This window comes from Dactylosporangium sp. NPDC051485 (assembly GCF_040682015.1).
Taxonomy (GTDB): Bacteria; Actinomycetota; Actinomycetes; order Mycobacteriales; family Micromonosporaceae; genus Dactylosporangium.
The window spans coordinates 1-55,797 of sequence record NZ_JBFAZW010000067.1; the positions used below are offsets into that span (position 1 = coordinate 1).

General features: G+C 73.9%; 54 protein-coding genes and 5 pseudogenes (1 of these 59 only partly in view). 35 read left to right on the forward strand and 24 right to left on the reverse strand.

Translation table 11 applies throughout. From position 1 onward, the window contains the following. The 3 genes and pseudogenes from AB0M46_RS31925 to AB0M46_RS31935 all read left to right on the forward strand — a co-directional run. A pseudogene (locus AB0M46_RS31925) lies at positions 1–288 on the forward strand (M56 family peptidase); the annotation flags it as partial. A gap of 37 nt (positions 289–325) precedes the next feature. Next, entirely contained in the window at positions 326–1,462 is a 1,137-nt protein-coding gene (locus AB0M46_RS31930; RefSeq protein ID WP_363342078.1) for a SigB/SigF/SigG family RNA polymerase sigma factor, read from the forward strand. A 58-nt stretch (positions 1,463–1,520) separates the two neighbouring features. Beyond that, positions 1,521–2,216 (forward strand): histidine phosphatase family protein, encoded by a 696-nt coding sequence (locus AB0M46_RS31935; RefSeq protein ID WP_363342080.1) that lies wholly within the window; start codon positions 1,521–1,523, stop codon positions 2,214–2,216. A 17-nt stretch (positions 2,217–2,233) separates the two neighbouring features. Here the strand turns inward: AB0M46_RS31935 and rph are convergent, their stop codons facing one another. Beyond that, complete coding sequence (gene rph / locus AB0M46_RS31940) at positions 2,234–4,804, reverse strand: rifamycin-inactivating phosphotransferase (protein WP_363342082.1); 2,571 nt, start codon at positions 4,802–4,804, stop codon at positions 2,234–2,236. 407 nt (positions 4,805–5,211) lie between these two features. Then, a complete protein-coding gene (locus tag AB0M46_RS31945; protein WP_363342084.1) occupies positions 5,212–6,852 on the reverse strand; it encodes a TIGR03086 family metal-binding protein in 1,641 nt (546 codons plus the stop codon). Positions 6,853–6,891: 39 nt separating this feature from the next. Between AB0M46_RS31945 and AB0M46_RS31950 the strand changes: the two genes are divergently transcribed. The 8 genes from AB0M46_RS31950 (at position 6,892) to AB0M46_RS31985 (ending at position 11,786) form a co-directional block, all read left to right on the forward strand. Beyond that, positions 6,892–7,083, forward strand: a complete 192-nt coding sequence (locus AB0M46_RS31950) for a hypothetical protein (RefSeq protein ID WP_363342086.1) — start codon at positions 6,892–6,894, stop codon at positions 7,081–7,083. 30 nt (positions 7,084–7,113) lie between these two features. Further along, a complete protein-coding gene (locus AB0M46_RS31955) occupies positions 7,114–7,731 on the forward strand; it encodes an LUD domain-containing protein (protein WP_363342088.1) in 618 nt (205 codons plus the stop codon). A 228-nt stretch (positions 7,732–7,959) separates the two neighbouring features. Beyond that, positions 7,960–8,556, forward strand: a complete 597-nt coding sequence (locus AB0M46_RS31960) for a hypothetical protein (RefSeq protein ID WP_363342090.1) — start codon at positions 7,960–7,962, stop codon at positions 8,554–8,556. After that, a complete protein-coding gene (locus AB0M46_RS31965; RefSeq protein WP_363342092.1) occupies positions 8,556–8,807 on the forward strand; it encodes a helix-turn-helix transcriptional regulator in 252 nt (83 codons plus the stop codon). Before AB0M46_RS31960 ends, AB0M46_RS31965 begins: the two co-directional genes overlap by 1 nt. Positions 8,808–9,180: 373 nt before the next feature. After that, positions 9,181–9,750 carry a hypothetical protein gene (locus AB0M46_RS31970; protein WP_363342094.1) on the forward strand — a complete coding sequence of 190 codons (570 nt, stop codon included), beginning with the start codon at positions 9,181–9,183 and terminating at the stop codon, positions 9,748–9,750. Between the two features lie 99 nt (positions 9,751–9,849). Beyond that, complete coding sequence (locus AB0M46_RS31975; protein ID WP_363342096.1) at positions 9,850–10,158, forward strand: hypothetical protein; 309 nt, start codon at positions 9,850–9,852, stop codon at positions 10,156–10,158. Between the two features lie 98 nt (positions 10,159–10,256). Next, complete coding sequence (locus AB0M46_RS31980; RefSeq protein ID WP_363342098.1) at positions 10,257–10,712, forward strand: hypothetical protein; 456 nt, start codon at positions 10,257–10,259, stop codon at positions 10,710–10,712. 12 nt (positions 10,713–10,724) lie between these two features. After that, complete coding sequence (locus AB0M46_RS31985) at positions 10,725–11,786, forward strand: DUF2804 domain-containing protein (protein WP_363342100.1); 1,062 nt, start codon at positions 10,725–10,727, stop codon at positions 11,784–11,786. 66 nt (positions 11,787–11,852) lie between these two features. Here the strand turns inward: AB0M46_RS31985 and AB0M46_RS31990 are convergent, their stop codons facing one another. Beyond that, positions 11,853–12,281 carry a rhodanese-like domain-containing protein gene (locus AB0M46_RS31990; protein WP_363342102.1) on the reverse strand — a complete coding sequence of 143 codons (429 nt, stop codon included), beginning with the start codon at positions 12,279–12,281 and terminating at the stop codon, positions 11,853–11,855. Beyond that, a complete protein-coding gene (locus tag AB0M46_RS31995; protein ID WP_363342104.1) occupies positions 12,278–13,528 on the reverse strand; it encodes a lanthionine synthetase LanC family protein in 1,251 nt (416 codons plus the stop codon). Before AB0M46_RS31995 ends, AB0M46_RS31990 begins: the two co-directional genes overlap by 4 nt. A 77-nt stretch (positions 13,529–13,605) precedes the next feature. Between AB0M46_RS31995 and AB0M46_RS32000 the strand changes: the two genes are divergently transcribed. Together AB0M46_RS32000 and AB0M46_RS32005 are read left to right on the forward strand one after the other, a co-directional pair. Further along, positions 13,606–14,361 carry a hypothetical protein gene (locus AB0M46_RS32000; RefSeq protein ID WP_363342106.1) on the forward strand — a complete coding sequence of 252 codons (756 nt, stop codon included), beginning with the start codon at positions 13,606–13,608 and terminating at the stop codon, positions 14,359–14,361. A 747-nt stretch (positions 14,362–15,108) separates the two neighbouring features. After that, positions 15,109–16,416, forward strand: coding sequence for a hypothetical protein (locus AB0M46_RS32005; protein ID WP_363342108.1), 1,308 nt, complete (start codon positions 15,109–15,111; stop codon positions 16,414–16,416). A gap of 103 nt (positions 16,417–16,519) precedes the next feature. On the opposite strand, the gene AB0M46_RS32010 is transcribed toward AB0M46_RS32005, so the two are convergent. Both AB0M46_RS32010 and tnpA read right to left on the reverse strand, forming a co-directional pair. After that, positions 16,520–17,197, reverse strand: a complete 678-nt coding sequence (locus tag AB0M46_RS32010) for an FKBP-type peptidyl-prolyl cis-trans isomerase (RefSeq protein WP_363342110.1) — start codon at positions 17,195–17,197, stop codon at positions 16,520–16,522. A 240-nt stretch (positions 17,198–17,437) separates the two neighbouring features. Next, a pseudogene (gene tnpA, locus AB0M46_RS32015) lies at positions 17,438–17,909 on the reverse strand (IS200/IS605 family transposase). A 38-nt stretch (positions 17,910–17,947) separates the two neighbouring features. On the opposite strand from tnpA, the gene AB0M46_RS32020 reads away from it, so the two are divergent. From AB0M46_RS32020 to AB0M46_RS32045, 6 genes are all read left to right on the forward strand, one after another. Continuing rightward, positions 17,948–19,249, forward strand: coding sequence for a transposase (locus AB0M46_RS32020; RefSeq protein WP_363342196.1), 1,302 nt, complete (start codon positions 17,948–17,950; stop codon positions 19,247–19,249). 5 nt (positions 19,250–19,254) lie between these two features. Next, positions 19,255–19,893: an HAD family hydrolase gene (locus AB0M46_RS32025; protein ID WP_363342112.1), complete on the forward strand. Its 639-nt coding sequence runs from the start codon at positions 19,255–19,257 to the stop codon at positions 19,891–19,893. Positions 19,894–19,997: 104 nt separating this feature from the next. Next, positions 19,998–20,735, forward strand: coding sequence for a hypothetical protein (locus AB0M46_RS32030; RefSeq protein WP_363342114.1), 738 nt, complete (start codon positions 19,998–20,000; stop codon positions 20,733–20,735). 7 nt (positions 20,736–20,742) lie between these two features. Continuing rightward, positions 20,743–21,069, forward strand: a complete 327-nt coding sequence (locus AB0M46_RS32035) for a hypothetical protein (protein ID WP_363342116.1) — start codon at positions 20,743–20,745, stop codon at positions 21,067–21,069. 206 nt (positions 21,070–21,275) lie between these two features. Next, positions 21,276–22,112 (forward strand): LLM class F420-dependent oxidoreductase, encoded by an 837-nt coding sequence (locus tag AB0M46_RS32040; RefSeq protein ID WP_363342118.1) that lies wholly within the window; start codon positions 21,276–21,278, stop codon positions 22,110–22,112. Further along, positions 22,109–22,531: a TIGR03668 family PPOX class F420-dependent oxidoreductase gene (locus tag AB0M46_RS32045; protein ID WP_363342120.1), complete on the forward strand. Its 423-nt coding sequence runs from the start codon at positions 22,109–22,111 to the stop codon at positions 22,529–22,531. The genes AB0M46_RS32040 and AB0M46_RS32045 overlap by 4 nt, the downstream gene beginning before the upstream one ends. 107 nt (positions 22,532–22,638) lie before the next feature. Here the strand turns inward: AB0M46_RS32045 and AB0M46_RS32050 are convergent, their stop codons facing one another. After that, a complete protein-coding gene (locus AB0M46_RS32050) occupies positions 22,639–23,256 on the reverse strand; it encodes a TetR family transcriptional regulator (RefSeq protein WP_363342122.1) in 618 nt (205 codons plus the stop codon). A gap of 94 nt (positions 23,257–23,350) precedes the next feature. Here AB0M46_RS32050 and AB0M46_RS32055 point away from each other — a divergent pair, with 94 nt between their 5' ends. Next, complete coding sequence (locus tag AB0M46_RS32055; RefSeq protein WP_363342124.1) at positions 23,351–24,796, forward strand: MFS transporter; 1,446 nt, start codon at positions 23,351–23,353, stop codon at positions 24,794–24,796. Positions 24,797–25,012: 216 nt separating this feature from the next. Here the strand turns inward: AB0M46_RS32055 and AB0M46_RS32060 are convergent, their stop codons facing one another. Further along, positions 25,013–25,492 (reverse strand): hypothetical protein, encoded by a 480-nt coding sequence (locus AB0M46_RS32060; protein ID WP_363342126.1) that lies wholly within the window; start codon positions 25,490–25,492, stop codon positions 25,013–25,015. 457 nt (positions 25,493–25,949) lie between these two features. Continuing rightward, complete coding sequence (locus AB0M46_RS32065) at positions 25,950–26,468, reverse strand: VOC family protein (RefSeq protein ID WP_363342128.1); 519 nt, start codon at positions 26,466–26,468, stop codon at positions 25,950–25,952. Between the two features lie 76 nt (positions 26,469–26,544). On the opposite strand from AB0M46_RS32065, the pseudogene AB0M46_RS32070 reads away from it, so the two are divergent. Together AB0M46_RS32070 and AB0M46_RS32075 are read left to right on the forward strand one after the other, a co-directional pair. Further along, a pseudogene (locus tag AB0M46_RS32070) lies at positions 26,545–26,749 on the forward strand (helix-turn-helix domain-containing protein); the annotation flags it as partial. 70 nt (positions 26,750–26,819) lie between these two features. Then, the gene (locus AB0M46_RS32075) at positions 26,820–27,449 is read left to right on the forward strand and encodes a hypothetical protein (RefSeq protein WP_363342130.1); all 630 of its coding nucleotides are present in this window, start codon (positions 26,820–26,822) and stop codon (positions 27,447–27,449) included. On the opposite strand, the gene AB0M46_RS32080 is transcribed toward AB0M46_RS32075, so the two are convergent. After that, complete coding sequence (locus AB0M46_RS32080) at positions 27,446–27,901, reverse strand: hypothetical protein (protein ID WP_363342132.1); 456 nt, start codon at positions 27,899–27,901, stop codon at positions 27,446–27,448. The two genes, AB0M46_RS32075 and AB0M46_RS32080, sit on opposite strands and share 4 nt — an antisense overlap. A 95-nt stretch (positions 27,902–27,996) precedes the next feature. Between AB0M46_RS32080 and AB0M46_RS32085 the strand changes: the two genes are divergently transcribed. Further along, a complete protein-coding gene (locus AB0M46_RS32085; RefSeq protein WP_363342134.1) occupies positions 27,997–28,782 on the forward strand; it encodes a methyltransferase domain-containing protein in 786 nt (261 codons plus the stop codon). Positions 28,783–28,790: 8 nt separating this feature from the next. Here the strand turns inward: AB0M46_RS32085 and AB0M46_RS32090 are convergent, their stop codons facing one another. After that, positions 28,791–30,167: a GAF domain-containing sensor histidine kinase gene (locus AB0M46_RS32090; RefSeq protein ID WP_363342136.1), complete on the reverse strand. Its 1,377-nt coding sequence runs from the start codon at positions 30,165–30,167 to the stop codon at positions 28,791–28,793. A gap of 111 nt (positions 30,168–30,278) precedes the next feature. After that, positions 30,279–30,893: a LysR substrate-binding domain-containing protein gene (locus tag AB0M46_RS32095; RefSeq protein ID WP_363342138.1), complete on the reverse strand. Its 615-nt coding sequence runs from the start codon at positions 30,891–30,893 to the stop codon at positions 30,279–30,281. 23 nt (positions 30,894–30,916) lie between these two features. On the opposite strand from AB0M46_RS32095, the gene AB0M46_RS32100 reads away from it, so the two are divergent. Next, a complete protein-coding gene (locus tag AB0M46_RS32100; RefSeq protein ID WP_363342140.1) occupies positions 30,917–31,288 on the forward strand; it encodes a DUF5997 family protein in 372 nt (123 codons plus the stop codon). On the opposite strand, the gene AB0M46_RS32105 is transcribed toward AB0M46_RS32100, so the two are convergent. The 3 genes from AB0M46_RS32105 to AB0M46_RS32115 are packed head-to-tail and all read right to left on the reverse strand — an operon-like array spanning position 31,285 to position 34,551. Then, entirely contained in the window at positions 31,285–32,547 is a 1,263-nt protein-coding gene (locus AB0M46_RS32105) for a PQQ-binding-like beta-propeller repeat protein (protein ID WP_363342141.1), read from the reverse strand. The two genes, AB0M46_RS32100 and AB0M46_RS32105, sit on opposite strands and share 4 nt — an antisense overlap. A 44-nt stretch (positions 32,548–32,591) precedes the next feature. After that, on the reverse strand, positions 32,592–33,398 hold the full coding sequence (locus AB0M46_RS32110; protein WP_363342143.1) for a sugar nucleotide-binding protein: 807 nt from the start codon (positions 33,396–33,398) through the stop codon (positions 32,592–32,594). A 7-nt stretch (positions 33,399–33,405) separates the two neighbouring features. After that, positions 33,406–34,551: a hypothetical protein gene (locus tag AB0M46_RS32115; RefSeq protein WP_363342145.1), complete on the reverse strand. Its 1,146-nt coding sequence runs from the start codon at positions 34,549–34,551 to the stop codon at positions 33,406–33,408. Between the two features lie 74 nt (positions 34,552–34,625). Here AB0M46_RS32115 and AB0M46_RS32120 point away from each other — a divergent pair, with 74 nt between their 5' ends. The 4 genes and pseudogenes from AB0M46_RS32120 to AB0M46_RS32135 all read left to right on the forward strand — a co-directional run. Beyond that, entirely contained in the window at positions 34,626–36,017 is a 1,392-nt protein-coding gene (locus AB0M46_RS32120; protein ID WP_363342198.1) for an MFS transporter, read from the forward strand. Positions 36,018–36,064: 47 nt separating this feature from the next. Further along, positions 36,065–36,256 carry a helix-turn-helix domain-containing protein gene (locus AB0M46_RS32125; protein WP_363342147.1) on the forward strand — a complete coding sequence of 64 codons (192 nt, stop codon included), beginning with the start codon at positions 36,065–36,067 and terminating at the stop codon, positions 36,254–36,256. Then, a pseudogene (locus AB0M46_RS32130) lies at positions 36,256–36,441 on the forward strand (Clp protease N-terminal domain-containing protein); the annotation flags it as partial. The gene AB0M46_RS32125 and the pseudogene AB0M46_RS32130, both read left to right, overlap by 1 nt. Before the next feature lie 42 nt (positions 36,442–36,483). Further along, positions 36,484–36,813: pseudogene (locus AB0M46_RS32135) on the forward strand (Clp protease N-terminal domain-containing protein); the annotation flags it as partial. A gap of 77 nt (positions 36,814–36,890) precedes the next feature. Here AB0M46_RS32135 and AB0M46_RS32140 read toward each other — a convergent pair. From AB0M46_RS32140 to AB0M46_RS32150, 3 genes are all read right to left on the reverse strand, one after another. Beyond that, the gene (locus AB0M46_RS32140; protein WP_363342149.1) at positions 36,891–37,841 is read right to left on the reverse strand and encodes a sensor histidine kinase; all 951 of its coding nucleotides are present in this window, start codon (positions 37,839–37,841) and stop codon (positions 36,891–36,893) included. Positions 37,842–38,076: 235 nt separating this feature from the next. Next, positions 38,077–39,390, reverse strand: a complete 1,314-nt coding sequence (locus AB0M46_RS32145) for a ferredoxin reductase family protein (RefSeq protein WP_363342151.1) — start codon at positions 39,388–39,390, stop codon at positions 38,077–38,079. Positions 39,391–39,502: 112 nt separating this feature from the next. After that, positions 39,503–40,597, reverse strand: a complete 1,095-nt coding sequence (locus tag AB0M46_RS32150; RefSeq protein WP_363342153.1) for an EamA family transporter — start codon at positions 40,595–40,597, stop codon at positions 39,503–39,505. 39 nt (positions 40,598–40,636) lie between these two features. On the opposite strand from AB0M46_RS32150, the gene AB0M46_RS32155 reads away from it, so the two are divergent. The 3 genes from AB0M46_RS32155 to AB0M46_RS32165 all read left to right on the forward strand — a co-directional run bounded on the left by AB0M46_RS32155 (position 40,637) and on the right by AB0M46_RS32165 (position 43,016). Continuing rightward, entirely contained in the window at positions 40,637–41,182 is a 546-nt protein-coding gene (locus tag AB0M46_RS32155) for a CGNR zinc finger domain-containing protein (RefSeq protein WP_363342155.1), read from the forward strand. A gap of 21 nt (positions 41,183–41,203) precedes the next feature. Then, entirely contained in the window at positions 41,204–42,055 is an 852-nt protein-coding gene (locus tag AB0M46_RS32160) for a hypothetical protein (RefSeq protein ID WP_363342157.1), read from the forward strand. 145 nt (positions 42,056–42,200) lie between these two features. Beyond that, positions 42,201–43,016, forward strand: a complete 816-nt coding sequence (locus tag AB0M46_RS32165) for a hypothetical protein (protein ID WP_363342159.1) — start codon at positions 42,201–42,203, stop codon at positions 43,014–43,016. A gap of 40 nt (positions 43,017–43,056) precedes the next feature. Here the strand turns inward: AB0M46_RS32165 and AB0M46_RS32170 are convergent, their stop codons facing one another. The 3 genes from AB0M46_RS32170 to AB0M46_RS32180 are packed head-to-tail and all read right to left on the reverse strand — an operon-like array spanning position 43,057 to position 46,149. Next, positions 43,057–43,971 carry a YbhN family protein gene (locus AB0M46_RS32170; RefSeq protein ID WP_363342161.1) on the reverse strand — a complete coding sequence of 305 codons (915 nt, stop codon included), beginning with the start codon at positions 43,969–43,971 and terminating at the stop codon, positions 43,057–43,059. 46 nt (positions 43,972–44,017) lie between these two features. Beyond that, positions 44,018–45,448: a HAMP domain-containing sensor histidine kinase gene (locus AB0M46_RS32175; RefSeq protein WP_363342163.1), complete on the reverse strand. Its 1,431-nt coding sequence runs from the start codon at positions 45,446–45,448 to the stop codon at positions 44,018–44,020. Next, positions 45,445–46,149 (reverse strand): response regulator transcription factor, encoded by a 705-nt coding sequence (locus AB0M46_RS32180; RefSeq protein WP_363342165.1) that lies wholly within the window; start codon positions 46,147–46,149, stop codon positions 45,445–45,447. Before AB0M46_RS32180 ends, AB0M46_RS32175 begins: the two co-directional genes overlap by 4 nt. A 236-nt stretch (positions 46,150–46,385) precedes the next feature. On the opposite strand from AB0M46_RS32180, the gene AB0M46_RS32185 reads away from it, so the two are divergent. Then, complete coding sequence (locus tag AB0M46_RS32185; protein WP_363342167.1) at positions 46,386–46,919, forward strand: hypothetical protein; 534 nt, start codon at positions 46,386–46,388, stop codon at positions 46,917–46,919. A 66-nt stretch (positions 46,920–46,985) separates the two neighbouring features. After that, positions 46,986–47,498, forward strand: a complete 513-nt coding sequence (locus AB0M46_RS32190; protein ID WP_363342169.1) for a BON domain-containing protein — start codon at positions 46,986–46,988, stop codon at positions 47,496–47,498. Between the two features lie 978 nt (positions 47,499–48,476). Here the strand turns inward: AB0M46_RS32190 and AB0M46_RS32195 are convergent. Together AB0M46_RS32195 and AB0M46_RS32200 are read right to left on the reverse strand one after the other, a co-directional pair. Beyond that, on the reverse strand, positions 48,477–48,788 hold the full coding sequence (locus AB0M46_RS32195) for a hypothetical protein (protein ID WP_363342171.1): 312 nt from the start codon (positions 48,786–48,788) through the stop codon (positions 48,477–48,479). Between the two features lie 346 nt (positions 48,789–49,134). Then, a complete protein-coding gene (locus AB0M46_RS32200; protein ID WP_363342173.1) occupies positions 49,135–50,700 on the reverse strand; it encodes a methyl-accepting chemotaxis protein in 1,566 nt (521 codons plus the stop codon). 54 nt (positions 50,701–50,754) lie between these two features. On the opposite strand from AB0M46_RS32200, the gene AB0M46_RS32205 reads away from it, so the two are divergent. Beyond that, positions 50,755–52,131: a HAMP domain-containing sensor histidine kinase gene (locus AB0M46_RS32205; protein ID WP_363342175.1), complete on the forward strand. Its 1,377-nt coding sequence runs from the start codon at positions 50,755–50,757 to the stop codon at positions 52,129–52,131. Positions 52,132–52,411: 280 nt separating this feature from the next. After that, positions 52,412–54,241, forward strand: a complete 1,830-nt coding sequence (locus AB0M46_RS32210) for an ABC transporter ATP-binding protein (protein ID WP_363342177.1) — start codon at positions 52,412–52,414, stop codon at positions 54,239–54,241. A 20-nt stretch (positions 54,242–54,261) separates the two neighbouring features. Here AB0M46_RS32210 and AB0M46_RS32215 read toward each other — a convergent pair whose 3' ends face one another. After that, positions 54,262–55,797, reverse strand: partial view of an ATP-binding protein gene (locus AB0M46_RS32215; protein WP_363342179.1) — the 3' end only. The gene runs 1,710 nt beyond the window's last position; the window shows 1,536 of its 3,246 coding nt (coding positions 1,711–3,246); its start codon lies off the right edge, out of view; it ends in the stop codon at positions 54,262–54,264.

A 55,797-nucleotide genomic window follows, 5' to 3' on the forward strand; every position in this document is an offset into this window, starting at 1 on the left:
AACACGGGCGTGCTCGAGTATGCCCGCGACGGCGAGAACGCGCGGCGGGCCGACGTCCGCGACGCCGACGGCCTCACCGCCGTCGCCCCCCCCCACCGGGCCGCGCTCCCCGCCGCGGCCCCCGGCGGCGTGGTGCCGCGCCGGGTGAGCCGCCTGCTCGAGCCCCCGCCGGCCGCCGTCCCGCCGTTGCTGGCCGCGGTGCCCGTGGGGCTGGCGCTGTTTTCCGTCGTCTGGACCGGTGAGGGCCTGCTCGACCTGGCCGAGCTGCTGCGGGCCGCCGCCCGCTGAACCGTTTGCCCCAGGCGGCGGTGGGTAGGCGATTCGGGTGACCGTGGACCTGGGCGTGAGCCTGTCGACCCGGCGGGACGAGAGCCTGCTGGAGCTGACCGGAACGCTCGACTACGCGTCCGTGCCGTACCTGCGCCAGGTCGTCTTCGAACGCTTCGACGCCGGGGCCCGCGACATCGCGGTCGAGGTGTCCGACCTGCGGCTGATCGACGCCTCCGCGATCAAGGTGATGCTGTACCTCCACCACCGCGCCGGCCAGCTGGACGCCACGATCCACCTCGCCGGGACCCGCGGCACGGTGCTCAGCGCCGTCGAGCTCGCCGGGGTGGCCAAGCAGCTGGGCGCCTACGACGAGCTGGACTGGCCGCCGTCGCAGCGCCAGCGCCGGCCGGTGGACCTCGACGGGCTGCACCTCGGGCACGGCCACTGGCCCCCGGAGGCGACCGAGCAGCTCGCCCGGCTGCACCGCCTGGCGCCCGGCGACCCGGGGCGCTGCCGGATCCGCGAGTCGGTGATCGAGACCTGCCTGCCGACCGCCGAAGCGCTGGCCCGCCGCTACGGCGGGGCCGGCGAGCCGCTCGCCGACCTCACCCAGGTGGCCGCGCTCGGGCTGATCAAGGCCGTCGACGGCTTCGACCCCGACCGCGGCATCGAGTTCGGCGCCTACGCCACCCCGACCATCGCCGGGGAGATCAAGCGGCACTTCCGCGACCGCACCTGGGGCGTGCGGCTGCCCCGCCGCCTGCAGGAGCTGCGGCTGCGGGTCAACCAGGCCCGCGACGACCTCACCCAGCGGCTCGGCCGCTCGCCGACCGTCACCGACCTCGCCCAGCACCTCGACGCGCCCGAGGAGGAGGTCATCGAGGTGCTGGGGGCCGGCCACGCGTACCGCCCGGTGTCCCTGGACACCCCGACGCGCACCGCCGACGACTCGACGACGATCGCCGACACCATCGGCGGCGAGCCGGCCGACTTCGGCATGGTGGAGTTCCGCGAGGCGCTGCGCGTGCTGGTCGAGCGCCTGCCCGAGCGCGAGCAGCGCATCCTGGCCCTGCGCTTCTACGGCAACCTCACCCAGACCGAGATCGCCGAGCGGGTCGGCATGTCACAGATGCACGTGTCCCGCCTGCTGACCCACGCCCTGCAGTTCCTGCGCCGCCGCCTCAGCGAGTGACCCGCCCGTCACCGGCCGTCGCGCAGGTAAACCCCCGGGCCATGGGTAACCCGGCGGCATGGCGGAATTGGGGTGGCTGGGGGTCGTCCGGCACGGCCAGAGCACCAGCAACGTCCGGGCCGATCAGGCCGAGCTGGCCGGGGCCGAGGCGATCGACATCGCGGAGCGCGACGCCGACGTCCCGCTGACCGACCTCGGGCGGGAACAGGCACGGTCGGTGGGGAAGTGGCTCGCGGGGCTGCCGCAGACGCGGCGGCCCGAGGCGGTGGTGGTCTCGCCGTACCTGCGGGCGCGGCAGACCGCCGAGCTCGCGCTCGAAGGGCTGGCCGTCCCGGCCCGCGTCGACGAGCGGCTGCGCGACCGGGAGCTCGGCGTGCTCGACCGGCTCACCCGGGCCGGTGTGGAGGCCCGGCTGCCCGGCGAGGCGCAGCGGCGGCGGCACCTCGGCAAGCTGTACTACCGGCCGCCGGGCGGGGAGTCGTGGGCCGACGTGCTGCTGCGGCTGCGCAGCCTGCGGCGGGACCTGCGCGAGGACCATCCGGGCGGGCGGGTCCTGCTCGTGGCGCACGAGGTGTTGGCGCTGCTGCTGCGGTACCTCGTGGAAGACCTCGGCGAGGAGGAGCTGCTCGGCCTGGCCGGCACCACCGCGATGGCCAACGGCTCGATCAGCAGCTGGCGCCTCGAGGGAGGGGTCCTGCGCCCCGAGCGGTTCAACGCCGTCGAGCACCTGCAGGAGGACGCCCTGCGCCGATGACCGTCCCGGTGGATCGGTCACGGCAGCAGCTCGATGTACCCGTCGGTTCCGTGCACGCGGATGCGCTGGCCATCGGGGATGAGCCGGGTGGCGTCCACCACGCCGACGACGGCCGGCAGGCCGTACTCCCGTGCGATCACCGCGCCGTGCGTCATCAGTCCTCCGACCTCCGTCACCAGGCCCGCGACGGTGACGAAGAGGGGCGTCCAGCTGGGGTCCGTGTGGGCCGTGACGAGGATGTCGCCCGGTTCGAGATCGGCCCGGGCCATGTCCAGGATGACCCGGGCGCGCCCCTCGACGGTCCCGGCGGAGACCGGCAGGCCGAGCAGCGCGCCGACCGGCATGTCGTCGCGCCGGTACGCTCCGGTGATGGCCTCGCCCTCCGACGTGAGCACCCGGGGCGGCGTGAGCGCTCGATACGACCTGAACTCGTCCTTGCGCCGGCCGATGAGCCGCTCGTCCACGCGGTTCGTGCGCACGACCTCGTGGAGCTCCTGGAACGTGAGGTAGAAGATGTCCTCCCGCTCACGAAGAACGCGGGCCTGCACGAGGCGCCCGGCTTCTTCCAGCAAGGCCTGCTTGTAGACGAAGTAGCGGCTGACCATGCCGTACTTCGGATACTCCCGGTAGCCGATGAAGGTCCGGACCCGGTCGATCACCCGCTTCGTCTCCTCGGCCTTGCGCTCCCCGTCGGGCAGGACCCGCAGGCGCTCCAGCAGCTCCTGCTCCTGCTTCCAGGCCTCCTGCCGGCCGTGCTCGAAGCGCCGCCGGCTCTCGCCCGGCTCGAAGTTCCTGACGTTGCCGAGGATCATGGGCACGAGCGTGGAGGGGCGTTCGCGCCAACGCGGCCGCGTGATGTCGATCTCGCCGACGCAGCGCATGCCGTACGTGTCGAGCCAGGACTCGATGGCGTCCCGCGCTTGCCGCCCGCCTTCGAGCCCGGGCAGCTCGTCGAGGAAACCGTCGTCCTCGACGTGCTGCAGCAACGCCACCACGTCCGGATGCGGGCGGATCACGTCAGCGACGTCGAGCAGCGCCAGCCCCATCTCCGACGTGACGTTGTGGGGCACGGACTGCGTGAGCGTGTCCGCCGCGTGCTGCTCGCCCAGCCACGCCTCCAGCCGCTCGTTGAGCCACCACGTGCCCTCCATCGCCGACATGAACACCTGATGGCTGCGCGGATCGAACAAGATCCGCCTCAGCTCCTGGATGTCCGCCCGGATGAAGTCGAGCAGCGCCTCCCCGGACCTCGTCCGGATGTCGCGTCGCGCGGCGGCGACGGATGCCTCGCTGCGCCCGATCAGCTCGGTGACGACGGCCGGATCGGTCTCGATCGGGGCCGGTGCGCCACCGGCCGGGGGCCCGGGGGGATCCTCGTCAGGCAGCGCCCGGATGAAGCCGTCGCGCTCGAGGATGGTCCGCACCGCGTCCCCGGTCAGCGGATCGGATCGCCCCATGAGCTCCAGCAGGCCGGCGCGGCTCGCCGGCGAGGCCAGCCTTCGGGTGATGTCGACGAACAGGCGGCCGCCGGCCTCGGCCATGGGCGCGGGGGTCGTCATCTGCCAGAAGGAGAGCCCCAGGGGCTTCATCGGGTCGGTCATCATCTGCTGATGGCCGACGGAGAGATAGACGTGGTGCTCCCGGTCGCCGGACTCGGGGATGGGGAACAGCGTGGTGATCGGCCGGCTCTGCACGATCCAGAACCCGTCGTCGACCAGGCACCATTCGATGTCCTGGGGGCGGCCGAAGTGCGCCTCGATCCGCCGGCCGAGCTGCGCGAGCCGCACGACCTGCGCATCCGTCAGCGCCGGCCGCTCCTGCCGCTGCGGGTCGATCGCCTCCTCCCGCGTCCCGCCCTGCACCGCACGCCGCTTGGCGACGACCTCGCCGTCGCGCACCTTGAAGACGTCCGGGTTCACCAGGCCGGAGACCAGGGCCTCGCCGAGGCCGAAGCCGGCCTCCACGGAGACGACCTTCCGGTTGGACGTGACGGGATCGGCGGTGAACAGGACGCCGGCCGCCTGCGGGAAGACCATCCGCTGCACGATCACGGCCATGTGGACCGTGCGGTGGTCGATGCCGTTGCGCTGGCGGTAGGTCACGGCCCGCTCGGTGAACAGCGAGGCCCAGCACCGGCTGACGTGCTGGAGGATCGCCGCCGGCCCCACCACGTTCAGGTACGTGTCCTGCTGGCCGGCGAAGGAGGCCGTCGGCAGGTCCTCCGCCGTCGCGCTGGATCGCACGGCGTAGGCGGCCTGTTCGCCGAGCCGGGCGAGAGCGTGGGTGATCGCCGCCGCGAGATCGCCCGGGACGGCGATCCCTTCGATGGCCCGGCGGATCTCCGCGCTGAGCGTGCGGATCGCCGCCCGGTCGTCCGGGCCCAGGCGGGACAGCCGATCGAGCCGGTCGCCGATCGCGGGCGCCTGCGCCACGATCCGGCGGAAGGCGTCCGTCGTCACGCAGAAGCCGGCCGGCACGCGGATGCCCTCGATCCGCGACAGCGCCCCCAGGTGCGCGCCCTTGCCGCCGACGATCGCGACCTGCGTCTCGTCGACCTCGTGAAGACCCAACACGTGCTGCTCGCTCACCGCGCCACCTCCGGGACGGCCGCGCTGTACTGCACCACGCTGGCCGCCATGCCTTGGTCCGTTCCTCGTCCGGCCGACGATTCTGCGGTACGACCCGGGTCTTGCGGCAAGCCCACCAGTCTGCTATACGTTAAGAGTGGCGAGGGGTGATATTTCCCTTGCCTCTATTTTTTGGCCGTCCGCCCGCGTGGCCGTTGTCCGCTTTCGCCACTCGCGCCGGCTACCGGCGACTTCCGCTGCCCCAATAGCACGGCCCGGAAGTCGGATGGACCTTGATGCGCCAGCCGATCCGGTCGAGCTGCTGTTCGAGGTCTGCGGGCTGGTGCGGGACCTTGACTGCAGGCGGCCGCACAAGCCGTCCGCCTGCAGGTGCGGCGGGCCCTGCAGGCGGACGGCGCCGGAATGGATCAACCGCTGGATGCCGGCCCTGAAGTCCCGGTCGGCGCGGCATCGGCCGGGGGAGTCCAGCCGACGTTCCGGCCCAGGTACGCGGCCAGGTGGTCGGCGGCGCTCGCCTCGTCGGGGACCGGCTGGGCAGGAGCGAACGAGCCGCCAGGCGTTCGCGGCAGCGCCCCGTAGATCTCCTGGACCGCGGCGAGGGTGCTCGCGGCGACGCCGGGGACGAGGTCCGTGGGCCAACCGGTCGCTTTGGCCAGGTCCCAACCGTGCACGAGCATCTCGATGACGACCTGCTCGACGAGCCGCCACCCCGGGGCCGGTCCGTACTGCTGCACCAGCATGCCGGGCCTGCCGAAGGCGGTCAGGGCGGCTTGGGCCGAGGCGCGGAAGGCGGCCACGTGGTCGTCGCCGAGGTGGTCGGCGGTGAAGTCGGTCCGCGGGTTGCCCTCGGCCAGGCTGGTCCACATCAGATTCTCGTAGACCAGGTGGTTGAGCAGGGTGCGCACGCTCCAGTCGGCGCAGGGCGTGGGGTCGTCGAAGCGTTCGGCGGTGACGGCGGCCACGATCGTGTCCACCTCGGCCAGGACCCGGGCGTACGCGCGGAGCATCTCCTCCGGATCGGACACGGCGGCGCCCTCGATGGTGGCGGAGATGTCCGCGGCGCGGGCGCCCGGTGCGGGGTTGGCGCGCAGCGCGGTCATCAGCCACTGCCCCGCCGCGGCCAGGCTCGGTCGCACGGGCCAGCCGTTGATGATGCACAGGAGCTGCCAGTACCGTTCGGCGCGCGGGTCGGCGGCGATCTCCAGCTGCTCGAGCAGCCGGCTGCGCGCGTCCTCGCCGTCGCCGCCCGGTCGCGGGTCGCCGCCGTCCTGCATGGGGAGCCAGGCGCCGACGACATCGGCCACGACCGGGTCGGCCGCGGGCGAGTCCGCGGGAACGCCGGCGTCGATCGCCTCGGTGACCCGCTGCACCCAGAAGTCGGTCACCTGCTGGACCGCCTGCACGTCGTGTTCGTTGTGCAGGCCGGGGGCGTGCCGCGCGGCGTACTCGCCCATTCTGCGCATCGCGGTGCGCAACTGCGGATCGTCGAGCATGTCGGCCAGTTCGATCCAGGCGTCGACCTGCTCGTTGGTGGGCTCGTCGGGCAGGTTCGGGGTGGCGGCCAGCAGGCCCTCCCGGTACCCCGAGGCGTCCAGGTCACCCAGCACGTCGGCGATGAACTGGTGAATGATCGCGTTGCGCTGCGCGGCGGACTGCCGCGCCAGCTTCGTCATGACAGCGAGCTCCTTGGTTGTGGAATTGCGGTTGGCGACCGAACGCAGCACCGCACATTGCACCCGCAGCGTGCGTATCTGCACCTCCAACGCGTCCGCGTGCAGTGCGGCCACGTCGGCAACGCTGTGCCCGCCGTCGAGGACATCACGGATCGCCGCCATGCCCAGCCCAAGATCGCGTAGGGTCCGGGCAAGTTCGAGGCGGGCCACCGCTCGTGCGTCATATCGCCGGTAACCGGCCGCGCTGCGACCGGTCGGTGGTACGACGCCGATGTCGGACCAGTGACGGATCAGCTTCACGGACAAACCTGACCGCTCCGCCAGCTCACCGATACTCAACAAGACGGTGTCATCGTCGGGCACGTCGCCAACCATCGGGTCTCCCACAGTGGGAGAGTCAACCCCATTCCCCGCGTGGCCGAGGCCATGTTCGCGCTCTACGCCGTGCTGCACGAGTCCATCTACGCCCAGGGCTCCCTGCCGACCGCCGCCGCCATCCGCGGCACCCGCGTCCGGGTCACCAGCGAGCACGAGCACGACGGCCTGCGCGTGAGCTCCGGCGCCGTCCTGGACCGCCTGATCGCCCTGGCGAAGGGCAACGCCTGACATTTTCCGAAGCCCCGCCGTCGGTACGGCATGACGTTGTCACTGTTCGCGGACGCCGCGACCGCCGAGCGCCTCGACCGCGCCGCCACCGCCCTGATCCGTCATGGTTTTGCCGCCGAGATCCTCCCCGACGCCGCCGCCGCGCGGGCCCGCGTCCTGGAGCTGATCCCGCCGGGCGCGAGCGTGTTCACCGGAGCCAGCGAGACCCTGCGCCTGTCCGGCATCGAGTCCGACATCAGCGCCGGCGACCGCTACGACCCGGTCCGCGTCAGGGCCCTGGCCATGGACCGCGCCACCCAGTCGGACGACATCCGCCGCTTGACGAGCGCCCCCGACGTCGTCCTCGGCAGCGTCCACGCCGTCACCGAGACCGGCAGCGTGGTCGTCGCGTCGGCCAGCGGCAGCCAGCTCCCGGCCTACGCCGGGGGCGCCGGCCGGGCCATCTGGATCGTCGGCGCCCAGAAGATCGTCCCCGACCTGCCCACGGCCCTGCGCCGCGTGGAGGAGCACTGCCTGCCGCTGGAATCGGAGCGCTCCAAGCTCGCCTACGGCGTCCCGAGCGCCATCAACCGCCTGCTCATCATGAACGCCGAACTCCGCCCGGGCCGCGCCACCGTCCTGCTCCTGCGCGAACCCATCGGCTTCTGATCCCCGGCTCCGCGCCGGGCGGCAACGCGGTGCTGCCGTGGACGGCCAGCACCGCGTTGCCGTAGCGGGCGCTTCGCGGTGCGGCCTGGGACCGCGCCGGCGCGCTGCTCGGCATAGTCGAAGTGATCTATCACAGGGCGGTTGCGTACCGGGGACTTGACAAAACCCTCATAGCTTATCGACTATCAATATACCGATAATCGATAAGTTGGAGGCTTGATGCGGATCATGAGAGTGCTGCGGAGACCGACCTGGCTCGGTGCGCTGCAGCTGGCCATCGTCGGTGGGCTCGTTGCCATGGCGGCGATCGGCGTCGTCAACGCAGTCGCGTTGGCCACGACCAGATCCATCGAATTTGCGATGCCGGTCGCCACCGCGCCAGGTCTGGCAACCGAGATCGGCGGCGTAACGGTGCAGGTAGTGGTGCCTGGACCGACCGGCTGGCAGCTCGTCGCTCATGCGCTCGTGTCGTTTCCCACCTTCGCTGTGATCGTGACACTGCTGGCACTGCTGCTCACGGTGGTTCACCGCGCCCGCCGGGGAGGTCCGTTCGACACCGCGGTCATCCGCCGGCTACGTCTGCTTGCGGGCGTCGGGCTGATCGGTGGCGTCGCCGCGCAGTTGGCCGAATTCTTCGTCCGAGCCCAGCTCACCGCATCGATCCCAGAAGACCAGATTCCGTACAACTGGCAAGCGCAATCCCATGTTGACATCGACCTGACACGGATCGGACTGTGGATCCTTGTCGGCGTTGGGTTCATGGCCTTCGCTGAGGTCGTCAACCGGGGCCGCACACTGCGCGCTGAACTGGACGCAGTGATCTGATGCCGCCCGAAGACGACCACCGTGTTGAGGTCCACCTGGACCGACTGCTTGTCGAGCGCGATATGACACTGACGGAACTCGCCAACCGCATCGGCCTGACACTGGCGAACCTGTCCATCCTCAAGAACGGCCGCGCACGAGCGATCCGCTTCAGCACACTCACAGCGCTGTGCGAAGCGCTCGGGTGTCAGCCCGGCGACCTGTTCACAGTACAAACCCAGGCCGGCCATCCGCCCGCCACAACCAGATGAAGCCGGAGAGAGTCGCCGCCATCCTTCCGCACCACCACCATGCTGACCGACGACCCCGGCGTCCCGCTTGTCCGAGTTCCCCGAGGTGCTACACGCCGTCACCAATCCGGAGATCTAACGGATCTGAGGATAAGCCTTTTGAATAGCGTTCCTGGTCGTAGTCCTCGGCCATGGTGCCGATGAGTGGAACGAGGGCTTTTCAGGCCGCTGTCCTCGTTACGGTAATTCGTGCCGATGAATGGGAATCGGGGAAGTCCCTGACGTCGAACGTGGCGAGGGTCAGGGGTGTTCCCTGATGCCCGCGGGGGCCGGGCCCGGTGACACTGTTTCGGCGCCTGGCGCCCCGGCGGGAACGGCACTGGAGGTCTGGATCATGGCTGCGAACAGGCGACCGGCGGCGGTCGCGGTCATTGCGCTGGCCATGCTCGCGATGGTGGGTGGCTGCGGGTGGGATGCGGGCCGCGCGGCGCAGCCGGCGCCCGCGTCCGCCTCCGTCGATGCGCCGGCCAACCCGGTGTACTTCGCCGGTTACGCCGCCGATGACGGCGCCGCGTCCACGGTCGTTCTCACCGGTGGCATCGGCGACTATGGGACCGGGCTCACCGTCGGCGCCGACGGCAAGACGGACCCCGAGCACCGCGGGCAGCTGAGGCTGACGCTGAAGCAGGGGTCGTTCCAGCTCGACACGGCCGCCCTGGACGGGAAGGTGGTGACCGCGTTCGGGCATCTCGCCTCCAACGCGACGTGCTCCGCGAAGGTGGAGGAGTCCGCGGCCGTGCCCGTCGTGGCTGGGTCGGGCACGGGCGCGTACCGCGGCATCACCGGCACCTTCGACCTCACCATCACGATCCTCGAGGACTTCCCGGCGGGCCGGTGCGACGCCACCGCGCCCCCGCTGGCCGAGGCGGTGTTCATTACCGGCTCCGGCCGGGTCGGGTACTGATCGCCGTTCTCGAAGAGGTGGGCCCCGGTCGCCGGGCAGGCCAGCGCCCGGCTGATCGCGGGACCGTACAGTTGCGCGTCACGGTTAAACTCGGGGCGCATGAAGATCGCGACCGTCGCCGTGGCCCTCGTCCTGGCCCTGGGCGGCCTCACCGCCTGCAGTTCCGACAACGTCGACTGCACCACCGACGCCTGCACCGTGACCTTGGACCGCGGCGTGCAGGCCGAGGCGTCCGTGCTCGGCCTGAAGGTCGAGCTCGTCGGCGTCGACAACGGCACGGTCAAGCTCGACGTCGGCGGCACCACCGTCAGCGTCCCCGTCGACGGCTCCACCCAGGCGCAGGGCTTCGACATCTCCGTGCAGAAGGTCACCGACGCCGAGGTCGTCGTCCGCATCCGGAGGAGCTGAACCCGGAGGGGGCAGAGCCCGGAGGTGCCGAGCCGGGAGGAGTCCAGCTAGGAGGAGCTGGCGGGAACCGGGGGTCGCGTCCGCGGCTCGCACCTGGCGTGAGACTTCTGCCTATCGTCCTGGTCCCGGTGCTCGCGCTGGCGGGCTGCACCCAGGCGGCGACCCCCGCCCCGGCCCCGGCCCGCAGCGGCTGCGGGTCGCCCGTCGACAATGGGGAGCTGCCCGAGTGGGCGCGCGGCGGGTTCACCGGCTCCTCGGCCGCGCCGCACGTGCTCGGCGACCGCGGGGAGATCGTCGCCGTGCTCTTCGGTCAGCCGCTCACCGCCGACCGCGCCGACGGCAGGTCGAACAAGGTGCTGTGGGTGGCCAAGGCGGAGTCCACCCCCGGCGACCTCGTCATCGACGCCACCCTCGACGGCACCGGCGAGACGGCGCGGCGCACCGTGACCGGTGGGCCCGGGCCGTCGATCCTCGACCTGCCGCGGGCCGGGTGCTGGCGGCTGCGCCTCGACTGGCCCGGCCGCCACGACACGCTCGACCTCAGCTATCGCTGATCCCGGGCGCCCATGCCTGTGGGCGGCAACGGCAACACCCAACTGGACGTGACCACCCCGCACCGCCGCCCGGCGCTGGTGCTTCACTGGACGGCTGTGACGCACGAGCGGGAGATCACCGAGCCGGTCGAGCTGTGCCGGGCCGACGGGCGGCTCAACCCCGACGCCGTGGGGTGGAGCCGCCGGCCGCTGCACCGGGCCGGCCTGCGTGGCTGGGGGCGGGCCAAGCGGTGGGAGTACTGGGGCATCGTCACCCCGTCCCACATCGTCGGGCTCGTCGCGTCGTCGCTGGACTACGCCGGGGTGCACGGCGTGTACGTCCTGGAGCGGGCCACCGGCGCCGAGCTCAACCGGGACGCGGTCGTGCCGTTCGCCCACGGGGTGTGCCTGCCGCCGGTCAGCGGGGCGGGCGCCGTGCGGGCCGCCGGCAACGGGCTGCAGATCGCCGTCGACCAGGGCCCCGAGGCCAGCCGGATCCGCGCGACGGCCCCGGGCGTGGTCGTGGACCTCGAGGTGCCGCTGCCGCCCGGCCACGAGTCGCTCGGCGTGGTGGTGCCGTGGTCGGCGCGGCGGTTCCAGTACACCGTGAAGGACGTCGGCCGCCCCGTGCGCGGCACGCTCACCGTCCGGGGCGCCGAGTTCGCCGTCGGCGAGGACGCCTTCGCCGTGCTCGACCACGGCCGTGGCAAGTGGCCGTATGCCGTGACCTGGAACTGGGCGGCCGGCAGCGCCCCGGGCCGGGCCATCCAGCTCGGCGGGAAGTGGACCGACGGCACCGGGGCGACCGAGAACGCGGTGTTCGTGGACGGCCGGCTGCACAAGATCGGCGCCGAGCTGCGCTGGACCTACGACCGCGGCGACTGGCTGCGCCCGTGGCGGATCGCGGGCGAGCGCGTCGCGGCCGAGTTCCACCCCTTCCACGAGCGGGTCGCCCGGACCAACCTCGGCGTCATCGCCAGCGAGACCCACCAATGCTTCGGCCACTTCACCGGCTGGGCCGAGACCGACGACGGGGAGCGGGTCAGCCTCGACGGGCTCACCGGCTGGGCCGAGGAGGCCCGCAACCGCTGGTAGCGGGCTCAGCGGCGCACGTCGGCCGGCCCTGGGCGCAGTGGGGGCCCGCAACCGCTGGTAGCGCTCTCAGCGGCGCACGTCGGCCGGCCCTCGGTGCAGCGGCAGCCCGGCCGCCAGCCACGCCTCCACGCCCCCGGCCAGGTCGGTCGCCCGGTGCAGGCCGACCCGGCGCAGGCTCTGCGCGGCGAGGCTGGAGCTGTACCCCTGCCGGCACACCACGATCACCTCGACGTCGTAGCCGGTCGCCTCCGGGATCCGTGCGTCGCTGGCCGGGTCGAGCCGCCACTCGAGCACGGTCCGGTCGATGACGAGCGCGCCCGGCAGCTCGCCGGTCTCGGCCCGCTGCGTCTCCGTGCGGGTGTCGACGAGCAGCGCGCCCCCGCGCCGGGCCGCCTGCGCCTCCAGCGGCGTGTACCGCCGGACTCCGGCCCGGGCCTCGGCGAGCAAACGATCGATACCGGTGTGATCGACATGAGTAGATGTCGGCAAGGTCATGGCACGATTGTGCCCCGCAGGCCCTCGGGCACGGTCCAGAACTGGTCCGGCCGGTCGACCACCGGCGCGGCCAGGCCCTCCCGGCCGACCCGGTCCAGGCGCAGCAGGAACGCGGCGATCCCGGCCGCACCCTGCATCCACGTCGTGCGCGGCGGCAGCAGCGGCGGGTCCGCCCGGTGCTCGACGAAGCGCCAGTAGACCCCGTCGCCGTCCCGGATCGCCCGCTCGGCGAGCGCGTCGCCCATCCGCCGCGCCCCGGCCCAGGCCGCCGCCGCGGTGCCGTCCGCGGCGTCCTGCGCCGCGTCGAGGAGGATGTCGCCCACGCCGGCGGTACCGCAGCAGCGCCCGTCGTTGTCCCAGAACCCGGGCCGCAGCCGCTGCGGCACGCCCGATGTCAGCACGGCGTGCAGGCAGCGGCGGCGCAGGTCGTCCCGGCCCAGGGCGGCGAAGAGCTGGGACGTGCCCGCGGGGCCATGGCACCAGTTGTACGTCACCGGCTCCACGTCCCGCGTCGACTCCGGGATGGTGTGCTCCACCACGAACCCGCCGCCGGAGCGCGACGCGATCGCGGCCAGGTGGTCGGCCCCGCGCCCAGCCGCGGCCGTGAAGTCGTCGCGGCCGAGCAGCGCCCCGGCCACCGCGAGGGCGGCCGCGACCCCGGCCGTGCCGTGCGAGAAGTTCGGCGTGCTGGACGCGTGCCCCGGCCACATCCGCCAGTTCAGGCCCGCGTCGGTCCCCTCGGCCGCGGCCAGCAGCGCCTCCCCGCCGTGCTCGGCCAGCCCCCGGTCGCCGGCCCACACCGCGGCCATGACAATCCCGGCGGTGCCCATCACCACGTCGGTCAGCGGCCCGTCCGGCCCGACCCCGAGCGTGCTGTCCCAGCCGCCCGACCGGCGCAGCTCGGCCAGGCGGTCCAGCGCCACCCGCTCGGTCCCCGGCGCGAGCAGCCGCAGGGCGGTGACGTCGCCGGCCAGCCCGTCGTAGAGGGACGGCTCGTCGCGTGTCGCGGCCTGCCGGGTCAGCCGCGCCACGATCCCGCCGGCGAGGTCCGACTCGGCGGCGGTCCAGGGGCGGGTCAGGGCGATCTCGGCGAGCACCGGGGCGAGGCCGGCGATCCCGGCGTACAGCGAGTCGCGGTCGCCGGCCGGCGCATCCGCCGGCGGGACCTCGGGCAGCCACGGGCCGTCGTCGTCGCGCACGTGGCCGAGCACCCACGCCCAGGCCGCCTCGCCGAGTTCCCTGTACACCCGGCCAACGGTACTCAGTCGCGCATTGAGTATCGACACCCATGCCCGGCCCGGCGTGTCCCGGCAGACTGTCCGGCATGCGACGCGCCCCGATCATCGCCGCCGTCCTGCTCCTCGTCGCCGGCTGTGCCAAGCCGGTCACCGGCCCCGGCGGTCCCGGCGGCCCATCCGTGGACCCTGCCCCGGAGTGGTCCACCTTCGCCGCCACCGTCACCGGCGTGCGGCCCGGGCCGGACGCGCGCACCGCCCTCGTCGACCTCGAGGCCAGGACGGGCCGGGAGGGCTGCTCGCACGAGCCGAAGATCGACCGGTACACCGAGGAGAACGGGCACGTCTACGCCAACGTGGTGCAGGAGGTCGCCCGGGGCGGGTGCCCGTCCAGGGCGCCCGGGGTCGCCACGCTCACCGCGCCCGAGCCGCTCGGCGAACGGGTCCTCGTGCTCAACGAGGAGGCGTGGGCGCCGGCGGGGGCGCAGTACCGCAAATGCAACAAGGAGCTCGGGTGCAATCCGCCCGCCGACCACTGCGACGGCAACTGGGTGCGGGCCGTCGTGCGGGGGCTCGACGTGTCGCGGCACTCGCAGGGCAGCGTCGAGGCGTGCGACGGCACCTGGCTGGTGATGACCGTCCCGGACGACCCGATGGCGTGCGGCGCCGGCGGCCGGCCGGGGTGCTCGGCGACCACGACGATCCGGCGGTACTTCATGCGCTTCGCCGAAGGCCACGGCTGGACGACGGTCTCGGTCACCACGGGCCCCGGCTGCGGGCAGGTGGCCTCGGTCGAGCCGGCGTTCCCGACCCGCCTGTGCGCCGACCTGCCCGCCCCGCGTTGATGCACCCGGACGCCCGCCCCATCCGGGGCACCGGGGAACTCCCAGGCTGACGACCAGCTATGGGGCGTATCAAAGTCTGTGTCATCAAAGCTGCTGTCCCTCCGCAGTAGGTGTCGTCGTGGGTGTCCGGCTGAGCGGCACGTTGGGTAGTGTCGATGTGTGGCGGGGGCAGGGCCGCGGCGTCGGGGGCCGAACCGGGCGGTGCCGTGGCAGCATGAGGGTCCGGTGTCGGTGTTGCGTCTGCCGTTGGATGTGCGTGAGCCGCGGGTGCGGCTGGTGTTGGAGCGGGTGTTCGGGGCTGCGTTCGCGGTCCGGCGTGCGGTGCAGCGTGACGCCCGGGCCCGGGTTGACGCCTTCTGGGCTGCTGGCCGTGAGCGGGCGGCGGCTGGGCCGGAAGCGGTCCGGGGCCGGCTCGGGTTGTCTCGTAGCGGGTTGGAACATGCCGCCTACCGGCATCTGGACGGTGCACCGCACCTGCGGCGGTATCTGACGAAGGCCCTGGCCATGCATCTGGCCGATGGGGTGTGGGAAGCCACTGAGCGGCATCTGTTTCCTGATGTCACCGGCCGTCGGCATGGCCGGCCCCGGCCGGGTGGCTGGTGGGAGTTTGCCGTGATTCCGGGTCGGGCTCGTTCGCATACTCGTGCCCGGAAGTGGGAGACGTTCCGGCTTGTGGGGAGCCTGGCCGGGCATTGGGCCGCGTTCGGGCGCGGTGGCCGGTTGTGGCAGCCGCGTCGGATGCCGGCCGTGACCGCCACCGCCGGCGGGGTGTCGGTGCGGTCGTGGTGGGATCACGACGGCCCGTTCGCGATGATCCTAACCGGCCTCGGCGGCGGTGACCTGGTCATACCGGTGCGGCTGCCGCAAGGCCCGGGCCGCCGGCCGGTCCTGGAGCACTACCTCGCCTATCCTGACGGATGGCACAAGATTGACCTGGTCCGGCACCGTGACCCGGGCGCGGCGGGTGGGTGGCGGTATGAGGCGCACCTGATGGTCCTTGGCCCCGGCTACACCTCGCCCGCCGTCACGCAGCGGCGTCAGGCTGCCGCCCTGCTGGAGCGGCGGGGCGGGGTGGACGTCAACGTGTCCAACCTGACCGTGGTCTCGGTCCCGGTCGGCCCGGACGGCGGGTTGGCGGCCAGCCGTGTCGCCCGCACCGGCGACCACGACGCTGTTCTGGTGGAGGAGCGGTTGCGGCAGCGGCGCCGCAACCGGGCCCTGGACCGGTCCCGCCGTGCTGCGAACCCCGGCCAGTACCGGCTCTCGCCACGTCAGCAGCGCCGCGCCGACCGGCGCCGCGCGGTCGGGCTCCCGCCGGTGCAGGTCACCGTGCCCGGCGGGCCACGGGTTGCCAACACCGTCGGGATACCGGTCCGCGCCTACCGGCATGACATCGCGTCGAGCACCTACCGGCGGCTACGGGGGCGGGTTGTTGCCGACGGTGCTGCCCGCACCAAGGCCGGGCACACCCGCGCCCGGATCACCGCCGCGGCCCTGGTCGCGGTCCACGGCGCTGGGTTGGTGGTCGAGGACGCCGATATCCGTGTCTGGGCCCGGCGGTGGGGCCGCGGTATCCACGCCTTCACCCCGGGCATGCTGCTGACCGCGTTGCGCCGCGAAACGACCGCGGTCGTCGCCCACACCGGCCGCGGACCCGGACCCGGCACACCGCCTGGACCCAGCACTGCCTTTGCGGCCAGCGGGTCCCGAAGGGCTTGGCGGATCGCCGCCACCACTGCCCTGGCTGTGGGCTGGCCGGGGACCGCGACCTCGTCGCCGCGCTGGTCGGCGCGCACACCGTGCTCACCGACCCCGCCGAGCCCGGCACCGCCCGGGTCGACTGGGATGCGGCGCGGGCGACCCTCGACCGGTACGGGGTCGAGGCCATCAACGTGGGGCTGCAAGGAGCCCTGTCCGAGTCAACCGGAACCCACCACCCCGACCCCCACCACACTGGTGGACGGTCGCGGCGGCCGCAGCCCACCACCAGCCAGCACAGCCGGCGGCGGGGCGCTCGGCGAACCTTCGGGACAAGCCCTCGACAACCCCGGATGAGACCCGCAACCACACCAGTGGCCGAGACCACGCCGGAACGACGAGACGCACACCCCGAACTGTCGACCAAGCCCGGCATTACAACCGGACTTCGATACAGACCTTAGCTGGCGGCCAGAACGTCGACGACGAAGCGCAGCGAACCCTGCGGTTGGCCGGGCTGGGGGTTGTCGCCGTAGGCCAGGGCGACCGGGATGTCGAGCTGGACGCGGCTGCCCACCTTGACGCCGACGAGGCCCTGGTCCCAGCCCTTGATGACGCGCCCGGCGCCGAGCTGGAAGCTGAAGGCCTGGGAGTGGTCCCAGGAGGCGTCGAACTGCTTGCCGTCGGCGTAGTTGACGCCGACGTAGTTCACGGTGATGGTCTGGCCCGCCTTGGTGGCCTCGCCCTTGCCCTCGACCTCGGTGTGCACCACGAGCGAGGTGACGCTGCCGCCGCCGGCCTTGACCTCGGGCTTCTTGGACAGCGCCGGGTCGGCGTCCGGCGGCAGGGGCGGGAACGCGGCCGTGGTCGGGGCGGCGGCGGTGGTGGCCTCCGCGGCGGCGCTCGCGGTGCTGGACGACGGGGCGGAGTCGCCGAACGGTCCCCACAGCGCCAGCGCGACGACGATCGCCAGGACGGCCACTGCCGACCCGGCGATGGTCAGGCCCTGCCGGATCTTGGCGGCGCGGACCGCCCGGGCCTTGGCCGCCTTGGCCAGCGCGCGCTTGTCGGCCTTGGTGAGGGCGGGCGGCTCGCCGCTGGGGCGCTTGGGGGTAGCGGTGCGCATCCGTTCGTTCACCGGCACACCGTACACCGATAACCCGGGAATTCCGCCTCCCCCGGCGGCCCGGTCGAGCGGTGAGGCGGGCGCGGAGGAAGCCGGTGATCTCGCCGAACCGGCCCAGGTGCCCGACCGGGGTAGCGGGCCCCGCTCGTCTCCGGCATGCTCGCGCTTGCCCCGCACTCCTGGTGGCGCCGGCCAACCAGTAAGCCCATCGCCTGCCCCTTGCTACCGGAATGCGGGCCAGTGCTCCGGCCTTCAGGTCGGGGGTGAAGGCCCGTGCTGGGAGGGCCGGCAGGCCCGGGCAGTGCCTTGACCGGGACGGTTCTGCTGCTCGATGTACTGCTTCACGACGCTCAGTGGTGCGCCGCCGGCGGAGTCTGCGAAGTACGAACCTGGCCAGAGTTTGTTGGCTGGGTAGTGGTGGTGTGCCAGTTCGGGGAACTCCTGCCGCAGGCGGCGGGAGGAGACGCCGTTGAGGCTGTTGACCAGCCGGGCCACGGCCACTTTGGGTGGAACGTTGACCAGCAGGTGCACGTGGTTGTGCTCGCTGTTGCACTCGACCAGGTCGGCCTCGAAGTCGCGGCACATGTCCCGCATGATCTGTTCCGTCCGGGTCAGGTGCCGGTCGGTAAACACGTTGTGCCGGAACCTTTGTCACGAACACCACATGGGCATGCATCGCGGAAACACGGTGTCTGCCGGTGTGCATGTCCTGAAGTTCAGCCATATACAGTGGTGATTGTGCAGCTGCGGTACCAGTTCCGGGTGTATCCGACGCCTGGCCAGCAGGTCGAGCTGGGGAAGGCGTTCGGGTGTGCTCGGGTGGTGTTCAACGACGGGCTGCGCCTGCGCCTGCGGGCACGTGAGGCGGGCGGGCAGTACATCTCGGACGGGGACCTGTCCAAGCGGGTCGTCACCTTGGCCAAGGGCACCCCGGAGCGGGCGTGGCTGGGTGAGGTGTCGGCGGTGGTGCTCCAGCAGGCTCTGGTGGATCTGAACACCGCGTACCGCAACTTCTTCGCCTCGGTCGCCGGGAAACGCCGGGGCCGTAAGGTTGCGCCGCCCCGGTTCCGGTCGCGTAAGGACAACCGGCAGGCGATCCGGTTTACGAAGAACTCCCGGTTCAGGGTGCTGGGCAACGGCCGGCTGCGGCTGCCGAAGATCGGCGATGTGGAGGTGCGCTGGTCCCGGCCGCTTCCCTCGGACCCCACATCCGTGTCGATCATCAAGGACGCGGCCGGACGGTACTTCGCCTCGTTCGTCGTGCAGACCGCCGGGGACGAGACGCTGACGCCGGTCGAAGCCGAGGTCGGCATCGACCTCGGCCTGACCCACTTCGCGGTCATGTCCGACGGCACGAAGGTGACCGCGCCGAAGTTCCTGCGCCGCGCCGCCCGCAAGCTCAAGCGGTTGCAGCAGGCCCTCTCGCGCAAGCAGAACGGCTCGGCCAATCGCCGCAAGGCTGTCGTCAAGGTTGCTCGGGCGCATGCCCGGGTAGCCGATGCCCGGCGGGACTGGCAGCACAAGCTGTCCACGGCGATCATCCGCGAGAACCAAGCGGTGTATGTCGAGGACCTGTGCGTCGCCGGACTCGGCCGGACCCGGCTGGCCAGATCGGTGTACGACGCGGGATGGTCGTCGTTTACGGCCATGCTGGAGTACAAGGCTGCCCGGTACGGGCGCACGTTCGCCCGGGTGGACCGGTTCTTCCCGTCTACCCGCAGGTGTTCGGTGTGTGGCCGGGTCAACGAGAAGATGGCACTCAACGTCCGGGCGTGGGACTGCCTCTGTGGGGCGGCCCACGACCGGGACGTGAATGCGGCGCTGAACGTGTTGGCCGCCGGACAGGCGGACAACGGAAACGACCGTGGAGCGCAGGTAAGACCGGCACGAGTGCCGGCACCGCGCGGCGAAGCGGAAACCCACCCGGACGCCGCGTGCTCCACGCGCAGCGTGGAGGGAATCTCCGTCCTTGAGGACGGAGAGGATGTCAAGGTTCGTGCGGTGAACAGGCAGCGACACGTGGCGAGGGGCGTCCCGGGCGGCTACCGCGAGCCGGGGCGATAGCGGCCATGCAGGCGCTCGCGTTGTTCGACCTCGACAACACGCTCGTGCAGCGGGACCTCGCGTTCGGTGCGTGGGCGGCGGAGTTCGCCGCGGAGCACGGCGTGGACGCCGGGTGGCTGGTCGCCGCCGATGCGCGGCACGAGGGGCCGCGCGGCGGGTTCTTCGACCTCGTCCGCGACCGGTTCGGGCTGGACGCGTCCGGCGAGGAACTGTGGCGGCAGTATCGGCGGCGGATGCCCGAGCTCGTCCGGTGCCGCGGCGAGGACCTGGCCGCGCTGGCCGGGCTGCGGGCGGCGGGCTGGCGGGTCGGGATCGTGACCAACGGTACGACCGGGAACCAGCTCGGGAAGATCCGCAACACCGGCCTCGACCGGCACGTCGACGCCTGGTGCATCTCCGAGGACGTCGACCTGCGCAAGCCCGACCCGCGCATCTTCCGGCTGGCCGCCGCGCGCTGCGGGCTGAGCGCGGACGGCGGCGGGTGGATGGTCGGCGACAGCCTGGCGCACGACATCGCCGGGGGCGCCGCCGCCGGCCTGCGCACCGCGTGGATCACGCAGCCGGGCGCGACGCCCGACCCCCGCCCGGACGTCACCGCCGGCTCCGTCGCCGAGGCCGTGGTGGCCCTGCTCGCCACCGCCTGAGAGCGCCCGGCATCCAGTGTCCCCATCCTGGACGCGACGGGGCGGGCAGCACCGACTGACCCGCAGAGCCGATTTTGTCGTACCCCTGGTGCAGACTGCGTGGCGTGGACCTGACGTTTGCGTTCGCCGTCCTGCTCGGGCGGTCCGACTTCCCTGCCGGCTCCTACGACGCCTACTACGGCGGCGACACCCTTGACGAGTTCCTGCTCCCGGCCCCCTGGCTCACCCCGGCCGCCCTCGGGTCGTCCGCCCCGGTCGCGTTACCAGCCGTCGACGACTGCTACCTCGACGACGACCATGAGGCCCTCGCCTGGGAGTTCGACCTGGCCAATTCGCTGTTCGCGGTCGAGTGGGACGACGACGTGCTGCCGACGGCGTTCCTCGCCGACGTGCGGGCGGCCGATGCCGGCATGCTCGTGCGCGGCGCCGACCTGGGCGTGCTGCTCGCCCGCCACGGCCTCGACCTGACGGCCGAGTCGGCGAAGCGGCTGAACTATCGCATCTCGGCGCTGCTGCGCCTGGCCACGGACGGCACCCTGCACGATGCCATGCGCATGGCGACGTTCACGCACCGCCTGCCGGCGCTGGCCTCGTTCGGCTCGGAAGGCCGGCGGCGGGTCGAGGAGGGCCGGGAGGCGGCGCTGGCCGCGGTCGAGCCGCCGCAGCTGCGTGACCACCTGCGCCTGCACTGCCTGGAGCCGTTCTCGTCGCGGGACGCGGGCGCCCGCTACCTGGGCGCGGACGAGTGGCCGACCGGCACCTCGGCCCTCGACGGCCGGCGCAAGCTGCTGGCGGGCTGGGAGTTCGGCGAGTCTCAGTCGGGGGTGGCCGTGGTCGCCTGAGCGGGGGTTGTGGTACTTCGGCGGCGTTGGCCTCGCGGACCTCGCGGGTGAACGCGGCGAAGGCCGGATCGGTCACCAGGCGCACCACGACGCCCTCACCGGCGACGCGCGGCCCGATCTCGCCGGCCGAGTTCACCCCGGCCAGGACGACGCCGTCCTGGTCCGCGAGGCCATCGGGCTCGGCATGACCGTCGTCGCCGAGGGCGCCGCGCACGCCGCCGCGCTGCGGAGCCCTGGGCTGCGACATCGCCCAGGGCTACCGCTACGCCCGGCCGACGCCGGGCCCCGACCCGGACCGGATCGCAGCGTGCGCGCTCGGGCCGGCGACGAGTAGTGGGGGCGAGCGCGGCCCGTCCCGCCGCCAGGGCGATGATCCGCCGTCGCCGTCGCCGTCGCCGCCCACGCCGCCGCCCCGCCCGCCGGCGCGGTCGTCATCGGCCACGGCCGGGACGAGTCCGCGTGGGCCGACCCGGCCACGCCGAGCTGGCTGCGGGAGCAGCAGGCCGCTATTCCGGCCGCCGCTGGGGTAGGCATGGCGGCATGGATTTCGGAGTAGGTTTCTTTCCCGCCGACAACGCCATGTCCCCGGGCGCCCTGGCCCGCCTGGTCGAGGAGCGCGGCCAGACCGCCCTGTTCTTCGCCGAGCACACGCACATCCCGGCCAGCCGCGACACGCCGTACCAGGACGGCCAGGCCGAGCTCCCGCGCCGCTACTGGCACACGTACGACCTGTTCGTCGCCCTGACCGCCGCCGCCTGCGCCACCAGCCGCCTGCGCATCGGCAGCGGCATCTGCCTCGTCATCGAGCGTGACCCGATCATCACCGCCAAGGAGGTGGCCTCCCTGGACCACCTCTCGGGCGGCCGCTTCGAGTTCGGCGTGGGCGCCGGCTGGAACCGCGAGGAGATGCGCAACCACGGCACCGACCCGCGCCGGCGCATGGCGATCCTGCGCGAGCGCATCGAGGCGATGCGGGCCATCTGGACCTCCGACGAGGCGACGTACCACGGCGAGCACGTCTCGTTCGACCGCATCTGGTCATACCCGAAGCCGGCCCAGCGCCCGTACCCGCCGATCCTGGTCGGCGGCGCCGGCCCGACCGTCCTGGACCGCGTCCTGGCCTTCGGCGACGCCTGGTTCCCCAACTACGACGAGGCCATCTTCGACCGCATCACCGAGCTGCGGTCCCGTGCCGAGCGCCCGATCGAGGTGCAGGTCCTCTCCGCGCCGGCGGATCCGCTGGTACTGCAACGCCTCCACGACGCCGGCGTCCAGCGCGCGAGCCACTGGCTGCCGTCGGGGCCGCGCTCCACCGTGGAGCGCGCCCTGGACACGTGGGAGCACGCCATCGCCGTGTTCGCCGGCGAATCGGCATGACCGCGGCGGCGAAGGCCCGCTTCGCCGCGTCCCGGGTGGCCCGCCTGGCCACGGCCACCCCGGACGGCGTCCCGCACGTGGTCCCGATCGTCTTCGCCGTGGACGGCGACACCATTTACCACGGCGTGGACGCCAAACCCAAGCGCAGCATCGAATTGCGCCGCCTGAGCAACCTGCGGGCCAACCCGAGGGCCGCGGTGCTGGTCGACCACTACGACGAGGACTGGTCGGCCCTGTGGTGGGCGAGGGCCGACGGTACCGCGAGGGAGCTGGACCCGGCCGGCGACGAGGCCGGCCGGGCCGTCGCGCTGCTCACCGCCCGCTACCCCCAGTTCTCCCTGCGCGGCGCGCTGCTCGCCATCGACGTGGCGCACTGGTCGAGCTGGTCGGGCGGCGGGGGACCGGGGGCGGTTGCGTAACGGACCGGATCGCCGTCATCGGGTGCTGCTCCGGCGGGCCGCGCTCAAGGCGGGGCGCCACCGGAAGGTCAGCGCCCGGCCCACGTCGTAGTGGGCTCCTGGGCGTCTCACCCCGTGTGTGGGTCAACCGCCGTGTGCAGGACCGCGTCGAGGTGGGCGAGCGGGTCGGGCGGGGCCTCGTGGAGGTAGTCCTCGTACCACACCCGGAAGCCTGCCACCGCGCAGGCGACGAGCAGTCGCAGCCGCCAGCCGGCCGGGTCGCGGTCGCCGCGCGCGGCCAGTTGGGTGACCAGCCTGGCCTCCTGGTCGGGGCGCACGCTCGGCGGGTTGGCCCGCAGGTGGCTGGACTGCAGGACGACCGTGCGCAGGCCGGTGAGCAGCTCGCGGTGCTCGACCACGAAGCTGCCGACGGCGAGCAGCGCCCGGTGCAGGGTGGCCGCGTCGGGGGTGCCGTCCGGCGCGGCGGCGATCCCCTCGAGGGCCAGCGCGGTCATCCGGCGCATCGGCTCGGCGACGACGTCGTCCTTGCTGGGGAAGTACCGGTGGAAGGTCCTCGGCGCGATGTCGGCCGCGACGCAGATGTCCTGCACGGTCACCTGGTCGTAGCCGCGCTCGATGAACAGCCGCCACGCCGCCTCGACGGTGGCGGCGCGGCTGCGCTCCCGCTTGCGCTCCCTCAGGCTCTCGATCGGTCCACCCCTCTCCGTATGTGACCACGATCTCACCCGGCCCGCTGGACACCGAATGGCAATCTAAGCGTGGCAGGCTCTGCCTCGTGGCAGATTGTGCCACATTCCCCCAGGTTGATGGAGCTTGATCATGACCGTGAGGTTGGACGCGACGGCGCCGCCCCGGACGCCGCAGAAGCAGTCCTGGACCACGGGCCAGATCGTCGTCGTGCTGGTCATCGGCACCGCGGCGCTCATGGTCTCGCTGACCCAGTCCCTGCTCGTGCCGGTGCTGTCCGAGATCGCCGTCGACCTGCACGCCGGCGGCGACGGGATCGCCTGGGTGCTCACCTCGACCCTGCTCGTCGGCGCGATCGCCGTGCCCGCGTTCGGCCGGCTGGGCGACCTCTACGGCACCCGCCGCATGGTGCTCGTCACCCTCGCCGCCCTGGTCGCCGGCTCGCTGATCTGCGCGCTGGCCTCCAACCTCACGGTCATGATCATCGGCCGGGCCGTCGTGGGCCTGGCGGTCGCCGCGGTACCGCTGAGCATCAGCCTCATCGGCGTCATCCTCCCCAAGGAGCACGCGCCCGCCGGCATCGCCCTGATCAGTGCCATGCTCGGCGTCGGCGGCGCGCTCGGCCTGCCCCTCGCGGGCCTGATCGCCCAGTACGCCGACTACCACGTCCTGTTCTGGGTCTGCGTCGCCGGCGGCGTGCTCGCCATGCCCGGCATCGTGCTGCTGGTCCGCGAGCCCGCCCGGGTCGCCAAGGGCCGCATGGACCTCGTCGGCACCGCCCTGCTCGGCGCCGCCATGCTCGCCCTGCTGCTGCCCCTGGCCCAGGGCGACTCCTGGGGCTGGACCGATCCGCTCACGATCGGCCTCCTGGTTGCCGCAGCGGTACTGCTGGTCGTCTTCGTCCTCGCCGAGCTGCGGATCGCCTCGCCGCTGGTCGACGTGCGCACCACCGCCCGGCCCGCCCTGCTGATCACCAACCTCGCGTCCCTGTGCGTCGGCTTCGCGCTCTTCGCCACCCTCATCGGCACGGCCTCCTACGTGCAGGCCCCGAAGGCCACCGGCTACGGCTTCGGCCAGTCCGTGCTCGCCGGCGGCCTGTGCATGCTCCCCGGCGGCATCGCCATGCTCCTGCTCTCCCCGCTGTCGGCCCGGCTGCGCCCGCGCACCGCGCTCATCGTCGGCTCGCTCATCATCGCCGCCGGCTTCGCCACGCGAATCGTGCTCACCGACAGCCTCTGGCAGGTCGTGCTCGGCGCCACCATCTCCGGCGCCGGCACGGGCATCGCCTACGCCGCCATGCCGGGCCTCATCATCCACGCCGCCCCGCGCTCGGAACTGGCCGCGGCCAACGGCCTCAACGCGCTGTTCCGCAGCGTCGGCAGCTCCCTGGCCAGCGCGATCGGCGGCGCCATCCTGGCCGCCATGACCATCAACCTGGCCGGCCACGCCCTGCCGTCCCTGTCCGGCTACCGCACCCTGTTCGCCATCTGCGCCGTCGCCGCCGTGGCCGCCGCCCTGCTCGCCCTGCTGATTCCCCGCCACGCCTCGACGACGGACGCGGCCCTGCCGGAGGAGTGACCGGCCCCGCGGACCCGGATCGGCGGCCCGCCGCGGATCCGGGCCCGCGGGCGGTTGCCGGCGTCCCCGGTTCGGTGCGCATCTACGCCGGCGCCCAGGCCGACGTCGGGGTTTAGCGCCCACCCCTCAGCTGCACCTTGGCGGGTTGGATCGGCTGCCCCGGCGCGATCTGGACCACGTGGCCGCGCGCCAAGCGCAAGCGCGCGAAGGCCCGGATCAGTCCCCGTCGTTCAGGTAGTCGGCGGCGGCCTCCAGCGCTGCGGCGAGGTCGTCGGGGCCGAGCTTGGCCACGAACGGCAGATCGATCTCCGACGGCTCCGGATGGGTCGGGCGCCAGAACGCGAAGACGACCACGAGGCGGTCACCGTCCAGCCAGGCGTACCGCGTGGTGTTGTCGACGATCTCGGTCAGGTTCAGGAACCAGTATCGCTCGCGGAACCCGGTCTGGTTCGCCAGCAGCACACCGAATGTTTCCTCGGGGGACCGGTCCGGGAACGGGCGCGGCGCGAGGTCACGGCGGCGGACCCGGGCGGCGGTCGTGCGCATCGCATGCCGCACCGACGGCACGTACGCGGCGTTGTCGTCGACGGTCAGGCGCTTGCCGGCCAGCCACAGGTCGACCGTGCGCAGGCCGGTCCCGTCGGCCGGGCCGACCTCGACCGCGAACGTGGCGCGGTCCCCGAATCGCTTCACCACCGGCGGACGATAGCAAGCCCGCAGGACTGCGGACCGAGCCGTCGGTTGTCGCCGAGCGGGTCCAGGCCGGCCACGCCGCAGTTCGAGGCGAACCAGAAAGCGGCTCGGGCGGCTGCCGCCGCGTTGTTGGCGTACCCAGTTGGGGGCAGGGCCGGTATGTGGTGACCAACGGCAGCGAGGCAAGTCCGCAGGCTCGCCGGGCTGGCTAGCGATGAACCTGCACGGCTCGATCGCGGCTTCGTCCATGTTGAGCTGGGCGGATGCGCGGGTTGACCTGGGGCTGGCGCTGCCGAAGCGGTTGCAGGTTGGTGATTCCGACCCGGCGTCGCGCACTGGTGATCGGTCCGTTGTTGGCTCGCGTCATTGCCCTCGCATCGGCGACGACGACACACTCATCGAGCCGAGAAGGGGTGCGCGTCCGAAGCTGGGTAATGCGGCGTCTTGGACAGGTACGGGCTCAGCCGATCAGCGGGCGGCTGACGATGCTGTCGGCGCGGCCGCTCAGTTCCCGGTCCAGGGTCTCCTGGGCGTCGCGCATCGCCTCGGCGTACGGCGGTTCGGCGAGCCGCCGCATTCCTTCCTCGGGTGCGACGTCCTCGACCACCGCGCTGATCCACCAGATGTTGCCGAACGGGTCACGTATCCGGCCGCCCCGCTGACCGAAGGCTTGGGTGGCCGGTGCGGTGACCACGCGGGCTCCGGCGGTGACGGCGCGCTTCATCGTCGCGTCGGCGTCGGTGACGAAGACCCGCAGTAGCGAGGGCATGGCCGGCCAGTCCGGTAGCCGGTCGAAGGCGAGCAGGACGGTGTCGCCGACGCGGATCTCGGCGTGACCGATCGTCCCGTCCTCCAGCCGTACCCGCCCCAGTTCGACCCCGTCGAACACCGCGGTGATGAAGTCCAGCAACTGCCCGGTGTCCGGCGTGACGATCCACGGCGCGACCGTCGTGTACCCGGCCGGTGCGGTGCTGCTCATGAGAATCTCCCTCGTGCGGACCTGAGCCCACGGTAAATCTCGTATAGGTCAATTCCGGTCCTAGTCGAGCGGCACAATGGCAGCTGTGTCCGGCGCGCGTGCCCGATTGCTGTCCCTGCTGTCGCTGTTGCAGACCCCTCGGCTGTGGCCGGGCAGCGAGCTGGCGCAGCGGCTCGGGGTGTCCTGCCGGACCGTGCGGCGCGACATCGACCCGGTTGCGGGAGCTGGGCTACCCGGTGCACGCCGAGCAGGGCGGGCTGGGCGGGTACCGGCTGACGGCCGAGCCGGTGCAGCCACTGCCGACGCAATATCCCGGTCCAGGCCCGGCGCCGGTCCGCTACCGTGCGTCGGATGCCCAGTCCTGCTCAATGGACGCAGTTCCTCAGCGACGCCCTGTCCCGAATCGGTACCGAGTTGGCCCCTGGCCTCAACAACCGGGAACTGGCCGCCGTCGAAGACGCGGCCGGAACCACACTGCCCACGGAACTGCGGCTCATGCTCACCTTGGCCCTGCCGGTCGGACCGTCCGCTTGGCGCAACTGGCGCACCGACCCGGCGGCGTTGCTGGACACCTGGCGCGAGTACGTCACCGAGGGACTGGTCGTCGACGCGCGGTATTCGTTCTGGGACGACGACCAGTGGGGCCCACGGCCCGCGACGGTGGCCGAACGCGAACAGCTCGTCCGGCACAAGGCTGCGCAACTGCCGCGGCTCTTCCCGATGTTCGGTCACCGCGCGCTGGTCATCGACCCGCTCCCCGGGCTTGACTCCGCCGACGGCAACCCGGTCTTCTCGGTCCACCAGACCGACGTGATCTGCTACGGCAACGACCTGGCCGATTGGTGCCACACCGAGTTCGGCCTGACCCTGCCGGACTGGGCCGCCCGCCAGCCTCGCCGTGTGCCGTTCTGGTCTGCGCTCGGCGACCCGGGCCGATGGAGCGCTCCGCCCGCCTGGATGCAACGTCTCGACCCGCTCTAGCAGGAGCCCAGTGTGGCTTCGGGCTGCAGCGTTCGCGGGTCGAAATGGATGGTTCGTTCGTCGCCGTTGTGGTTGCGGGTCACGATGCTGTCCGGCAGGACGGTGACGGCGACGATGGTCAGCCCGTCGTCGTCCTCGGTGCAGCCGAACGACACCCCGGCGCGATCGGCCGTGCCGTCGGCCGGTAGCAGGACCACCTCGGTGACCGCCGCGAACCGGCCGATCGGGGTGAACCAGTAGACGGCCGCCTCGGTCCGGCCGTCGGCGGAGCGAAAGGCGGCCTGCTGTTCGCCTCGGTGCGGGGCCGGCGCGTCCTCGTCCCGGTCGGTGAGGATGACGACCGCCGCCACCACGGCCGCGACGAGGGTCAGGCCGGCGAGGACGAGCGCGGCCCCCGTTCGCCGCGCCCCACGTGGTACGTCGTCCGCAGGAGCATCGCTCAGCCACGCCATATCGGTTAGTGTCCCAGCCCGCGGCGCAACCGTGTGCCCCGTGCCGACGAGCGCGGAACCACCTATCGACATACATGAGACGGAGGCGGCGCACCGTGACCGAGTGGACCAACGACATGGCCATCCGACGCTGGGGGGCGATGCCCCGCGCGATCTTGGAGCAGATGGCACACGACGGCGACTTCGCCAAGCGGCACCTGATCAACCCGGTTCTGCTGCGCATGCTCGGCGACCTGGCCGGGCGGCGGGTGCTCGACGCCGGCTGCGGCAACGGGTACCTCAGCCGGATGCTGGCCGGGCGCGGCGCCCAGGTCGTCGGCGTCGAGCCCGGCCGGTCGCTGTTCGACTTCGCCGTGGAGCGGGAAACCGCGGCGCCGCAGGGCATCCGGTACGTGCAGGCCGACCTGTGTGCCCTGCCGGACCTCGGCGGACCGTTCGACGCCGTGGTCGCCAGCATGGTCCTGCCCGCGATCCCGGACTGGAGCAACGCGATGCGGGCGTGCGTGGAGGCGCTCGCGCCCGGCGGGCTGTTCGTGTTCACCGTCAACCACCCGTGCTTCGAGCAGCTGTGGTCGTCGTGGCGCGAGCACGGTGCGTACCGCACCCATCGTTACCTCGCCGAGTACGAGATTCCCGGGCCCAGCGGCGTCGACTTCCACCGCACCCTCTCGGCCTACCTGAACCGGCTCATCGGCCTCGGCTGCCACGTGACCGAGGTCGCCGAGCCCGGACTCGACCCCGAGGCCGCCGCCGACGGCCCCGACGGCATCGACGCCTACGTCCATCTGCCGAACTTCCTCGTCGTGGCCGCGCGGCGAGTCGTGGCCACGCAGCGAGTCGTGGCCGCGCAGCGAGTCGTGGCCGCGCAGCCAGCGGCCTGAGCACCGCGCTACGGCAGGGGCAGCGCGACGTCCAGGGTCGTGCCCTCGCCCGGCGGGCTGTCCAGGTGCATCGTGCCGCCCAGGGCGTGGACCCGGTCCCGGATGCCGAGCAGGCCCGTGCCGCGGGCCGGGTCCGCGCCGCCCACCCCGTCGTCGCTCAGGGTCACGTGCAGCCGCTCGTCGTTCGCCGTCACCGCGACCCGCACCAGCGACGCCTCGGCGTGCTTGGCCGCGTTGGCGAGGGATTCGGCGATCACGTAGTACGCGGCGGCCTCCACCGGCTCCGGCGGGCGCTCCCGCAGCCGTACGTCCACCTCCACCGCCACCCTGGAGCGCCGGGCGAGGGCCTTCACCGCCGCGGCCAGCCCCCGGTCGGTGAGGATCGTCGGGTGGATGCCCCGGCTGATCTCGCGCAGCTCGTCGATGCCCGCGGTCAGGCCGTCCACCACCGACGACAGCCGCGTGTGCGCCTCGGTCAGCGTGTCCGGCACCGCCTCCTGGGCCGCGCGCAGCTCCAGCCCGAGCCACAGCAGCCGCTGCTGCACGCCGTCGTGCAGGTCGCGCTCGATCCGGCGCCGGGTCTGGTCGGTGGCCAGGACCAGCCGGGCCCTCGAGTCGATCAGCTCGCTGCGGGCCTCCGCGTTGGCGATCGCCGTGGCGACCAGGTCGGTGCAGTCGGCCAGCCGCGCCTCGGCGTCGCTCGGCAGCGGCTCGTTGCGCAACATCGAGGCCGTGGCCGCGCCCCACAGCCGGCCCTCGACGTAGATCGGCGCCCCGACCGCCGAGCGGATGCCCTGCTCGCGCAGGAACGTGGCCAGCGGCCCGTTCGTGTCCTCGTAGCTGTCCATGCGCGCCGCCCGGCCGGTCCGCAGGACCGCCGCCGACACGCTCGTGCCCCGCAGCGAGATTCGCGTCCCCACCGGCAGCAGCGACCCCGGCCAGCCCCACAGGGCCACGATCACCCCGGACTCGTCCCCGTCGAAGCGCACGATGTTGGCCCCGTCGGCCCCGATCAGCCGCCCCAGCTCGCCGGTCACCGCGTCGAACACCTCGCTCGGCCCCACGCCGCGGGCGACCAGCATGGCCACCCGCCGCATCGCCGTCTGGGCCTCGACGAGCTGCGCCAGCCCGCCGAGCCCGCGCCCGACCGACGAGCCGAGGATGTTGACCGACCGGCCCAGCCGGCTGATCTCGCCGAGGCCGGTGTGCACCAGCCGCGGGTCGAGCCGCCCACCGGCGAGCTGGTCGGCGATGAGCGCCGTCTTGCGCAGCGGCACGACGACGACGCGGACGAGGTAGAACGCGACGGCGGCCACGACGACCGCCGCCACCAGCAGTCCCGCCGCCACGCCCACCGCGGCGTCCACGGAAGCAAGGGCAAACATCAGGCCCCATCCTCGATCCCGGTGCCCGCCCGGCCCACACCACCCGGGAGCGATATTGGCGCTCGGACCCCGGCCGGGACCGGCGCTCGCCCCGATAGATGAGGGCGCGGTTCAGCGGCCCTGCCGGCCGCGGGTGCTGTTGACCGTGCGCCCGCGCACGATGCCGATCATCTCCTCGACCAGGTCGGTGTGGGCGTCGCGGGGCCAGGCCAGGGCGACCGAGGAGGACGGGGCGTCGATGACCGGGCGGTACTTCAGGTCCTTGCGGTGATACAGCCGGGCCAGGGACTGCGGCGCCACGAGAAGCCCGACGCCGGCCGCCGCCCACTCCACCGCGGCCGCCGTCGTCTCCGGCCGTTCGACCGGCGTGTCCGGCGGCCTCTCCCACGGGATGACGTCGTCGCGGGGGAGCAGCAGCGGGTCGCCGATCTCCGCGATCTCGGCCAGGGTCAGCTCGTCGGCCGCGTTCAGCACGTGGTCGCGGGGGACGATGACGACCGTCTGCTCGGTGTACAACGGGATCGCGTGCAGCACGTCCCGGTCCACGGGCAGGCGCACCAGCCCGGCGTCGGCCCGCTCGGGCATGAGCCCCGGCGCCTCGGCGGCCTCGGCCGGCACCAGCTCAAGGGCACTGTGCGGCCGCCGCTGCGCCCACGCGCGCGCCCACTTGTCGATGACGACGCCGGGCACAACCGCCAGCCGGAACGCCTGCTCGCTGCCTGTCACGGCACCAAGGCTAGGCTGTGGCGGTGAGTAAGGCGAAAAAGCCCCAGGTGATGAAGCCCGCAACGGCCGCGCAGAAGCTCGACGTGTACCTGCCGGCGACGCCGCGGGAGTTCCAGGACCGCCTGGTGTCGCGCGACGAGCTCGACGAGCTGCAGCGCAACCCGCCCCAGTGGCTGGTGGAGCTGCGCCGGGACGGGCCGCACCCGCGCAACGTGGTCGCCGCCCGGCTGCGGGTGTCCAACAGTGGGCTGGCCCGCGGCGGGGTGACGGAGGCGCTGACCACCGAGCAGATCGCCGCCCTGGCCGCCGACCCGCCGGAGTGGCTGGTGCACGAGCGGGAGTCCTTCGCGGAGGTACGGCGGGAGCAGCACCGCCTGCAGGAGCGCCGAGCCTAGGGCCTGATACCCCGGGGGAGCCGCCAGACGGAGAGCCGGTCGTGCAGGCAGGCCAGGTACCGCGCGGAGGCGACGCAGCGGGCCGAGGCCGTCCACTGCGACGCGTGGCCGAGCGGGGTGGCGGCGCCGGTGGCGGCGTCGAGCCGGGCCACCAGCGCCCCGCCCCCGCTCGTCGCGTCGCGACGGGCCACCAGCACGCCGGGCCACGCCACGGTGCCGACCACGTCCCAGCCCTCGATGGTCTGCAGCACCCGGCCGGTCCCGGTGTCCAGGACGAGCCCGCCCCGGTCCGGGTCGGCGCTGTTGCGGGTGGCCAGCAGGTGCCGGTCGTCCAGCGGGGTGAGCAGTGACCAGCCGTAGAGGCGCCACCGCTCGCGGCCGGTGTCGGGGTCCAGCCCGGAGGTGCTGAGCCCGGTCATTGAGCACAGCGTCCGCCCGCACCACCACATCCCGCCGTCGGGTCCGTCCGGGGGTCGCCACAACGGCCGGCCGGTGGCCAGGTCGAACACGGTGAAGCCGCGCATCGCGCCGTGGCTGTACACGGCGGTGAGCACCCGGCCGCCGGCGACGTCCAGGCGGTTGACCGATCCGGGCAGGTCCAGCCGGACGGTGTACACCGGCGCGGCCGATCCTGCCGCGCGCAGCCGCAGCGTGCCGTCCTGCTCGACGTCCGCGATCTGCACCTCGCCGCCGGCGGCGAGCACGACGCGCGGCCCGCCGTCGGGTGCGGGGAGCGTCCAGCGCACGTCCCCGGTGCGGATGTCGATCCCGGCCAGCCGCATCTGCGTCGTCGGCGCCCAGGCGAGCGCGACCCCGGACGCCGCGGCGTCGCCGTCCGGCACGAACGCGTAGCCGTTGCGGCGCCAGACCTCGGCCCCGGTGGCGCCGTCGAGCCCGACGAGCGACGCGCTGCCGGCCAGCACCACCCGCTCGGCGTCGGCGTGCACGAGCAGCGCCTGGTCGGAGACGGAGACGCTCCACCGCCGGGCGCCGTCGGAGAGCCGGTACGACTCGGCCGACGCGTCGGTCAGCAGGTAGACGACGTCGCCGTCGAGGCGCACGCTCCTGGCGTGCTCGGCCCGCACGCTGATCACCGCGGCGGCCGGGGCGGCCGGGCGGGCGTCGCCGGCCGGTAGGAGCGCGGCCGCCACGAGGAGCGAGGCGGCGAGCGTCGGCCGCCGGTCGGCCCGGCGGCGCCGGGCGCGCGGTGTGTCCGGCACGTCGAGGTCGATCACGCCGGCCGCCGGGGTGGTCTGCACCTGAACAGGGTGCCACAGGCGTGCCCCGGCGGCCGGAACCGTGACTACCGCAGGAACTCGCGGGCGCCTCGCAGGCGGGTGCGCAGGCGGGACCGGGTGACGGTGCAGTCCAGGCGGACGTCCAGCGGGCCGGGGTCCGCCGACTCGGCGCGCAGGGCGGCGGGCAGGCGGGCCGGGTCGAGGCCGTCGCGGCGGGCGATCAGGGTGCCCAGCTCGTGGCGGCTCACCGCGTCGGGGCCGGCGACGTGGTGGACCCCGGCGTGCGGGGACGCGGCCAGCTCCAGCAGGGCGGCGGCCAGGTCGGCGACGTGGACCGGGCAGCGCACGTCGTCGGTGAACAGCGCGCCGCCCGAAGCGCCGGTGGCCAGGGCGTGGACGCGGGTCTCGTGGACGGAGTCGCCGTCGCCGACGATGAGGGACGTGCGGGCGATGACGGCGGACGGGGTCAGGCCGCGCACGGCCGTCTCGGCGGCGGCCTTGGCGGCGCCGTAGGGCGTGATCGGGTCCGGGGCGCTCGTCTCCGGGTAGGACGGCGCGGCGCCGGAGAAGACCGCGTCCGAGGACACGTGGACCAGGCGGGCGCCGGTGGCGGCGGCCGCGGCCGCGACGTGCAGGGCGCCGTCGGCCGTGGTGGCCCAGTCGGACTTCTGGTACGCCGCGTTGATGACGACCCCGGCGGTCAGCGCGGCCACCGCGCGCCGGTCGCGCAGGTCGAGCGGGTGCCAGGTCACGCCGTCGGCGGCGACCGGGTGGCGGTGGTAGGTCGCGGCGACCCGGTGGCCGGCCGCCCGGGCCTGGCGCACCAGTTCCCGGCCCAGGTTGCCGGTGCCGCCTATCACGAGGATGTCCATGCGTCGATCAGGCCGGCAGCGCGACGCCGGTCAGGGACAGGGCGATGCGCTCGGCGGTGAGGCGGTCGACGCGGGCGAGTACCTGCAGCGGGCCGTCCTCCTTGAGGCCGGGGCGGCCCCGGCCCCACCCGGTGCCATCCCACACCGCGTCCCACCGGCCCAGGGCCACCGGCTCGACGTCGAAGCGCGGCTGGTCGAAGAGGGCGTCGTAGCTACTGCTGTCGCCGGGCTCGGCGGCCTTCCAGGGCAGCGGCTCGCCCGAGTCCTTGGTGCGCCACAGCGACTCCGGGGCGGTGCGCCACGGCAGGCCCAGGGCGTCGAACCGCACCATGATGCCCGGGTAGGACTCGTCATGGGCCCGGTGGACGAGCCGGTGCGGTCCCGCGGTGCCGGCCTCCGCGAGCGCCCGCAGGCCCGCCGTGACGGCCTCCGTCTTCGCCGTCTCGTCTTCCTTGTCGTACATCCAGATGCCGAGCGAGGCGCCGCCGCCGTACGACTCCGTCATCTGCTGACGCCCGCCGTCCCACCACTGGTAGTAGGCGCCCCTGGCGTTGTCGTCGAGGTCGGTGAGCTGCAGCATCACCCTCGGACCCAGGCGGGGCAGCGCGCGGGCGATTCGGCCGGCGAGGTCGTCCCACGACGCCGGGGCCGGCTGCGGGTCGGGCCACCGCATGACCGCGTCGCCGCGGCGGCGGCCGCACTGGAGCATGACCGTGGACGGGCCGGCGTGCACGACGAGGAAGTGGCCGTCGCGGTACCAGTACCGGCTCTCGCCGTGCGGCCGCGAGTCCCGGGCGTCGTCCGGCGGGCCGTATAGGGCGGTGAGCTGGCCCGTGACGCGGCGCATGAGGTCGTAGCGCAGCCAGGCGGGGGACTCCTCGACGTGGGGCTCGTCCTCGGTGCCGAACCACTGGTCGAGGCGGATTCGCAGGTTGGCGACGGCGCCGTCCTCGTTGTCGCCGGCGACGTCCTGCCAGGCGTACGGCAGGTGGGGCCGGTCGGCGCTCACCGTGCGCGCGGCGGGGTTGCCGGTGCGCCAGCCGAAGCGCTCCCCGCACAGCGTGACCGGGAACGGCTCGGCCCACGGCAGGCTCGTGACCTGCTCCAGCCACTCGGCGACGTCGTCCGGGCCGCGGGTCTCCCAGTATTTCACGGTGGTTGAGCGTAGATGACGTTTGCCGGGAGCGGGGGGCGGGAACTGCGGTGCTGGTGAACCGATGGCGCGCGATGAGCGTGGCGCTGGTCGCGGGGTTCATGACCCTGCTCGACGTCAGCATCGTCAATGTGGCCCTGCCCTCCATCCGCGCCGAACTGCACCTCGGCTCGGGCGAGCTGCAGTGGGTGCTGTCCGGCTACGCGCTGACGTTCGGGCTGCTGCTCGTGCCGGCCGGCCGGTTCGGCGACGCCCGCGGGCGCCGCAACGCGTTCATCGCCGGGCTCGCGCTGTTCACGCTGGCCAGCGCGGCGGCGGGGGTGGCCACCGGGCCGCTGTGGCTGGTCACGGCCCGGCTCGTGCAGGGCGCCGCCGCCGGGGTGGTGAACCCGCAGGTCTCCGGGCTGATCCAGCAGCTGTTCGCGCCGCCCGACCGCGGGCGGCCGTTCGGGCTGCTCGGGGCGACCATCGGGGTGTCGACGGCGGTCGGGCCGCTGCTCGGCGGGCTGCTCATCCAGGCCTTCGGCGCCGCGCAGGGCTGGCGCTGGATCTTCTACATCAACCTGCCGATCGGGGCGGTCGCGATCGCCCTCGCCGCGCGCTGGCTGCCGGGGCCGCCCGAGGAGCGCCGGGAGCGGGAGAGCCTCGACCCGGTCGGCGTGGCGCTGCTCGGCGCGGGCGTCCTGCTGCTGCTCCTGCCGCTGGTGCAGGAGCGGCAGTGGCCGGGGCCGGGCAAGTGGCTGCTGGCCGTGGCCGCGGTCGCCGTGCTGGCCGGGTTCGTGGCCTGGGAGTGGCGCTTCGCCCGGCACGGCACCTCGCTCGTCGACCTGTCCCTGTTCAAGGTCCGCTCGTACGGCCTCGGCACGCTCGTCGGCCTGTGCTTCTTCGGCGGCTTCCCCTCGATCTTCTTCACGTACACGCTGCTGCTGCAGAGCGGCCTGCGGTACTCGGCGCTGCAGGCGGGCCTCGCCATCACCCCGTTCGCGCTGGGCTCGGCGGCCGCCTCGGCGCTGGGCGGGCGCACGGTCGTGCGCTCCGGCCGCCCGCTCGTCGCCATCGGCCTGGTGCTCGTCGCCGTGGGCCTGGCGGCGACGCTGGTCGCGCTGCGGCTGGAGCCCGGGCGCGGGGCGGGCCTCGCCGCCGCGCTGCCCCTGCTCGTCGCCGGGATCGGCAGCGGCCTGGTGATCAGCCCGAACCAGACGCTCACCCTGGCCGAGGTGCCGGTGCGCCGGGCCGGCAGCGCGGGCGCGGTGCTGCAGACCGCCCAGCGCATCGGCACGGCGATCGGGATCGCCGCCGTCGGATCGGTCTTCTTCAACCGCCTGGCCGGCAGCGGCGGGGACTGGGAAGAGGCGTTTCGCGCGTCGCTCTTCGTGACGATCGGGTTCGTCCTGGTCGCCCTCGTCGCGGCGCTGGTCGACGTGGGGTCGGGACTGCGGCAGCAGCGCGAACAGGTCGCCGGCTGACCGCGGGCGTCAAGACAGGTTGACGCAGGAAGGCGTGTCAAGCTAGGTTGACAGGTGTGGGAGACGCGGATCCCGGGACCGGCCTGCGGGCCGTTCTGGCCCTGCGCCGGCTGGCCGACCGGCTCGAGGCGGTGCAGGTGCGCAACGCCCGGCGGCTGGGCTGGTCCTGGCAGGAGATCGCCGAGGCGCTCGGCGTGACCCGCCAGGCCGTCCACCAGAAGCACGCGAAGGAGCCCTGATGTTCGAGCGCTTCACCCACCAGGCCCGATCCGTCGTCACCCGCGCCCAGGACGAGGCGGTGGCGATGGCCCATCCGTGCATCGGCACGGAGCACCTGCTCCTGGCCCTGCTCGCCGACGACGCGGGCCCCGCCGGCACCGTGCTGCGCGCCGCGGGGGTGCGGGCCGGCGCCGTGCGCTCGCGCATCCGCGAACTGGTCGACGACGAGCCGCTGGGCGGCCGCGACGCCGAGGCCCTGCGCGCCATCGGCATCGACCTGGACGCCGTGCGCGCCCAGGTCGAGCAGGCCTTCGGCAAGGGCGCCCTGGACGAGCCGGGCCGCCCCGCGACCCGCCGCGGCTGGCTGCGTCGCCGCGCCTCGCCGGTGGGCCACGGCGTGCCGTTCAGCCGGCGCGCGAAGAAGGTCCTCGGGCTGTCCGTGCGCGAGGCCGTGGCGCTGCACCACGGCTCCATCGGCACCGAGCACATCCTGCTGGGGCTGCTGCGCGAGGGCGAGGGCCTGGCCGCCAAGGTCCTGCACGACCTCGGCGCCGACCTGCCCGACCTGCGCCGCCGCACCCTGGCCGGCGCCACCCGGGCCGCCTGAGCGCCCCGCGGCAGCGCGCGCGCACCGCCCTGCCCGAGCGGGTCCGGTCAGAGGGGGCCGACCGTCAGGCGGGCGGTGAAGCCGTCGGGCTCGCGGTGCAGGCTCACGTGGCTGCACACCTGGTGGGCGATCCACAGGCCCAGGCCGGCGGAGCCGTCGCTGGCCGCCGGGAGCAGGCCGGCGAAGGCGTCCTTCGGGCCGGGGCCGCGGTCGGCGACGGTGACCACCATGCGGCCCGCGCCCGTCCACACCCGCACGTGGATCGGCTCCCGGCCGTACAGGTGGGCGTTGGTGACGATCTCGCTGACCGCCAGGACGAGGTCGTCCAGCTCGCGGGGCGGCAGGTGGTCCTCGCCCGCGGCGCGGATCGCGTTGCGGGCCTGCGCCGGGGACGGGCCGAGCAGGTCGGCGGTCGGCCGGGCCAGCTGGATCGGGTCGGCCGGGGCCGGGCGGCTGGCGAGCAGGAAATCCCCGGGGTGGCGGTAGCCCGCGTTCGGCTCGTGCCGGTCGCCCGGCCGGGCGGTGCGCGGGTGGGTCCGGTCCACGTCGTCGAGCACCGCGGCCGGGGTGACCCGCTCGTCGTACGCGCACATGCTCCACAGCGGGAACTCGTCGTACGCGTGGTTGATCGCCGACTCGTACCGCGCCCACCAGTCCCACGTAGGGCCGAACGTGTCGGGCGCCAGCTCGCCGACGATGCGGATCTGCCGGGCGCCCGCGGCGACGTGCTCGGCCAGCAGGCTGCGGTAGGAGCGGATCGCGCCGGCCGGGCGGGCGTAGACCTCGCCGCCGGTGAGGAACGTGACCGGGACGCCGGCCGGCAGTTCGGCGCGGACCAGGGAGGCGTTGCGCTCGCCGAAGGCGACCAGGGTGGGCTCGCCGGCCTCGGCCCCGCCGAGCAGGAACGGCACCACGACCGCGAGCAGGTGCTCGTCGGAGTCGTACCGGACGGCCTCGTGGAAATAGCCGGCGTGGCCGGCCGCGGCGCCGGTCCTCATCACGGCTCCCCGTCGCACGCCAGGCAGGCATGCTTCGCCGCGACCGGAGCGCTCACCGGCGCCCCCGCGCATTGCCCATGACCGAAGCGTACCGACGCGCGGGCCGGCTGTGTGTCCGTTCGCGGAGGGATCACCGATCCGGGATGGTCAATGACCGCACCGCTCGGGAGTCCGCCTCGATCTTGACAAGGCTCGATGCGGCGGCGCCATGACGACATCACCGGAGCGCGCCTGGCTACCAGGCGAAGCGCTCGCGGTGCAGGCGTGGTGCGGGGACGCCCAGGCGGCGGGCGGCGCGCAGGACGGCGTCGGTCCACGGGTCCGGGCCGCAGACGTAGACGTCGTGGTCGGACAGGTCCGGGGCCAGGGAGCGCAGGGCCTCCGTGTCGTCGTAGTCGGCGTAGCCGACCGGGAGCCAGGAGCCGGCCGAGGCGCGCGGGCCGACCAGCGGGACCAGGCGCACGCCGCGCTCGCGGGACAGCCACTCCAGCTCCGGCAGGAAGGCGACCTCGTCGGCGTGGCGGGTGCGGTACACCAGGGTGGCCCGGCCGTGGCCGTAGGGCAGGTCCCACAGCAGGGCCAGCAGCGGGGTGACGCCGACGCCGCAGCCGAACATCGTCACCGGGCCGCCCGTGTAGGTGTCGGCGGTCATCCGGCCGTACGGGCCCTCGATGAGCACCCGGGTGCCGGGGCGCAGGGTGGCGACCCGGGCGGTGCCCTCGCCGACGGTCTTCACCGTGATCCGCAGCTGGTCGCCGCGGGGCGGGCCGGACAGCGAGAACGGCTTGCCGTGCAGGGCGCCCCGGCCGTCCAGGAAGCGCCAGACGAAGAACTGCCCGGCGCGGGCCGGGAGGCGGTCCAGGCGGCGGCCGCGCAGGTACACCGAGACCAGGCCGGGGGCCTCGGCGACGACCCGATCGACGGTGAGCCGGTGGCGCAGGGTGCGCCAGACCGGCATGCCGACGCGGAACAGCACGGTGGCGACGGTGGCGGCGCCGTACATCGTCCACCAGAACGCCCTGTCGAGCGCGCCGGTGAAGTCGCTGCCCAGCCACAGCTCGTGCGGCACGGCGAGGGCGATGCCGGCGTACGCGTACAGGTGCAGCAGATGCCACGCCTCGTAGCGCAGCCGGCGGCGCACGAACCGCAGGGACGTGAGCACCACCAGCACCAGCGCGCACAGTCCCAGGGTCGCCATGACCATCCCGCGGTACTGCACGAGCAGCGTCACCATCTGGTGCGCCACGTCGGTGCCGGCCCGCCGCGCCGAGGCGAGCAGCGCCAGCCCGACGTGCGCGAGCAGCAGCACGAACGACGCCGCCCCGGTCCAGCGGTGCCAGCGGGCCAGGGTGTCCTGCCCGAAGGCCCGCTCGACCCACGGGATGCGGGCCATGAGCAGCACCTGCAGCAGCAGCAGGTCGGTCGACCACAGCGCGGCCAGGCGACCCGCGGCGGCCAGCCCGGGCGGGGCGGTGGGCAGCCCATCGGCCCACAGCGCGGTCGCGGCGGCCAGGCTGCCCGCCGCGGCCAGGGCCACCGTCTTGCGCACCGCAGTACGATACGAACGCCGCGCCCGGCGGCCCAGGGCTTGTGAACAGTCCGACGGTTCCGCGAAAAGCGTTATTGCGGGCCATTTCCCGCCTCGCGAGCGGGTTCGGCGGCTACCTCGCCTCTGCCGTGACCGGCACCGGCAGCGGGTCCGGCGCCTGCGGCCCGGGCTCGCGCTCGCGCTCGCCCGCCTCTGCCGTGACCGGCTCCGGCAGCGGGTCCGGCGTTCCCGGCCCCTCGGGCCCGCCCGCCTCTGCCGTGATCGGGTCCGGCGCCTGCGGTCCGGGCTCGCGCTCGTCGGCCTTGACCAGGGCGATGCCGGCGATGACGACCACGCCGCCGGCCAGCTGCCACGCGCCGGGGGCCTGGCCGAGCAGCAGCCAGGCGAAGAGGACGGCGAAGAGCACCTCGGTGAGGCCGGCGAAGGAGGCGACCTTGGCCCCGAGGCGGCGGGACGCGACGATGCCGACGGCGTAGGCGGCGGCGCCGGCGATCAGGGACAGCCCCGCGACCGGCACCAGCCAGCTCATCCGGTGATCGAGCAGGGTCACGTCCGCGCCGCTGGTGCGGAACGGCAGCAGGCCCGCGGCCGCGAAGACGCCCAGCGTGACGGCCCCGACCGCCATGCCCGACCAGGCCATCACGATCGGCGGGAGGGCGCCGTCGCCGCGGGAGGCCATCACGAAGTACACCGCGAGCGACACCGCGGCCAGGGCGGCCCACAGCACGCCGACGGTGTCGAGGCGGCTGCCGGGATCGAGGACCAGGACCAGCCCGCCCAGCGCCGCCAGCCCGCCGACGACGGTGAGCCGCCGGGGCCGCTGGGCGTGGCGCAGCCAGGCCCACACGACGACGAGGAGGATGCCGCCGTACTCCAGCAGCAGCGCCACCCCGACGTCGAGGCGCTTGACGGCGTTGAAGAACGTCAGCTGGGCGCCCGCCACGGCGACGAGCCCGAACGCGAGGATCTGCGGCAGGCACCTGCGCAGCGCGCCGGGCGCCCGGCGCAGCGCGAGCACGGCCGGCACGGTGAGCACGAGCGCGGCGATGCCGATGCGCAGCGTCACCACGGCCCCCGGCGTCCACCCGGTGGCCATGAGGGAGCCCGCGAACGGCCCGGCGGTCCCGAACGTGGCGGCCGACAGCAGCGCCAGCCCGATCCCGGCCAATCCCCGGCGACCGTCAGCACCAAAACGCGTTATGCTCATGATGCAGGACGCTAGCCTCGGGCCGCATAAGGAGTCAAGGTGATTTTTGCTCATGACACCGAGGAGGCCCTGGGCGTGGCCGCGGCCCTGGTCAACACCGGCGCGTCGGTGGAGCTGCTGCCCGACGTCGGGGCCCTGCAGGCGTTCCTGTCCCAGTGGAGGTGGACCGGCAAGATGGCCGGCGACGACGCCGAGCTGGCGGCGATCCGCGCCCTGCGCCCGCGGCTGCGCCGCTTCTGGGCCGCCACCGAGGACGAGGCGGTGGAGCTGGCCAACGGGATGCTGCGCGAGGCGCGGGCCCTGCCCCAGCTGGTCAAGCACGACGACTGGGACTACCACCTGCACGCCACCCCGCCCGAGGCCGACCTCGACGTGCGCATCGCCGTCGAGTTCGCCATGGCGATGCTGGACGTGATCCGGACCAAGTCGCTGGACCGGCTGCGCACCTGCGCGGCCGGCGACTGCGAGGACGTCCTCGTCGACCTGTCCAAGAACCGCTCCCGCCGCTTCTGCGAGGGCGGCTGCGGCAACCGCACCAACGCGGCCGCCTACCGCGCACGCAAGGGCCTGGCCCGCCGCTCGTAGGCCCCCGGATACGATCACGTGGTGCCGGTTCTGCTCATCGCGCGCCTGACGGTTCGCGGCTCATACGTGCGCGATGTCGAGCTGCCGAGCGACGCCACCTTCGACACGGTGCAGTTCTTCGTGCCCGACGACGGGCCGGTCGTCTACCGCGTCCGCACCTTCGCCGTCGACCACGACATCCACGTGCACGGCCTGGGCCGGCAGCCGGTCGAGGCGCTGCGCGCGCACCTCGACCGCACCGTCGGGGACGTCCTGGCCGGGGTGGACGAGGTGACGCTGCCGACGATGCGCCGGCCGGACCTGCTCGCGGCCGGGATCGACGAGGGCGACCTGGAGGTGGCGCCGCAGGCCCGCTTCGCGTTCTGGAACCCCGACGGCGGCCAGTACGCCACCCGGGCCGCGCCCATCGCGCCGGGGGAGCGCGACGGCCTGCGCGAGGTTGTGTACCTCGGCGGGATCGCCCGCTTCTGGCTGCCCGAGACGTGGGAGGTCGAGCAGGACCCGCAGTCCGGCGGCTGCTTCTACGACCCCGACGGCGAGGGCACCCTGCGCCTGAGCGTGCTCACCTTCGACACGTCCGCCGCCACCGGGCCGCCGGCGCTGCGCCAGCCGCGCAAGCCGGGCGAGCGCCAGATCGACGGCGGCACCCTGCCCACCGGCTGCGAGTTCGACGTGTACGAGGTCTCCGCCGTCGAGGACGGTGAGGACCTGCGCATCCGGTACTGGCAGATCGGGCAGGAGCTGGCGGGGCAGTGCCGCATCCACGTGTTCTCGTACACGTACCCGGCCGCCGCCGGGGCGCAGCTCGCCGGCGAGCTGGCCCTGCTCGACCGCGAGCTGCGGCGGATGATCCCGTACCCCGACCCGGTCTGAGGCCGGGCGAGGGGCCTCACGACGCTCGTCACCTCGATGCCACCGCCCGCTGATCCCGGCCGGCCCGAGGGTATCGCCAGCGTTACCCCGAAGACTCCCTCCAGCGCCCTGGCCCGCGCGGGTGCTGTGGACGAGGCTCGCAGTCATGCACGCACTCCTCTCGCGCCGTCCCGGCCGTACCCTGACCGGGCTCGTCCTGGCGCTCGGCGCCGCCTTCGTTCTCGCCCCGGGCCCGCTGGCCGCGGCCGGTTCGGGCGGCGGCGGCCTCGCCGACCAGGGCCGCCTCTCCTCGTCGCTGCGCGGCGCGTTCCTCGACTACTGGCGCTCCGGCGACCGGGACCTGCCGCCGGACCTGACCCGCGTCGTCGACTTCTGGTTGCGGTACCACGTGGTGAAGGGCGCGATCGCCGCGCTGCTGCTGGCCGCCCTCGCCGGGCTCGGCGTGGTGCTGTACCGGCGGTACCTGCGGCCGGGCCGGCGGCCGGCGACCCTCGCTGCGGGGACGCTCGTGTCGCTGCTCGGCCTGCTGGCCCTCGCGACGGTGATGGCCAACGTCCAGGGGGCGGTGGCCCCGTTCGCCTCGCTGCTGCCGATCCTGGCGGACGGCACCCCGGACGGGCCGCTCGCCGACGCGCTCGCGCAGGCCCGGCAGCGGCTGGCCGAGGGCGGGCACAACCCGCCCGCGGTGCAGGCGATGGTGGCGGACTTCGGGCGGTACCACGAGGCGATGGCCGTCATCGCCGCCGTCGTCGCGGTCGCCCTTGTCGCCGCGAGCGTCCTGCTGTGGCGGCGCTTCGCCCGGACGGCCCGGTCCGACGGGCGCGCCCGCCGGGGCCTCGGCGCGCTCGGCACCGCCTCGGCCCTGGTGTCCCTGGCCGCCCTCGTCATCGTCGTCGCCAACACCTCCGTGGCCGCCGACCCCGCACCCGCCCTGCTCGCCTTGTTCGACGGCGGCTGGTGATCGCCTACACCGTGAACCGCAGGGCCGACGGGCGGCCGCATCACGCGGGTGTCCATCTCCAGGGCCGGGTGGGTACCGGAGCGCTCCGCCGGGCCGCGGCCCAGCAGGCCAGGCCGATCGGCAGCACGCCCCAGCAGGACAGCACCCGGTAGACGAGCACGGCCGCGGCCGCCGGGGCGGTGGCCGCTCCGGCCGCGGTGAGCGCGATGACGAGCGCGGCCTCGATGACGCCGGCCCCGCCGGGCGTGACCGGGACCTGCCGGGCCAGCTGCGCGACGAGATACCCGGTCGCCACCGCCGTCCACGCCACGTCGAGATGCACGGCCTGTACGGCGGCCAGCAGGCACCCCAGGTCCGTGCCCCAGTTGGCGACGGCGATGCCGACGACGGCGACCCACCGCCCCGGTGGCACCGTGCGGGCCAGCCGCAGCGTGTCCCGCAGCCGCCCGCCGGACGGCCCGGCCGCGCCCGCCGCCCGCGGGCGCAGCGCCAGCACCGCGGCACCCCCGGCGAGGACCCACAGCAGCCACGGCGCCTCGATCACCCCGTACAGCACCGCCAGCCCGGCCAGGGACGCCACGCCGGACAGCAGTACGACGGCCCCGGCCGCGGCGTGCCCGGCGCCGCGGTCGCGGAACCGCCTGAAGGCGTACCCGGCGGAGATGGCCGACCCGGCCGGCAGCGCGGCGGCCATGGCCGAGCGCGCGTACGTCAGGGCCAGGGACGCTCCCGCCGGCATCGGCACCCCGAACGCGGCCAGCAGCCGCCGCTGCTGCTCGGAGAACGCCGCCATCGACAACACCGACAGCGCGGCCGCGGCGGCCAGCCACCAGGGCGCCGCGGCGCGCACCGCCAGCCAGGTGGCGGAGGGCAGGTGAGCGCGCAGCCCGGCCACGGCGACGGCGGTCCCCGCGAGGAGCAGCGCCGGGCGCCACCAGCGGGCGGAAGGCCTCATGCCGACCACGATCGGCGGGCCGGGTAAGAGCGGGCCGCGGCGGAGCCTAAGAACCGGGTGAGAAAACCGGCAGCCGGATCGTCAGCACCGTGCCGCGTGGCTCGTTGGGGGCGACGGCCGCGGTGCCACCGTGCTGTGCGGCGGTCTGCGCGACGATGGCCAGCCCCAGCCCGGAGCCGGGCATCGAGCGGGCCGCGGTGGCCCGGTAGAAGCGGTCGAACACGTGCGGCCGGTCGGCCTCGTCGATGCCTGGCCCGGCGTCGGCCACGCGCAGCTCGCAGTACCCGCCGCCGGGCCGCAGGGTGACGGTGACCGTGCCGCCAGGCGGGCTCCACTTGGCGGCGTTGTCCAGGCCGTTGACCACCATCCGCTCCAGCTCCCCGGGGCGGCCCTCGACGGTCACCGGCTCCAGTCCGGCGGCGAAGATCAGGCCCGGGGCGCGGGTGCGCACCCGGGCGACCGCGGCGGCGACCACGCCGGCCAGGTCGACCGGCTCGGCCTCCTCGCGGCTGGTCTCCTCCCGGGCCAGCTCCACGAGCTCGGTGGTGAGCGTGGCCAGCTCCGCCACCTGCGACTCGAGGTCGGCCAGCAGCCGGGCCCGCTCCTGCGGCGGCAGCCGGTGGGCCAGCTCCGGGCGCCGCTCCACCGCCAGCAGCAGCTCCACGTTGGTGCGGATGCTGGTCAGCGGGGTGCGCAGCTCGTGGCCGGCGTCCTCGACCAGGGCCCGCTGGGCCCGCCGGGACGCGTCGATCGCGCCGAGCAGGGTGTTCACCGAGCGGCCCAGCCGGGCGATGTCGTCGTCGGCGCCGGCCACCGGCACCGGATGCGTGAGGTCCAGGGTCGCGGTCACGTCCTCGACGGCCTCGGCGAGCCGCTGCACCGGCACCAGCCCGGCCCGGGCCACCGCCCGGCCGAGCAGCGCCGCCCCGGCGATCCCGGCCGCGCACCCGGCGGCCAGCAGCAGTCCCAGCTGGGCCAGGGTGCGGCGGGCCGGGTCCCGGTCGATGGCCACCTGCACCACGCCGCCGCCGGAGGCCGGGAGGGTCAGCATGAGGTACCCGGCGCCGTCGATCGTCACCGCCTCCCGCGCCGAGGAACGCCGCCCGTCGAGGACCTGCCGGGCCGCGCCGGTCAGCGGCAGGGCGCCGGCGTCGCCGACCGCCCGGCCGTCGGCGTCCACGATCTGCCAGCGCGCGCCGAGGTCGCGCGGCCGCCGGTGCCCCGGCGGCCCGTGCCCCTCGTCCGGCCCGAGGCCGATACCGCCCGGCAGCTGCCCGGCGCTGGCCTTCCACTGCTCCGGCTGGGCGGCGATGGCCTGCGCGTCGACCGTGAGCTGCTGCTCGATCTGCCGCCGCTGGATCCCGGCCACCGCGGCCAGCGCCACCCCCGCCCCGGCCAGCACGGCCACCGCGACCGCCCCGGTCACCAGCAGCGACAGCCGGGCGTGCAGCGTGCGCCGGTGCCACCAGCCGGTCACAGCGGCTCCTCGCGCAGCACGAACCCCACCCCGCGCACCGTGTGCAGCAGGCGGTCCTCGCCCGCGGCCTCCAGCTTGCGGCGCAGATAGCCGAGATAGACGTGGATGCTGTTCGAGGTCTCCCCGAAGTCGTACCCCCACACGTGCTCGAACAGGACCTCCCGGGTGAGCACCTGGCGGGGGTGGCGCAGGAACACCTCCAGGATGGCGAACTCGGTGCGGGTCAGCCGCAGCGGCCGGTCGCCCCGCCACACCTCCCGGGTCTGCGGGTCCAGCCGCAGGCCGGCGAAGGCCAGCAGCCCGGACGCGGCCGCCGGCTCGGCCCGGCCCGGCCCGCTCAGCAGCGACCGGCGCAGCAGCGCCCGGAGCCGGGCCAGCAGCTCCTGCAGCGCGAACGGCTTCACCAGGTAGTCGTCGGCCCCGGCGTCGAGACCGGCGACCCGGTCCCCGACGCTGTCGCGGGCGGTGAGCATGAGCACCGGCACCAGCAGCCCGCCGGCCCGCAGCTCCCGGCAGGCGCTCAGCCCGTCGAGCACCGGCATGCTCACGTCGAGCACCACCGCGTCGGGCGGATCGGCCGCCACCGCGTCGAGCGCCTGCCGGCCGTCGTCCGCGGTCCGCACCTGGTAGCCCTCGAAGCGCAGCGTCCGCGCCAGCGAGTCGCGCACCGCCGCGTCGTCGTCGACCACGAGTATCCGCACGCCGCCTCCGTCGTCCCTGCGCCTGCCCGCTTTTGTTGCCGTGGTGTTCCGCGTCCTCCCCGACCATCGCCGGTCGGGGTGAGAGCCGCCGCGTCGCCGCCCTAAGAGTTTCGTAAGAGGGCCCGGCTCTCACGCAATTCTTATGCGCGCCGCGTGGCGGACCTTCACTGGACGCCTGACCATTGGCACCATCAGCGGCGCCACACCCCGGGCGCCGCCCGACCCTGGAGCCCACGATGAGCGACGACGCCGAGGCCCGTTCGCACCCGGAGGAGCCCCCGCCGGTGTACCACGAGCCCTTCCCGCCCGCGGTCACGACCCCGTCCGCGGCGCCTCCTCCACCGTCCGCGGCGCCCCCGTCTGGCGCCGTGCCCCCGTCTGGCGCGGTGCCTCCACCTGGGGCGGTGTCTCCGCCGTCCGCCGTGCCCCCGTCGGCCGGTGCTCGGCCGCGGGCCGCCTGGCGCGAGACGATGCGCGGCCCGCGCGGACCGATGATCGCCGGCGCCGCGCTGCTCCTCGGCTGTGTGCTCGGCGCCGGCGCGACCGCGGTCGGCGCCGTCGTCGTCGGCTCGATCGGCCACCACGGCCACGGCGGGCCCGGCGGCCACCACGAGCGCTACGACCGCGGCCGCGACGGCGACTGGAACCGCAACGGCCCCGGCGGCCGCCCCGGCAACGGGCCGGCGCGGCGTTACCCGGCCAACCCGGGACCGGCGCAGCCCACCACCCACGCCCCGGCGCCGAGCACCCCGGCCCCGTCCGCCACGTAGGCGGTCCCCTGGACACCGGCCCGTGGGTGAGGCCGCCTCACCCCGGGCCGAGGGACCGTGGCCGCCATGGACCCGGACGCACGGCGGGCCGAGAACGGTGCCGACGCCCAGTGCGCCGACGCCGAGCAGGCCGGCCCCGGCGAGGACGGGGCCGACGCGGCGGCACAGCGGGCGGTCCTCGATGCGCTGCGGCGCGACCCCGAGACATGGCCGAACGACATCGCGGTAGCGGTCCGCCGCGGCGTGGTGACGCTGGCCGGCTGGGTCGACCACGACCGCAAACGGCTCGCCGCGGTCGCCGCCGCGCACCGGGCACTCGGCGCCACGCCGGGCGTGCGGGCCGTGGTCGACGACGTCGGGGTACGCCTGCCCGGGGTGCTGCCCCGCAGCGACGCCGGGATCGCCGCCGCGGCCGTGCGGGCCCTCGCCGAGGCCGAACCGGGCCGCCGGGTCGAGGTGACCGTGACCGACGGCTGGATCACGCTGGCCGGCGACCACGCCCCGGTGCCGCGCCGCCTCCACGACGCCACCCTGCTGTCGCGCCTCTCCGGCGTCAAAGGCGTGACCGACGCCCGCTGACCGGTAGGGCGGACATTTCCTTCCTCCTCGACAAAACGCTGTGACGGCTGAAGGCACCGCCGCAGGAGCGGATGGCGCCACAGCGACGGCCGGCGTTACAGCGACGAGAGGTGGGACAGCGAGCAGCGCCCCCTGTGCCACCACCAATTCCGGCTGTTCCAGGAGGGTCGGAGCGGTGCCCGTAGCCTGGTGCGGCATCGTCGCCACGAGCGGGGTCCGGCTGCCGCGCCCACCAGGAACACTCCCGCGATTCGGTCCGTTCTATCGAGACACGACAATAATCGTGAGTTGCGGCCTGACCGGCGCATTCATCTGCCGATGAGCGCGTATGCACTGCAATGCTCCGCCGGTGGCGCGTTGGGATGGTGCTCGACCTTTCGCAGGCTTCGGCAGAATTGACAGCCGGCCGGACGTCGCAGATGCAAGAACCGGCTGCGATACGCTGCCGTTGAGCGCGGATGGCGGCCGGTTGTTCGACGCGTTGCCGCACTGGCGGGCCGGCGTGACGGCGGCGGTGGTGTTGGTGTGCGACGGCCCGCGCGGGCGTGCCCGGACGCTGCGGCGCTGTCCTTCCGGTCCGGCGGCGCGGGATCGGTGTGGTCGGCGACGACCCGGTCGGTGGGGTGCTCGGCGGGGTGTTCGGCCTGTTCGGGCGGTAGTGTCGGCGGGACCGGGTCGGGCCGCTGATCGTCGGCCGTGGTCACCGGCGGGACGCCACCATGGATGCGGCGTAGCTTCTGGGCGTGCCGTTGAGCAAGGCCCCACGTTCGATGCCGCTCATGTTCCCGGCGGAACTGCTCCGTTGCCGGACAGTAGCGCCGGGACCTGGTGCGGTCACGCATGGCAGCCAATTCCGTGCGACTGAAGAATGACAGCTGCCCCATGTATTGATTATCCCCGAGCCCGCCCGGAGTTACCGCCCCGGACGGTAACGACAATGTCAAATGGTGCACGCTCATGCCGTAGGTGCGGTCACCGTCAGGTCAGGTGCGGGCGATAGAGGACCTCGACGTGCATGATCGCGTCGTCGACCACGTCGAGGATCAGGTAGCCCGGCTTGGAAGGACTCAAGCCGACGTTTCGATGGCCGCGACCGTAAGCTCCGGTTGGTTTTGGAGCAGTGGAGAAACTCTGGCAGAAATCGTCGTCGCAGCCGCACTGCTCCACCACGTGAAGAGTACCGACCTGGTGCGCCAAGTCGTTCTCGCCTTCCTCTCGAAGCGCAGTCGCCAGCTCAGCCGCGAGGTCGGGCCACTGTTCACTCACCAGTGGCCGTTCGTCAGGAATCATCGTCAGCGACGTTATCCGGCCGGCGGTCACCCGTCGTCCGCATGTGCCGCCGTGTGCGCTCAAGTACGACCGCCTTCAAGGCGTGGGTCGCTCCCACCGGTCAGACGATGGCAGGGTTTCACGTCGGCGTGTTGCGCCCGATGTGCTGGTCACGGGGGCCGAGTTCGAGGCCGTGGCGAGGCCGCTGCTGCAGCGGACCGTCGAGCTGACCGAGGCCGCGACCCGAGAGTCGCGCGCCGGCACCGGACACAGGCGAGACTACGGAGCCCGCGCAGGTGTGGGTTCGACGTGATCGGGTTGCTTCGGATTTTTCATCCAACAGGCGAAAAGTCGCGTGAAAAGGGGCCTACGGTGCGAGGCGGAAGGTGCCGACCACCTCGCGCAGCCCCGCCGACATCGCTGCCAGGTCGCCGGCCGCGGCGCGGGTTTCCTCGGCCGCGGCGGTCGTCTCGTCGGAGGAGCGGCGGACCGTGGCGATCCGCGCGGTCACGTCGTCGGTGCCGTCGCTGGCCCGGGCCGCGTCGCCGCTGATCCGGTCGCGTACGCCGCCCTGCTCGGCCACCGCGGCGGCGATCGCCCGCTGTGACTCGGCGATCCGGCCGATAGAGCCGGCGACCAGGGCGAGCGCGTCGGCCGCCCCGGCGCTGTCGCGCTGGATGGCGGTCAGCCGCTGGCCGATGTCCTCGGTAGCGCGGGCGGTCTGGTTGGCGAGCTCCTTGACCTCCCCGGCGACGACGGCGAAGCCCTTGCCCTGCTCGCCGGCGCGGGCCGCCTCGATCGTGGCGTTGAGCGCGAGGAGGTTCGTCTGCTCGGCGATGGCGGTGATCACCCGGGCCACCTCGCCGATGCGGGCCGAGGACTCGCCGAGCTCGACGATCGTGGCGTTGGCCCGTTCGGCGTGGGCGACGGCCTCGGCCACGATGTCGGTGGCCTCCTGCGCGCCGCGGGAGATCTCGCGGATCGAGTCGCGCATCCGGTCGCTGCCCTCGGCGACGGAGCGTACGTCGCCGCCGACCTCCGCCGCGCGGTCCTGGGCGGCGGAGGCGTCGCCGGCGACCCGGCCGGCCCGGGCGGTCAGGTTGGCGCTCACCCCGTCGAGGCGCTGGGAGGCGGTGCCCAGCCGCTCCGCCTCGCCGGCCATGCGCTGCAGGGCGGTGCCGACCCGGTCGATGGTGGTGTTGACCGCGGTACCCATGTCGGCGAGGTCGTCGCGGCCGCGCACCGGCAGCCGGCCGGAGAAGTCGCCGCCGGCCACCTGTTGCAGCATGCGCCGGGTGCGGGTGACCGAGCCGCCGATGGCCCGGGCCACGATGACGGTGGCCGCGGTGACGGCCAGCACGGCCAGCAGCGCCACGAGCAGGATGCTCAGCCGGGTCTGGCGCGACCGGTCGGCGGCGGCGGTGCTCTCCCGGGACGCGGCCGCGTCGATCGCCTCGCTGAGCCGGTCGCCGGTCTCGTCGAAGGCCGCCCACTCCTCGTCGACGGCGGCCAGGGCGTTCGCGTCGACCGTGCCACCGGCCGCCTCGATCGCCGCGGCGCTGGCCAGCACCCGGTCGATGACGGGCAGGAAGCCCTCGGCCAGCTCGCGGTCGGTGGCCGTGTCGACGTGCGCGGCGCGCAGGGCGCCGGCATGCTCGCGCAGCGCCCCGGCGTGGGTGGTGAGCTCGTCCAGGATGCGGGCGCGAGCCTCGGGGCCGGTGGTCGCGGCGAGGATGTTGGCGTCGGCGTACACGACGGCGACCGTGTGCTGGGCGTCGAACACCGTGGCCCGGGTCTGCGCCACCGACAGCGCCGTCGCCGACTGGGTCGTGGCCAGCCCGGCCTGTACGAAGCCGATCCCGCCGACGACGACCGTGGCCACCACGCCCAGCGTGCCGAGGGCGGCCAGCCGCCGCCCGATACTCCACCGCATGCCCACATATCGGCGGGCCGCCGGCGTTATTGAGCGGGACGCTACCGTCACAGGATGAAGGGCTTCGTGCGGCGCATCCGGCAGCGGCTCGGCGTGCGGATGCGCTCGGCGCTGGCCGCATCGGCGGTCGTCGCGGTCGCCTCCGTGCTCACCGGGGTGACGTTCGTGATCGCGGCCCGGTGGATCCTCACGAACAACGTCGACCAGAGCACCGGCGACCGGGCCACCCAGGTCGCCGAGGCGCTCGACGACCCCAGCCGGGCCAGCCTGCGGGCGGTGATGACCCCGTCGGCCCGCGACCGCACCGTCGTGCAGATCGTCGACCCGGCCGGGCGGGTCGTGGTCGCCTCGGCCGCCGTCGCCGGGGCGAGGCCCATCTCCGCGCTGCGCCCGCCCGCGGGGGACACCCGGCGCGAGCAACGCCGGCTCGAAGTGGCGCACAACGAGTACTTCCGCATCACCGCCCTCGGCGTCGACACCGCCGCCGGCCCCCGTACCGTGCTGGTCGCCCAGTCCATCGACGAGATCGACGACGGCACGGAGGCGGCCGTCGGCGCTCTGGCCATCGGGCTGCCGCTGCTGACCGTCATCGTCGGCCTGGCCACGTTCCTGTTCGTCGGGCGCACCCTGCGGCCGGTCGACGCGATGCGCCGCCAGGCCGACACGATCACCGGCCGCAGCCTGCACACCCGGCTGCCGGTGCCGCCGACCGCGGACGAGGTCGCCGCCCTGGCCACCACCATGAACACGATGCTCGACCGGATCGAGGCGGCCACCGCGGCCCAGCACCGCTTCGTCGCCGACGCCTCGCACGAGCTGCGCAGCCCCCTGGCCACCATCCACGCCGGGCTCGACCTGCTCGCCGCGGCCGACCTGCCCCCGTCCGCGGGCGCGCACGTGACCCGGATGCACCGGGAGAGCGAGCGGATGGCCCGGCTCATCGCCGACCTGCTCCTGCTGGCCCGCGTCGACGAGAAGGGGCTGCAGCTGCGCCGCGAGGACGTCGACCTCGACGACCTGGTGTACGCCGAGCGCGAGCGCCTCGCCGCCCAGCGTCCGGACCTGCGCGTCACCGTGGGGGTCGTCCCGGTCCGGGTCAGCGGCGACGCCCACCACCTGCAGCGCGTCCTGCGCAACCTGCTGGACAACGCCGCCGCCCACACGAAGGGCAACGTCGAGATGACCGTGAGAGCCTTCGACGGTACCGCGGAAATCGCCGTCGCCGACGACGGCCCCGGCATCCCCGAGGCGGAGCGGGAGCGCATCTTCGACCGTTTCGTCCGGCTCGACGACGACCGGTCCCGCTCCAGCGGCGGCACCGGGCTCGGCCTGGCGATCGCCCACGACATCGTCACCGCCCACGGGGGCACCCTGACCGCCGAGGCCGCCCCGTCCGGCGGCGCGCTGATGCGCATCCACCTGCCCGGCTGACCGGGGTGGCAGCGTGGGCGCCGCGGCCTGGACGGCGGGGAGGCCGCGGCCCTGGACGAGCTGCGCCACGAGCTGGACCGGGTGGTGGCGGCCGTTCTGGCGGTTCGCGACCGGATGGGCTGAGCATCGAAGGGAAATCCATGGCGGTCGCCGGGAGCGGCGGTTAGGGTCGGCCAGGAAGGCGTTTGCACCGTCACGGGGGAGATCGACACATGTCTCGGATCGGCACCAACTCGCGCACCATGCCGGTTCCGCCGTCGATCCCTTCCGGAGGCAACGCTTGTTCCGCCTGCTCGCCCGCGCCGTCGACCCGTTCCAGGACGAGGTAACCGGGGGCGCGGTGGCCGCCCCGCCGGCCGCCGTACCGCGATATCTGTGGCATGCCCTGCGCCCGGTCCGGGCCGTGGTCGCGGCCAGCCTCGCGCTCTGCGTGCTCTGCGCCGCCGTCGACGTCTGGCTGGTCGCCTACGCCGGACGCCTACTCGACCTGCTCGCCGCTGCGCGCCCGGAGACGTTCTGGGCCGAGCACGGCCGCGAACTGCTCGGCGCCGCCGCCCTCGTGCTGCTCGTGCGTCCCCTCGTGCACCTGGCCCGCGAGTCGCTCGACGACATCGCCCTGAGGCCCAACGCGCTGACGCTGAGCACCTGGCGCGCCCACCGTCACGTGTCGCGCCAGCCCGTCGGCTGGTTCCGCCGCGACTTCGCCGGCCGGATCGCCACCTGGGTCCGCGACGGCGGGGCCGCCGCGACGACCTGCATCTACACCACGGTCCACGCGCTGGCCTACCTCGTCGCGTTCATCGCCGGCTCGGCCTGGCTCATGGCCGACGCCGACCCCCGGCTGCTGGTGCCGCTCGCCGGATGGCTCGCCTGCTACCTGGGCCTGATGTGGTACGTCATCCCGCGCTACCGCCGCGCATCGGCCGCACAGCAGGACACGAGCTCCGCCCTGACCGGCCTGCTCGTCGACGCCTACGCCAACGTCGACACCCTGGCCCTGCTCGCCGACCGTGAGGCCGAGGAGCGCACCGCCCGCACGGTCTTCGCCGACGCCCGCCGCGCCCACCTCGGCGTCCAGCGGCTCGAGGTCACCATGAACGCCGCCCTGTACGCCCTCGGCGGCGTTCTGCTCGTCGGCCTCGTCGGCTACGGCGTCCTGCTCTGGCAGACCGGCGCCGCCCCGCTCGGCCTGGTCGCCGCCGCCCTCGCCCTGAGCCTGCGGATCATGTCCCTCGCCGAGTGGCTGCTGGACGCCGTCTCGGCCCTGTTCGGCGCGGTCGGCGCCCTGCGCCAGTCCCTCGCCACCGTGGCCCAGCCCATCGAGGCCGCCGACCGTGCCGACGCCACCACCCTGTCGGTCACCGGCGGCGCCATCGCGTTCACGGCCGTCAGCCACCACTACGGCAACGGCGCCGGCGGCCTGGACCGCCTGACCCTGCGCATCGCCCCCGGCGAGCGGGTCGGCCTGGTCGGCCGCTCCGGCGCCGGCAAGTCCACCCTGGTCAACCTGCTGCTGCGGTTCTACGAGCCGGAGTCGGGCACGATCGAGATCGACGGCCAGGACATCTCGGCGGTGACCCAGGAGAGCCTGCGCCGCCGCATCGCCATGGTCACCCAGGAGACCACCCTGCTGCACCGCTCGGTCCGCGAGAACATCGGCGCCGGGGAGCTGCCCGGCATCGCGGCCGCCGCCCGCGCGGCCGCCGCCGAGGACTTCATCGCCACCCTGCGCGACCCCGAGGGACGCCGCGGCTACGACGCCCGCGTCGGCGAGCGCGGCGTGCGCCTGTCCGGCGGCCAGCGCCAGCGCATCGCCCTGGCCCGGGCCCTGCACCGCGACGCCCCGATCCTCATCCTGGACGAGGCCACCTCGGCCCTGGACTCGCAGACCGAGGCCGTCATCCAGGAGTCCCTGGAGCGCGTGATGTCCGGCCGCACGGTCCTGGCCGTCGCGCACCGCCTGTCCACCCTCGCCCGCATGGACCGCATCGTGGTCCTGGACGCCGGCCGCATCGTCGCCGAGGGCACCCACGACGAGCTGCTGTCCCGGGAAGGCCTGTACGCCACCCTGTGGTCCCACCAGTCCGGCGGCTTCCTGGGCGAACACTGACCGGCCCCCGCCGCGGGGGACTACGTCCTGTGCTCGTCGCGTCCGGCCTGGCCCGGCTGGCGGACGGACATCGGCAGGTGCCGCCGGCGCATGATCTCGACGCGCAGCCTGCGCAGGGCGGCCTCCTGCGGCGAGCCGGGGATCCATTCGTGGCCGGCGAGCAGCTCGACGGCCCGGGCCATGCCGCCCGGGTCGCCCTTGAGGATGGCGTCGTACAGCCCCTCGCCGAGCAGGTCCGGCTGGGCGATCGACACGATGACCAGGTCGTCGGTGACCGTCGCGACGGCGTCCGGGTGCAGCGCGAAGGGCAGCAGCCGCCCGACGAGGTCGGTGCTCAGCGCCGCGATGTCGCGCCGCAGGCACCGCACCAGCAGCGCGGCGGCCGGGGGTGGCAGGACGTGCGGGGTGTCCTGCAGCAGATCACCGATCGCGGCGTACCGGTCGGCGGACAGCGGCTGGTCGTTGACGTACGCGTGGACGAGGTGCTCGTGGATCGCGGCGTGGGCCTCGGCGAGCGGGGCCGCGCCGTTCCAGGCCGCGTGGCCGGCGCGCACCCAGGCCTCGGTGGCGATGTCGCCGGTCAGCCGGGCCTCGCCGTAGGCGCGGCGGGCGCCGGCGCGCCAGTCGTGCCCGCCGATCGCCCGGGCCGCGACGATACGGCCCCCGGGCGCGGCCGCCCCCGGTTCGAGGGCCCAGGCGCAGTCGAACGCGTCGAGCACCGCGCCCCAGTCGGCCGGCGACAGCATGGCCCGCCAGGTGCGCACCATGGAGCTCCACCAGCGCTGCGGGTCCGGATGCCCGGGCGGCACGAGGTCGGCGATGTCCACGCCGCCGGCCTCCCCGCCGATCAGCACGCGCAGCGTCACGAGGTTCACGAAGTACGTCGCCACGCGCGTCAGCTCGTCGGTCCCGGACGGGTTGTAGGCGGCGAGCCGCTGGTGCTCCGACAGCAGCCGGTCGACGTCGTCGCCCAGCAGCTCGTGGACCGCCTCGGCCAGCGCCTGCCGGTCGAGCTCAGCCCGGTCGGCCCACATCTCCTGGATGAACGACAGCATCCGGGGCCCCTTCAGCAGGGGCTGGTGCCCGAGCAGCGCGCGCAGCTCGCTGTTGTCGACCGGGAACATCGGCCGGCGCCCGCGGGCCCGGTGCCGGACGGCCGCGAGCTCGCAGAGCATGGCGACGGTCCGCTGCGCGATGAGGAACTCGCCGAACGTCGCATGGAGGAACTCGTACATCCGCGGCGGCTGCGTCCGGCCGCCGCGCTCGGCCCATTCCGACGACGGGGCGTGGACGAAGAAGAACCGGCCGATGATGTCGGCGGCCGCGTCGATCGGCTCGTCCAGCTCGCCCCCGCCCCCGGCGGCACCCCGGCGCTGCGGCTGGGGCTCCAGCACCGCGACGTCGTGGTTGAGCTCCCGCTCGGAGATGTGCTGGCGGCCGCGGTTGAACATGCCGAAGGCGGCGATGGCGAGGTGGCCCCGGCGCAGCTCCATCAGGTTGCCGAGGTCCCGGTGGTGGGGCGAGGTGAGCTCCTTGTCGACCTCGCGGTGCACGAA

Excerpts from the sequence above, each read along its gene's own strand:
- AB0M46_RS31935 (WP_363342080.1), top strand. The coding sequence starts at position 1,521 with ATGGCGGAATTGGGGTGGCTGGGGGTCGTCCGGCACGGCCAGAGCACC.
- AB0M46_RS31945 (WP_363342084.1), bottom strand. The coding sequence starts at position 6,852 with ATGGTTGGCGACGTGCCCGACGATGACACCGTCTTGTTGAGTATCGGT.
- AB0M46_RS31955 (WP_363342088.1), top strand. The coding sequence starts at position 7,114 with ATGACGTTGTCACTGTTCGCGGACGCCGCGACCGCCGAGCGCCTCGAC.
- AB0M46_RS31960 (WP_363342090.1), top strand. The coding sequence starts at position 7,960 with ATGAGAGTGCTGCGGAGACCGACCTGGCTCGGTGCGCTGCAGCTGGCC.
- AB0M46_RS31965 (WP_363342092.1), top strand. The coding sequence starts at position 8,556 with ATGCCGCCCGAAGACGACCACCGTGTTGAGGTCCACCTGGACCGACTG.
- AB0M46_RS31970 (WP_363342094.1), top strand. The coding sequence starts at position 9,181 with ATGGCTGCGAACAGGCGACCGGCGGCGGTCGCGGTCATTGCGCTGGCC.
- AB0M46_RS31975 (WP_363342096.1), top strand. The coding sequence starts at position 9,850 with ATGAAGATCGCGACCGTCGCCGTGGCCCTCGTCCTGGCCCTGGGCGGC.
- AB0M46_RS31985 (WP_363342100.1), top strand. The coding sequence starts at position 10,725 with ATGCCTGTGGGCGGCAACGGCAACACCCAACTGGACGTGACCACCCCG.
- AB0M46_RS31990 (WP_363342102.1), bottom strand. The coding sequence starts at position 12,281 with ATGACCTTGCCGACATCTACTCATGTCGATCACACCGGTATCGATCGT.
- AB0M46_RS32000 (WP_363342106.1), top strand. The coding sequence starts at position 13,606 with ATGCGACGCGCCCCGATCATCGCCGCCGTCCTGCTCCTCGTCGCCGGC.
- AB0M46_RS32025 (WP_363342112.1), top strand. The coding sequence starts at position 19,255 with ATGCAGGCGCTCGCGTTGTTCGACCTCGACAACACGCTCGTGCAGCGG.
- AB0M46_RS32040 (WP_363342118.1), top strand. The coding sequence starts at position 21,276 with ATGGATTTCGGAGTAGGTTTCTTTCCCGCCGACAACGCCATGTCCCCG.
- AB0M46_RS32045 (WP_363342120.1), top strand. The coding sequence starts at position 22,109 with ATGACCGCGGCGGCGAAGGCCCGCTTCGCCGCGTCCCGGGTGGCCCGC.
- AB0M46_RS32055 (WP_363342124.1), top strand. The coding sequence starts at position 23,351 with ATGACCGTGAGGTTGGACGCGACGGCGCCGCCCCGGACGCCGCAGAAG.
- AB0M46_RS32065 (WP_363342128.1), bottom strand. The coding sequence starts at position 26,468 with ATGAGCAGCACCGCACCGGCCGGGTACACGACGGTCGCGCCGTGGATC.
- AB0M46_RS32075 (WP_363342130.1), top strand. The coding sequence starts at position 26,820 with ATGCCCAGTCCTGCTCAATGGACGCAGTTCCTCAGCGACGCCCTGTCC.
- AB0M46_RS32080 (WP_363342132.1), bottom strand. The coding sequence starts at position 27,901 with ATGGCGTGGCTGAGCGATGCTCCTGCGGACGACGTACCACGTGGGGCG.
- AB0M46_RS32090 (WP_363342136.1), bottom strand. The coding sequence starts at position 30,167 with ATGTTTGCCCTTGCTTCCGTGGACGCCGCGGTGGGCGTGGCGGCGGGA.
- AB0M46_RS32110 (WP_363342143.1), bottom strand. The coding sequence starts at position 33,398 with ATGGACATCCTCGTGATAGGCGGCACCGGCAACCTGGGCCGGGAACTG.
- AB0M46_RS32120 (WP_363342198.1), top strand. The coding sequence starts at position 34,626 with ATGAGCGTGGCGCTGGTCGCGGGGTTCATGACCCTGCTCGACGTCAGC.
- AB0M46_RS32140 (WP_363342149.1), bottom strand. The coding sequence starts at position 37,841 with ATGAGGACCGGCGCCGCGGCCGGCCACGCCGGCTATTTCCACGAGGCC.
- AB0M46_RS32150 (WP_363342153.1), bottom strand. The coding sequence starts at position 40,597 with ATGAGCATAACGCGTTTTGGTGCTGACGGTCGCCGGGGATTGGCCGGG.
- AB0M46_RS32165 (WP_363342159.1), top strand. The coding sequence starts at position 42,201 with ATGCACGCACTCCTCTCGCGCCGTCCCGGCCGTACCCTGACCGGGCTC.
- AB0M46_RS32170 (WP_363342161.1), bottom strand. The coding sequence starts at position 43,971 with ATGAGGCCTTCCGCCCGCTGGTGGCGCCCGGCGCTGCTCCTCGCGGGG.
- AB0M46_RS32185 (WP_363342167.1), top strand. The coding sequence starts at position 46,386 with ATGAGCGACGACGCCGAGGCCCGTTCGCACCCGGAGGAGCCCCCGCCG.
- AB0M46_RS32190 (WP_363342169.1), top strand. The coding sequence starts at position 46,986 with ATGGACCCGGACGCACGGCGGGCCGAGAACGGTGCCGACGCCCAGTGC.
- AB0M46_RS32195 (WP_363342171.1), bottom strand. The coding sequence starts at position 48,788 with ATGATTCCTGACGAACGGCCACTGGTGAGTGAACAGTGGCCCGACCTC.
- AB0M46_RS32200 (WP_363342173.1), bottom strand. The coding sequence starts at position 50,700 with ATGCGGTGGAGTATCGGGCGGCGGCTGGCCGCCCTCGGCACGCTGGGC.
- AB0M46_RS32205 (WP_363342175.1), top strand. The coding sequence starts at position 50,755 with ATGAAGGGCTTCGTGCGGCGCATCCGGCAGCGGCTCGGCGTGCGGATG.